At 64.6% G+C, this 57,671-nt stretch carries 52 protein-coding genes, 1 tRNA gene and 2 pseudogenes (1 of these 55 running past the window's edge); 37 read left to right on the forward strand and 18 right to left on the reverse strand.

The features are described from left to right. Window positions 1-401 (reverse strand): WXG100 family type VII secretion target (locus tag AC4HOU_RS28520; protein ID WP_490725592.1); only part of this gene is annotated, 401 nt, incomplete at its 3' end. A 132-nt stretch (window positions 402-533) separates the two neighbouring features. Between AC4HOU_RS28520 and AC4HOU_RS28525 the strand changes: the two genes are divergently transcribed. The 4 genes from AC4HOU_RS28525 (at window position 534) to AC4HOU_RS28540 (ending at window position 3,467) form a co-directional block, all read left to right on the forward strand. Then, window positions 534-1,136 carry a TetR/AcrR family transcriptional regulator gene (locus AC4HOU_RS28525; RefSeq protein WP_195021358.1) on the forward strand — a complete coding sequence of 201 codons (603 nt, stop codon included), beginning with the start codon at window positions 534-536 and terminating at the stop codon, window positions 1,134-1,136. Between the two features lie 91 nt (window positions 1,137-1,227). Further along, window positions 1,228-2,007 (forward strand): DNA repair protein RecO, encoded by a 780-nt coding sequence (gene recO / locus AC4HOU_RS28530; protein WP_490725593.1) that lies wholly within the window; start codon window positions 1,228-1,230, stop codon window positions 2,005-2,007. A 216-nt stretch (window positions 2,008-2,223) separates the two neighbouring features. After that, window positions 2,224-3,045, forward strand: a complete 822-nt coding sequence (locus AC4HOU_RS28535) for an isoprenyl transferase (protein WP_163817334.1) — start codon at window positions 2,224-2,226, stop codon at window positions 3,043-3,045. Continuing rightward, window positions 3,042-3,467 carry a YbjN domain-containing protein gene (locus AC4HOU_RS28540; RefSeq protein ID WP_036534807.1) on the forward strand — a complete coding sequence of 142 codons (426 nt, stop codon included), beginning with the start codon at window positions 3,042-3,044 and terminating at the stop codon, window positions 3,465-3,467. The genes AC4HOU_RS28535 and AC4HOU_RS28540 overlap by 4 nt, the downstream gene beginning before the upstream one ends. Before the next feature lie 45 nt (window positions 3,468-3,512). Here the strand turns inward: AC4HOU_RS28540 and AC4HOU_RS28545 are convergent, their stop codons facing one another. Continuing rightward, the gene (locus tag AC4HOU_RS28545) at window positions 3,513-4,118 is read right to left on the reverse strand and encodes a TetR/AcrR family transcriptional regulator (protein ID WP_163817316.1); all 606 of its coding nucleotides are present in this window, start codon (window positions 4,116-4,118) and stop codon (window positions 3,513-3,515) included. A gap of 101 nt (window positions 4,119-4,219) precedes the next feature. On the opposite strand from AC4HOU_RS28545, the gene AC4HOU_RS28550 reads away from it, so the two are divergent. Then, window positions 4,220-5,194: a YhgE/Pip domain-containing protein gene (locus AC4HOU_RS28550; protein ID WP_163817314.1), complete on the forward strand. Its 975-nt coding sequence runs from the start codon at window positions 4,220-4,222 to the stop codon at window positions 5,192-5,194. A 79-nt stretch (window positions 5,195-5,273) separates the two neighbouring features. Here AC4HOU_RS28550 and AC4HOU_RS28555 read toward each other — a convergent pair whose 3' ends face one another. Both AC4HOU_RS28555 and AC4HOU_RS28560 read right to left on the reverse strand, forming a co-directional pair. Then, the gene (locus tag AC4HOU_RS28555; protein ID WP_163817312.1) at window positions 5,274-5,702 is read right to left on the reverse strand and encodes a Fur family transcriptional regulator; all 429 of its coding nucleotides are present in this window, start codon (window positions 5,700-5,702) and stop codon (window positions 5,274-5,276) included. Window positions 5,703-5,704: 2 nt separating this feature from the next. Continuing rightward, window positions 5,705-6,055, reverse strand: coding sequence for an ArsR/SmtB family transcription factor (locus AC4HOU_RS28560; RefSeq protein WP_163817310.1), 351 nt, complete (start codon window positions 6,053-6,055; stop codon window positions 5,705-5,707). 186 nt (window positions 6,056-6,241) lie between these two features. Here AC4HOU_RS28560 and AC4HOU_RS28565 point away from each other — a divergent pair, with 186 nt between their 5' ends. Then, entirely contained in the window at window positions 6,242-7,642 is a 1,401-nt protein-coding gene (locus AC4HOU_RS28565) for a glycine--tRNA ligase (protein WP_175586013.1), read from the forward strand. A 55-nt stretch (window positions 7,643-7,697) separates the two neighbouring features. Here AC4HOU_RS28565 and AC4HOU_RS28570 read toward each other — a convergent pair whose 3' ends face one another. Then, a complete protein-coding gene (locus AC4HOU_RS28570) occupies window positions 7,698-7,838 on the reverse strand; it encodes a hypothetical protein (RefSeq protein WP_163817306.1) in 141 nt (46 codons plus the stop codon). A gap of 160 nt (window positions 7,839-7,998) precedes the next feature. Beyond that, entirely contained in the window at window positions 7,999-8,607 is a 609-nt protein-coding gene (locus AC4HOU_RS28575; protein WP_163817304.1) for a TenA family protein, read from the reverse strand. Between the two features lie 150 nt (window positions 8,608-8,757). Here AC4HOU_RS28575 and AC4HOU_RS28580 point away from each other — a divergent pair, with 150 nt between their 5' ends. Further along, a complete protein-coding gene (locus AC4HOU_RS28580; protein WP_324197443.1) occupies window positions 8,758-10,044 on the forward strand; it encodes a phthiocerol/phthiodiolone dimycocerosyl transferase family protein in 1,287 nt (428 codons plus the stop codon). On the opposite strand, the gene AC4HOU_RS28585 is transcribed toward AC4HOU_RS28580, so the two are convergent. Together AC4HOU_RS28585 and AC4HOU_RS28590 are read right to left on the reverse strand one after the other, a co-directional pair. Continuing rightward, window positions 9,966-10,520 carry a MerR family transcriptional regulator gene (locus AC4HOU_RS28585; RefSeq protein WP_195021354.1) on the reverse strand — a complete coding sequence of 185 codons (555 nt, stop codon included), beginning with the start codon at window positions 10,518-10,520 and terminating at the stop codon, window positions 9,966-9,968. The two genes, AC4HOU_RS28580 and AC4HOU_RS28585, sit on opposite strands and share 79 nt — an antisense overlap. A gap of 47 nt (window positions 10,521-10,567) precedes the next feature. Further along, window positions 10,568-12,547, reverse strand: coding sequence for a TPM domain-containing protein (locus AC4HOU_RS28590; protein ID WP_490725594.1), 1,980 nt, complete (start codon window positions 12,545-12,547; stop codon window positions 10,568-10,570). A gap of 112 nt (window positions 12,548-12,659) precedes the next feature. Here AC4HOU_RS28590 and AC4HOU_RS28595 point away from each other — a divergent pair, with 112 nt between their 5' ends. Continuing rightward, complete coding sequence (locus tag AC4HOU_RS28595) at window positions 12,660-13,337, forward strand: MBL fold metallo-hydrolase (RefSeq protein ID WP_490725595.1); 678 nt, start codon at window positions 12,660-12,662, stop codon at window positions 13,335-13,337. Between the two features lie 185 nt (window positions 13,338-13,522). After that, window positions 13,523-18,987 (forward strand): annotated as a pseudogene (locus AC4HOU_RS28600) (ATP-binding protein). A gap of 98 nt (window positions 18,988-19,085) precedes the next feature. Here AC4HOU_RS28600 and AC4HOU_RS28605 read toward each other — a convergent pair. Both AC4HOU_RS28605 and AC4HOU_RS28610 read right to left on the reverse strand, forming a co-directional pair. Next, window positions 19,086-19,487, reverse strand: coding sequence for an ArsR/SmtB family transcription factor (locus tag AC4HOU_RS28605; protein WP_194991218.1), 402 nt, complete (start codon window positions 19,485-19,487; stop codon window positions 19,086-19,088). Beyond that, a complete protein-coding gene (locus tag AC4HOU_RS28610) occupies window positions 19,487-20,143 on the reverse strand; it encodes an SRPBCC family protein (RefSeq protein WP_163817295.1) in 657 nt (218 codons plus the stop codon). Before AC4HOU_RS28610 ends, AC4HOU_RS28605 begins: the two co-directional genes overlap by 1 nt. Window positions 20,144-20,457: 314 nt before the next feature. Here AC4HOU_RS28610 and AC4HOU_RS28615 point away from each other — a divergent pair, with 314 nt between their 5' ends. Next, window positions 20,458-21,249, forward strand: coding sequence for a DUF2382 domain-containing protein (locus tag AC4HOU_RS28615; protein WP_194991219.1), 792 nt, complete (start codon window positions 20,458-20,460; stop codon window positions 21,247-21,249). Window positions 21,250-21,307: 58 nt separating this feature from the next. Here the strand turns inward: AC4HOU_RS28615 and AC4HOU_RS28620 are convergent, their stop codons facing one another. Beyond that, the gene (locus tag AC4HOU_RS28620) at window positions 21,308-22,636 is read right to left on the reverse strand and encodes a lipase family protein (RefSeq protein ID WP_195007246.1); all 1,329 of its coding nucleotides are present in this window, start codon (window positions 22,634-22,636) and stop codon (window positions 21,308-21,310) included. 235 nt (window positions 22,637-22,871) lie between these two features. Between AC4HOU_RS28620 and AC4HOU_RS28625 the strand changes: the two genes are divergently transcribed. From AC4HOU_RS28625 to AC4HOU_RS28645, 5 genes are all read left to right on the forward strand, one after another. Then, complete coding sequence (locus tag AC4HOU_RS28625) at window positions 22,872-23,480, forward strand: TetR/AcrR family transcriptional regulator (RefSeq protein WP_280212788.1); 609 nt, start codon at window positions 22,872-22,874, stop codon at window positions 23,478-23,480. Window positions 23,481-23,555: 75 nt separating this feature from the next. Then, on the forward strand, window positions 23,556-24,251 hold the full coding sequence (locus AC4HOU_RS28630) for a YdcF family protein (RefSeq protein ID WP_195021350.1): 696 nt from the start codon (window positions 23,556-23,558) through the stop codon (window positions 24,249-24,251). A gap of 1 nt (window position 24,252) precedes the next feature. After that, window positions 24,253-25,506: a deoxyguanosinetriphosphate triphosphohydrolase gene (locus AC4HOU_RS28635; protein WP_195021349.1), complete on the forward strand. Its 1,254-nt coding sequence runs from the start codon at window positions 24,253-24,255 to the stop codon at window positions 25,504-25,506. Window positions 25,507-25,643: 137 nt separating this feature from the next. Further along, complete coding sequence (gene dnaG / locus AC4HOU_RS28640) at window positions 25,644-27,572, forward strand: DNA primase (RefSeq protein WP_163817285.1); 1,929 nt, start codon at window positions 25,644-25,646, stop codon at window positions 27,570-27,572. An 87-nt stretch (window positions 27,573-27,659) separates the two neighbouring features. Continuing rightward, entirely contained in the window at window positions 27,660-28,253 is a 594-nt protein-coding gene (locus tag AC4HOU_RS28645) for a DUF6636 domain-containing protein (protein ID WP_228816051.1), read from the forward strand. A gap of 9 nt (window positions 28,254-28,262) precedes the next feature. Here AC4HOU_RS28645 and AC4HOU_RS28650 read toward each other — a convergent pair whose 3' ends face one another. After that, window positions 28,263-28,508: a hypothetical protein gene (locus tag AC4HOU_RS28650; protein WP_014349793.1), complete on the reverse strand. Its 246-nt coding sequence runs from the start codon at window positions 28,506-28,508 to the stop codon at window positions 28,263-28,265. 199 nt (window positions 28,509-28,707) lie between these two features. Between AC4HOU_RS28650 and AC4HOU_RS28655 the strand changes: the two genes are divergently transcribed. Continuing rightward, window positions 28,708-28,780 (forward strand) — tRNA-Asn (locus AC4HOU_RS28655). Window positions 28,781-28,805: 25 nt separating this feature from the next. Here the strand turns inward: AC4HOU_RS28655 and AC4HOU_RS28660 are convergent. Further along, a complete protein-coding gene (locus tag AC4HOU_RS28660) occupies window positions 28,806-29,786 on the reverse strand; it encodes a tyrosine-type recombinase/integrase (RefSeq protein WP_178128356.1) in 981 nt (326 codons plus the stop codon). On the opposite strand from AC4HOU_RS28660, the gene AC4HOU_RS28665 reads away from it, so the two are divergent. The 3 genes from AC4HOU_RS28665 (at window position 29,703) to AC4HOU_RS28675 (ending at window position 31,769) form a co-directional block, all read left to right on the forward strand. Continuing rightward, entirely contained in the window at window positions 29,703-30,527 is an 825-nt protein-coding gene (locus AC4HOU_RS28665) for an aldo/keto reductase (RefSeq protein ID WP_197538408.1), read from the forward strand. The genes AC4HOU_RS28660 and AC4HOU_RS28665 overlap by 84 nt on opposite strands. Continuing rightward, the gene (locus AC4HOU_RS28670; protein WP_014349795.1) at window positions 30,520-31,236 is read left to right on the forward strand and encodes an HIT family protein; all 717 of its coding nucleotides are present in this window, start codon (window positions 30,520-30,522) and stop codon (window positions 31,234-31,236) included. Before AC4HOU_RS28665 ends, AC4HOU_RS28670 begins: the two co-directional genes overlap by 8 nt. A gap of 98 nt (window positions 31,237-31,334) precedes the next feature. After that, the gene (locus AC4HOU_RS28675) at window positions 31,335-31,769 is read left to right on the forward strand and encodes a DUF6968 family protein (RefSeq protein ID WP_014349796.1); all 435 of its coding nucleotides are present in this window, start codon (window positions 31,335-31,337) and stop codon (window positions 31,767-31,769) included. Between the two features lie 1,473 nt (window positions 31,770-33,242). On the opposite strand, the gene AC4HOU_RS28680 is transcribed toward AC4HOU_RS28675, so the two are convergent. Further along, entirely contained in the window at window positions 33,243-34,250 is a 1,008-nt protein-coding gene (locus AC4HOU_RS28680) for a helix-turn-helix domain-containing protein (protein ID WP_048833994.1), read from the reverse strand. 131 nt (window positions 34,251-34,381) lie between these two features. Here AC4HOU_RS28680 and AC4HOU_RS28685 point away from each other — a divergent pair, with 131 nt between their 5' ends. From AC4HOU_RS28685 to AC4HOU_RS28695, 3 genes are read left to right on the forward strand one after another with little or no spacing between them, the layout of a single operon-like run. Continuing rightward, window positions 34,382-34,702: a 2Fe-2S iron-sulfur cluster-binding protein gene (locus AC4HOU_RS28685; protein ID WP_036542641.1), complete on the forward strand. Its 321-nt coding sequence runs from the start codon at window positions 34,382-34,384 to the stop codon at window positions 34,700-34,702. A gap of 23 nt (window positions 34,703-34,725) precedes the next feature. Continuing rightward, complete coding sequence (locus tag AC4HOU_RS28690) at window positions 34,726-36,114, forward strand: cytochrome P450 (RefSeq protein WP_036542643.1); 1,389 nt, start codon at window positions 34,726-34,728, stop codon at window positions 36,112-36,114. After that, entirely contained in the window at window positions 36,111-37,313 is a 1,203-nt protein-coding gene (locus tag AC4HOU_RS28695; RefSeq protein ID WP_014349801.1) for an NAD(P)/FAD-dependent oxidoreductase, read from the forward strand. The genes AC4HOU_RS28690 and AC4HOU_RS28695 overlap by 4 nt, the downstream gene beginning before the upstream one ends. A 589-nt stretch (window positions 37,314-37,902) precedes the next feature. Here the strand turns inward: AC4HOU_RS28695 and AC4HOU_RS28700 are convergent. Continuing rightward, window positions 37,903-38,034 carry a hypothetical protein gene (locus tag AC4HOU_RS28700; RefSeq protein ID WP_255220970.1) on the reverse strand — a complete coding sequence of 44 codons (132 nt, stop codon included), beginning with the start codon at window positions 38,032-38,034 and terminating at the stop codon, window positions 37,903-37,905. A gap of 838 nt (window positions 38,035-38,872) precedes the next feature. On the opposite strand from AC4HOU_RS28700, the gene AC4HOU_RS28705 reads away from it, so the two are divergent. The 10 genes from AC4HOU_RS28705 (at window position 38,873) to AC4HOU_RS28750 (ending at window position 48,424) form a co-directional block, all read left to right on the forward strand. Continuing rightward, complete coding sequence (locus AC4HOU_RS28705) at window positions 38,873-39,709, forward strand: MlaE family ABC transporter permease (RefSeq protein WP_036542646.1); 837 nt, start codon at window positions 38,873-38,875, stop codon at window positions 39,707-39,709. After that, window positions 39,710-40,576: an MlaE family ABC transporter permease gene (locus tag AC4HOU_RS28710; protein WP_036542649.1), complete on the forward strand. Its 867-nt coding sequence runs from the start codon at window positions 39,710-39,712 to the stop codon at window positions 40,574-40,576. A 6-nt stretch (window positions 40,577-40,582) separates the two neighbouring features. Next, window positions 40,583-41,632, forward strand: coding sequence for an MlaD family protein (locus AC4HOU_RS28715; protein WP_081505339.1), 1,050 nt, complete (start codon window positions 40,583-40,585; stop codon window positions 41,630-41,632). Then, on the forward strand, window positions 41,629-42,648 hold the full coding sequence (locus tag AC4HOU_RS28720; protein WP_014349805.1) for an MlaD family protein: 1,020 nt from the start codon (window positions 41,629-41,631) through the stop codon (window positions 42,646-42,648). Before AC4HOU_RS28715 ends, AC4HOU_RS28720 begins: the two co-directional genes overlap by 4 nt. Window positions 42,649-42,713: 65 nt before the next feature. Beyond that, window positions 42,714-43,676, forward strand: a complete 963-nt coding sequence (locus AC4HOU_RS28725) for an MlaD family protein (protein ID WP_048833144.1) — start codon at window positions 42,714-42,716, stop codon at window positions 43,674-43,676. 2 nt (window positions 43,677-43,678) lie between these two features. Beyond that, entirely contained in the window at window positions 43,679-44,782 is a 1,104-nt protein-coding gene (locus AC4HOU_RS28730) for an MlaD family protein (RefSeq protein WP_127516261.1), read from the forward strand. A 77-nt stretch (window positions 44,783-44,859) separates the two neighbouring features. Further along, the gene (locus tag AC4HOU_RS28735) at window positions 44,860-45,864 is read left to right on the forward strand and encodes an MlaD family protein (protein WP_148280838.1); all 1,005 of its coding nucleotides are present in this window, start codon (window positions 44,860-44,862) and stop codon (window positions 45,862-45,864) included. After that, on the forward strand, window positions 45,861-46,817 hold the full coding sequence (locus AC4HOU_RS28740; RefSeq protein ID WP_014349808.1) for an MlaD family protein: 957 nt from the start codon (window positions 45,861-45,863) through the stop codon (window positions 46,815-46,817). The genes AC4HOU_RS28735 and AC4HOU_RS28740 overlap by 4 nt, the downstream gene beginning before the upstream one ends. A 32-nt stretch (window positions 46,818-46,849) precedes the next feature. Then, complete coding sequence (locus AC4HOU_RS28745; protein ID WP_178128354.1) at window positions 46,850-47,485, forward strand: hypothetical protein; 636 nt, start codon at window positions 46,850-46,852, stop codon at window positions 47,483-47,485. A gap of 105 nt (window positions 47,486-47,590) precedes the next feature. Further along, window positions 47,591-48,424, forward strand: coding sequence for an alpha/beta fold hydrolase (locus AC4HOU_RS28750; RefSeq protein ID WP_158430140.1), 834 nt, complete (start codon window positions 47,591-47,593; stop codon window positions 48,422-48,424). 527 nt (window positions 48,425-48,951) lie between these two features. Here the strand turns inward: AC4HOU_RS28750 and AC4HOU_RS28755 are convergent. The 3 genes and pseudogenes from AC4HOU_RS28755 to AC4HOU_RS28765 all read right to left on the reverse strand — a co-directional run. Then, window positions 48,952-50,010: pseudogene (locus AC4HOU_RS28755) on the reverse strand (integrase core domain-containing protein); the annotation flags it as partial. 182 nt (window positions 50,011-50,192) lie between these two features. After that, a complete protein-coding gene (locus AC4HOU_RS28760) occupies window positions 50,193-51,830 on the reverse strand; it encodes an MFS transporter (protein ID WP_048833152.1) in 1,638 nt (545 codons plus the stop codon). Between the two features lie 54 nt (window positions 51,831-51,884). After that, window positions 51,885-52,220: a DUF4873 domain-containing protein gene (locus AC4HOU_RS28765; RefSeq protein WP_014349813.1), complete on the reverse strand. Its 336-nt coding sequence runs from the start codon at window positions 52,218-52,220 to the stop codon at window positions 51,885-51,887. A gap of 256 nt (window positions 52,221-52,476) precedes the next feature. Between AC4HOU_RS28765 and AC4HOU_RS28770 the strand changes: the two genes are divergently transcribed. From AC4HOU_RS28770 to AC4HOU_RS28790, 5 genes are all read left to right on the forward strand, one after another. Then, a complete protein-coding gene (locus AC4HOU_RS28770; RefSeq protein WP_014349814.1) occupies window positions 52,477-53,463 on the forward strand; it encodes an AurF N-oxygenase family protein in 987 nt (328 codons plus the stop codon). A 198-nt stretch (window positions 53,464-53,661) separates the two neighbouring features. Then, entirely contained in the window at window positions 53,662-55,260 is a 1,599-nt protein-coding gene (locus AC4HOU_RS28775; protein ID WP_048833154.1) for a flavin-containing monooxygenase, read from the forward strand. After that, window positions 55,257-56,114, forward strand: a complete 858-nt coding sequence (locus tag AC4HOU_RS28780; protein WP_014349816.1) for an SDR family NAD(P)-dependent oxidoreductase — start codon at window positions 55,257-55,259, stop codon at window positions 56,112-56,114. The genes AC4HOU_RS28775 and AC4HOU_RS28780 overlap by 4 nt, the downstream gene beginning before the upstream one ends. Window positions 56,115-56,159: 45 nt before the next feature. Further along, window positions 56,160-57,191, forward strand: coding sequence for a ferredoxin--NADP reductase (locus AC4HOU_RS28785; protein WP_014349817.1), 1,032 nt, complete (start codon window positions 56,160-56,162; stop codon window positions 57,189-57,191). Window positions 57,192-57,297: 106 nt separating this feature from the next. Further along, a protein-coding gene (locus AC4HOU_RS28790; protein WP_014349818.1) for a TetR/AcrR family transcriptional regulator crosses the window boundary here: on the forward strand, window positions 57,298-57,671 show its 5' portion. It continues 370 nt past the right edge of the window; the window shows 374 of its 744 coding nt (coding positions 1-374); the start codon lies at window positions 57,298-57,300; its stop codon lies off the right edge, out of view.

Here is a 57,671-nt window from a genome sequence, read left to right on the forward strand (position 1 = left end):
ACACCGGTGGCCATGGCGGCCAGCGCTGCGGCCATTTCGACGGCGAAGATCACCAGTTGGGCGATGATCATCAGTTTGGTGTGTTCGATGTCGTTGGCGCCGTCATCGACCAGGTCGGCCTGGTCTTCCAACAGCCCGGTCAGGGCGGCGAGGGCGCCATTGTCATTGCCGAGTTTTTTCCAGAACGCCTCGATCGCGTCCGCGGTCTGCCCGTCCAGCGCGGACAGGAGTTGGTTGACCTGGCGTTGAGCATCGTCACCGAGATCATCGAGGGTGGTGGCGGCGCTGTTGTAGGCGTCGGCCATGCGCCGCATCGCGGTCTCATCGCCCTCGGGCCAATCACCGGCCCCCACGACATACTTCGCGGCCCACTGCAACGCCTCGGGAATCTCGATTCCCACCCCGGCGCCCTCCCGTCTCGTTTTCGGCCAAGAACCTATCGACACAGACATAGACGTGGCGAATCAGGTTTCGGTTCCATCCGATCGCGGGCGAGTTGCCGATCGCGGTTGATCTGGAGTTCACTCGGCAGCATGCCGCGACGCAGTCAGGAGGATCGGTCCAGGGCCACCAGGATGGCTCTGGAGGAGGCCGGACTGCGGCTGTTCACCGAGCGGGGGTTCGCGGGCACGTCGGCGGAGGAACTGGTGAACGCCGCGGGAGTGACGCGCGGGGCGCTGCATCATCACTACGGTGACAAGCGCGGGCTGTTCCTCGCGGTGCTCGAGCAGCTGGAAACCGACGCGACGGCCGAGATCACGCGGGCGATCGCGGCGGTCGACCCGGACGATCTGCTGATGGCCATGGCCACCGGCCTGGGCACGTTCCTGGAGATCTGCCGCCGTCCGGCCATGGCGCGCATCGCCCTCTCCGACGCTCCCGCGGTGCTCGGCTGGCAGGCATGGCGGGAATTCGAGAGCAAACACGGTCTCGGAGTGATCATCGACCAGCTCGAGCGGGCGCGGGCCGCCGGCCTGATTCCCGAGGTCCCGGTGCGGGTGCTGGCGCAGCTGATCCTGAGCGCGGTGGCCGAGTCGGGTCTGATCGTCGCGCACGCCGAGGATCCGGACGCCGCGCGGACCGAGGCCCAGCAATCGCTGATGCTGCTGGTCGCAGGCATCCTTCGTACCGGATGACACAGTGGCCGCACCGTTGCCCCGATCGTCCGGCCCGGCGCGACCCGCATGCCTGACACCGCCTGTCACCCATTCGTGAAAGACTGAGCACGTGCGTTTGTACCGTGACCATGCCGTCGTGCTCCGCCAGCACAAGCTGGGCGAGGCCGATCGCATCGTCACATTGCTGACCAGGCAGAACGGTCTGGTCCGTGCGGTCGCCAAGGGGGTGCGGCGCACGAAATCGCGCTTCGGTGCCCGGCTGGAACCGTTCGCCTACATCGACGTGCAGCTGCATCCGGGCCGCAACCTCGACACCATCACCCAGGTGCACACGGTGGAGGCCAACGCGGCGGGCATCATCGATGATTACGGCCGCTACACCACCGCCTGCGCGGTCCTGGAAACCGCCGAACGGCTGGCCGGCGAGGAACGTGCCCCCGCGGCCCGCCTGCACATTCTCACCGCGGGTGCGCTACGTGCGATCGCCGCCGGGCAGCGCCCGCACGAACTGGTCCTCGACGCTTTCCTGTTGCGCGCCATGGGTTTCGCCGGATGGGCGCCCGCACTGGACGAATGCGCCCGATGCGCGACTCCCGGCCCGCACCGCGCCTTCCATGTGGCGGCGGGCGGCGCGGTGTGCGTGCACTGCCGTCCGCCCGGCGCCGCGACGCCCGGCCCCGGGGCGCTGGACCTGATGGTCGCCCTGCACCGCGGCGAATGGGACTTCGTCGACACCGTCCCCGATGCCACTCGCCGCCAGGCCAGCGGCCTGATCGCCGCGCACCTGCAATGGCATCTGGAACGACAGTTGCGGACGCTGCCGCTGATCGAGCGGTCCCGCCCGACGAGTGGTGCCGCATTCGCCGCCTCTGGAGACCGGGTCGGCTGAGGCCACCGCCGTCGTTCTCCCCGGCCCGAGCGGCGGCAGCTCGGCTCGGGAGGTCCCTGATCCGCGGCGGAAAGGCAGCGCCCGGACGGTTCACCCGGCTCGGCCCGACGGCTTCGAGCCCGGCGGTGGTTGCCGCGACCGCCGAGGTAGCGGCGCCCCTCAGGCAGACGCCGAACGCGATGACACCGCGATCCGGGCATCGGGCAGGATAGAGCCGTGATCCTCCGCCGAGACCCCTCCGCCGGTTCGGGCAACGCCGACCGGCCGGGGGCGACCCGCACCGTTCGCCCGCCGTCGCCGCATCCGTCCGGTGCGCGTCCGCCGCAGCTGCCGCCGGAGCTGGTGCCCAACCACGTCGCGCTGGTCATGGACGGTAACGGCCGCTGGGCGCAGGAACGTGGGCTGCCGCGCACGGCCGGCCACGAACGCGGCGAGGCGGTGCTCATGGACACCGTCGAGGGCTGTATCGAGATCGGTGTCAAGTGGCTGTCGGCCTACGCGTTCTCCACCGAGAACTGGCGGCGCAGCCCCGACGAGGTGCGGTTCCTGATGGGCTTCAACCGTGACGTCATCCGCCGCCGTCGCGACGAGATGCACGAGATGGGTGTCCGGGTGCGCTGGGCCGGGCGCAGGCCGCGGCTGTGGCGCAGCGTGATCAAGGAGCTGGAGACCGCGCAGGAGCTGACCAAGGACAACACCGTGATGACGCTCACCATGTGCGTCAACTACGGTGGTCGCGCCGAAATCGCCGATGCCGCACGGGAGATCGCGCGCCGGGTGGCGGCGGGGGAGATCGACCCGGAGCGGGTCGACGAGGCGACGGTCGCTCGTTACCTCGATGAACCGGATATGCCCGATGTGGATCTGTTCTTGCGTCCGTCGGGCGAGTTCCGCAGTTCGAACTTCCTGCTCTGGCAGTCCGCGTACGCCGAATTCGTCTACCAGGACACGCTGTTCCCCGATTTCGACCGGCGCAACCTGTGGGAAGCCTGCCTGGAGTACGCCAAGCGCGATCGCCGCTTCGGTGGTACCAAATGACCGGAGGGGATATGGATTCCGCACTCGAGCCCGACCTGGAGTTGCAGGCACGGGCCGGCGCCTGCCTGTCGATGTACGACATCGATGTGCGGGTCGACAACGACGGATCGTTGCGATTCGACTACGAGGGCGCGCTGTGCTCGCTGGGCGCGGTGAACCTCACCACCGGCCTGGATGTGCTGACGCTGACCTGCGTGCTGGCCTGGGACCGGCCGCTCAAACCGCAGCTGCACAAGCGCGTCGCCGAACGCAACAGCACCTTGCAGTTCGGTTCGATCGTGGTGATCGGGCACGGCAAGCTCGCCGATATCGTGCTGCGCTACACCTTTCCCGCCGCAGGCCTCGACGATCACGCGCTGGCCACCATGCTGCTGCTGGTGCTCTCGGGTGCGGGGCAGGCGCGGCAGGGGCTACTGCCCTGAGCCGAGCCGGCTGGCCCGAACCGGGCCTGCTGCCCTGCATCGAGTTCAGCGTGGCTGGGGGCCGAACGGCAGTAGCGTCGCCACGCCTCGCACGGCTGCCTTCGGGTCGAAATCGCCGATGATCAACTGTTGCAACAGGAATCCGGGCAGGATGCCGAACAGCGCGACGGCGGTCGCCTCGATGTCGGTGTCCTCGGGTAGCCAACCGGCCTCGACCATGCGGCCGATGTACTCCGCCCACATATCCCGGATTCCGCCCATCGCCCCGCGCACGTAGACGGCGGCCTCCGGATCGACCAGCGCCAGTGACCACGCCTGCGGGGCGAGCCGCAGCCTGCCTTCTGGGCCTGTCTGTGGCATGAGCCAGTCGAGTAGATGCTCGGCCACCTCGGCGGGGACCGGCAGCGGGTCGCGGTGCACCACCTCGGACATCAACGCCCGCACGTCGACGGTCGCATTCGAGGCCAGGGCCGCCACCAGCTCGTCCTTGCTCTTGAAGTAGCGGTAGACCGCGCCGGCGGAGAGCCCGGATTCGGCGAAGACATCCTGCATGGAGGTGTTGTAGAAGCCCTTGCGGGAGAAGCAGCGCTGCGCGGCGGCGATGATCTGCTGCCTGCGGCGTTCCAGGTGTTCTTCGCTGACTCGAGGCATGCCTCAAAAGTAAAACGAATATCCGTTCTTGACAACTTCGGGCGGTGCTGCGACCGTAGAACCATCTAAAAGAACGAACCTCCGATTTACAGGAGAACGTCATGAACGTCACCCAGCGGGCCGTGGCCATCGGTGCAGGCGCGGCCCTGATCCAAGCGCTGATGTTGATCGCCTTCGCGTGGCCCGCCGCGAATATGGCGCCGAGGGATCTACCGGTAGCGGTGACGGGCCCGCAGGCGGCGATGGTCGCCGACCGGCTGGCCGCGCACGATCCCGACGCCTTCGACATCACCACGACCGCCGATGAGAACGCCGCGCGCGCCGCAATCACCGACCGCGATGTCTACGGCGCGATCGTCACCGGCGGGGGAGCGCCGCGGGTGCTCATCGCCTCCGGTGCCAGCCCGGCCGTCGCCCAGCAGCTGACCCAGATCGCCCAGCAGATGTCGGGTGCTCCGGCGGCCGCGGTCGAAGATCTGGTCGTGGCCGATCCGGATGATCCGCGCGGCGTCGGCTTCGGCGCCATGGCGCTGCCGCTGGTGATGTCGGGCATCGCCGCGGGCGTACTGCTGACGCTGCTGGTGCCCTCGGCGATGGGCCGGCTGGCCGGGCTGCTGAGCTTCGCGGTGGCGGGCGGACTGCTGAGCATGGTGATCGTGCAGGGCTGGCTGTCGCTGATCCCTGGCAACTACCTCGTCTTGTCCGCGGTGGCCGGGCTGGTGTCGTTCGCGGTGGCCGGCACCGTCGCCGGACTCGCCACGGTGATCGGCCGCGCGGGCATCGGCATCGCCGCGCTGACCATGCTGCTGATCGGTAACCCGTTCTCCGCCGCGACCTCGGCGCCCGAGCTGCTGCCGCAGCCGTGGGGTGCGATCGGCCAGCTGTTGCCGCCGGGTGCGGCCGCCTCGCTGCTGCGGTCGGTGGCCTTCTTCGATGGCGCCGGCGCCACCGGCCCGCTGGTGGTGCTGCTGGTGTGGGCCGGTGCGGCCGTGGGGCTGCTGGGGATCGGTGCGGTCCGCGAACGGCGTGGCACCGATGCGCAGGCCTCCGCGCCGGTTCCGGCGATGGCGGGCTGAGCGGGACTCACGTCAGAGGCCGTCACCGGACCATCCGGTGACGGCCTCGTCTTGGATCACGAAGGGTCGGCCGGAATTCTCAGCCGCGCGATTCGTCCGCGCAGGATCGGCAGGTGCCGAAGATCTCCAGGGTGTGGCTGATCTCGGTGAAACCGTGCTTGTCGGCGATCGATTCGGCCCACGCCTCGACCGTGGGGCCCTCGACCTCGATGGTGCGGCCGCAGCGGCGGCACACCAGGTGATGGTGATGGCCGGTCGAGCACTGCCGGTAGATGGATTCGCCGGAGTCGGTGCGCAGCACATCCACCATGCCCGCGTCGGCCAGGGACTGCAGCGTGCGGTAGACCGTGGTCAGGCCGATGCCTTCGCCGCGACGGCGCAGTTCGTCGTGCAACTCCTGGGCCGAGCGGAATTCCTCGATATCGCCCAGAAGCGCGGCGATCGCGCTGCGCTGGCGGGTACTGCGGATACCCACCGGCTTCTGCGAAACGACCAACTTGTCCGACACGATCAACCTTCCTCCACGTGCGCGACGGCATCGACGACGATATGGGCCAGATGGTCGTCGACGAGTTCGTAGAGCACCTCGCGTCCCGAACGTTCGCCGTGCACCACACCTGCCGACTTGAGAATGCGCAGGTGCTGGCTGACCAGCGGCTGTGTGACGCCGAGCGCGTCGACCAACTCGTGCACGCAACGCGGCGACTCCCGCAGTTGTAGCACGATCGCGATGCGAACGGGGGCGGCGAGTGCGCGCAGCAGCTCTCCGGCATCCTCCAGGATGGTCCGGGTGGGGACCGGCGCGGGAGCGGGGGACCGATACGGGTTGTGCGGGTGAGCGGTGGCCGCGTCGGCAGTCATGGAACCATCTCCTTATTGGAAAGCGATCCCATTTTGATATGCATAGTTGCGCATGTCAAATAGGCATGCCGTGGTGGTGCAAACCCGGTTGTGGCGGGTCGATAGGCTGTAGCCAGTCGGCAGATCCAATGTAGGCGGATCCGCCGCGTGGGCCCGATCCGGCCGCCCGATTCCGACTCGTACTGGATGGAGAATTCTCGCGTGGCACCCAAGTCGAAGGTGGACACCGTTGCCAACCTCGCCAAGCGCCGGGGTCTGGTGTACCCGTGCGGTGAGATCTACGGAGGCACCAAGTCGGCCTGGGATTACGGTCCGCTCGGCGTCGAGCTGAAAGAGAACATCAAGAAGCAGTGGTGGCGTTCCATGGTCACCAGCCGCGAGGACGTCGTCGGCCTCGACTCCTCGGTGATCCTGCCGCGTCAGGTCTGGGAAGCCTCCGGCCACGTCGCCACCTTCACCGACCCGCTGGTCGAATCGCTGCACACGCACAAGCGCTACCGGGCCGACCATCTGCTCGAGGCGTACGAGGAAAAGCACGGCCACCCGCCGGCCAACGGCCTCGCCGACATCAACGACCCCGAGACCGGCCAGCCCGGCAAGTGGACCGAGCCGCGCAATTTCTCCGGCCTGCTCAAGACCTTCCTCGGCCCGGTCGACGACGAAGAGGGCCTGCACTACCTGCGCCCGGAGACCGCGCAGGGCATCTTCGTCAACTTCGCCAACGTGATGACCACCGCGCGTAAGAAGCCGCCGTTCGGTATCGCCCAGATCGGCAAGAGCTTCCGCAACGAGATCACCCCCGGCAACTTCATCTTCCGCACCCGCGAGTTCGAGCAGATGGAGATGGAGTTCTTCGTCAAGCCGGGTGAAGACGCCGAATGGCACAAGTACTGGATCGACACCCGCTTCTCCTGGTACACCGATCTCGGAATCGACCCGGACAACCTGCGGCTGTTCGAACACCCGAAGGAAAAGCTGTCGCACTACTCGGCGGGCACCACCGATATCGAGTACCGCTTCCGCTTCCAGGGCGGCGAGTGGGGCGAGCTCGAGGGCATCGCCAACCGCACCGATTACGACCTGAAGACGCACTCCGAGCACTCCGGCACGGATCTGGTCTACTTCGATCAGAACACCAAGGAGCGCTACATCCCCTACGTCATCGAGCCCGCGGCCGGTCTGACCCGTTCGCTGATGGCGTTCCTGGTCGACGCCTACGCCGAGGACGAGGCGCCCAACGCCAAGGGCGGGGTGGATACCCGCACGGTGCTGCGGCTGGACCGCAGGCTCTCGCCGGTGAAGGCCGCGGTGCTGCCGCTCTCGCGTAACGCCGACCTGACGCCCAAGGCGAAAGATCTTGCCGCGCAGCTGCGTAAGTACTGGAACGTCGAGTTCGACGATGCCGGTGCGATCGGGCGGCGCTACCGTCGTCAGGATGAGATCGGCACCCCGTTCTGCATCACCGTCGATTTCGACACCCTCGACGACCAGGCCGTGACGATCCGTGAGCGCGACTCGATGGCGCAGGAGCGGATCGCGCTCGACCAGGTCGAGGGCTATCTGGCCAAGCACCTGCTGGGCGCCTGATTCGACCCGAAGGGCCGGTTACCGCGGTGCGGTAACCGGCCCTTGTCGTTGTCTGTCAGCCGATTCCGCTGCTGGCGCCGCTGCCGGTGGACATGGACTGGATCAGCCCCATCAGCAAGGCCAGGACTCCGCCGTCGGCGTTGCCGCCGGCCGCGCTACCGGTGTTGACGTCGGTCCTGGTGGGGTGCTTGTGCATGTGTTCTCCTCATCGTGCAGTCGAGCGGGGCTCGACGCTCCCGGTTGTGGGCAGGCGCCCGCGGGAGTGTGAGGGAGATTAGCGGCCGGAGCAAAGCGAAACGCCGCATTTTCAAAAATTGCCCCGGCCGGATCTGCCAAGGCTCCTTACCGCTCCGCTCTCAGACCGGGACGTCCCAGAACGCCAGCTCGTGACGCATGCCCTCGCGGAAGAAGTGTTCGGCTGCGGATCGGTCGACGCCGGTCTCGTCGAGCATGCGGGCACAGCGGCGGGTGAGGGCCGCGAATTCGGGATCGGCGTAGGTCTCCACCCAACGGCGATAGCGTGGCTCGGCGGGCGGGTTCTGCGCGAGGATGGCGCCGAGCGTGGAATAGCCCCACATGCACGGGTAGAGCGCGGCCAGGCCTTCGCCGTAGGAGGCGGCGGCGTCCAGCAAGAACGTTGTATACGCGGCGCAGGGCTCGCCTTTGACCGCGCCGTCGAGGTCGGCGCCGAACTCCGCGGCCAGGGATCGGTGCAGCGCGAGTTCTTCGTGGTAGGTCGAATGGGCGAGATCGACCAGATCGCCCAGATGCGCCGCGGGCGCCTGCCAGGCGAGGCGGCTGAACACGCGAACGTAGTCGAGCAGGTAGAGGTAGTCCTGCTCCAGCCAGGATCGGAACACCGGATCCGGCAGATCGCCCCGCGCGATTCCCGCGACCGTCGGGTGCGCCAGTTGTTCCTCGACCATCGGCCGGCCGATGTGCTCCAGATGTGCGGCGAGACTCATGCCGACAGTCTCGCCCATGCGATGGTGCGGCGGCGCACGGCGGCCGCGCCGACGCCGTTCGGTGACCGGAACCCGTCGCGTTGCTGAACCGTAATGTTTTCCGGCCCCGTGGATTTGCGCGCGAACCACCTGTTGCCGCACGCTTGCGGCGTGCTGTGGGATGCGGGTGAAGTTGTGCGGTTGCTGGCGCCGTCGGAACAGCGTTTCGTCCGGCATGGCACCTATACCGGGCGATCGGTGTCGGTGGCCGGTCGGCTCGACATCCCGGCGCTCCGTGCCGCGTTCGCGACGCTGCTGAGCGCCTATCCCGTGCTGGTCTGCCGGATCGGCGTCGACGAGTACGGCCGCGGATATCTACTGCGGCCTGCCGGTTCCGGCGCGGTCCAGCCGTGGATACGCACCGGCGACCCTGCCGAGCTCACCATGCCCGCGCACCGGCTCGACCCCGCCGAGCAGTTGGCCTATCTCGACGTCGTCCGCGGATCGGGCGATCGGTCACGCGTGACGATGTATGTACACCATGGGGTTGCCGACGCCGGTCACTGCGTCGAATTGTTCGCCCGGTTCTGGGATTGCTACACCGACCGGATCATGGCCGTCCGCACCGTCGGCGGGCCGTTCGCCTATCCGATGCCGCTGGAGTGGTATGCCGAACAACACGGCATCGCGCGGTGCGCGCATTCGGGCTTCGAGGACGTGGCCCGGCCGCTGCCGCCGGCGAACCCGGTGGGCGATGACGACGGGCCGGGCGAGGCGGTTCTGGTCCGGCCGCGACGGCTGCGGCTGGATCCGGCCGCCACCGCCCGCATCGTCGAACTGAGCAAGCTGCACCGGGTGACCGTCAACGCGTTGCTGACCGCAGCCCTGCTGCGGGCCTACGCCGCCACGGTCGGCGCGGGTATCGCGATACCCCTCGGCTGCCTCTATCCGGTGGATCTGCGGGCCAGGCTCCACCCGCCGGTAGCCGCCGCGGCGGGAACCAACATGGCCGGGCTGGCCGCGTTCACCGCCGAGATCGACCGCGCCGACTGCATTGTCGAACTGGCGCAACAGATCTCGACGCGACTGCGCGCCGACCTGGAGACCGGAACCGTGCAGCAGTCGGTGCTGCATTTCCCGGATTACTTCGGCGACAACAGGATCCACTCGCTCGCCGGCCATATCGCGATCACCAACACCGGTGTCGTCCCGCATTTCCGCACCCCCGCGGACGTGCGGATCACCGACTACGAGATCGTCTACCTGTCGGCGCACCCGCGCCGCTCCCTCGGCCCGTCCGCGGCCGTCACCTTCCTCGCCTACACCTTCGCCGCCCGGCTCACGGTAGCCATCCTCGGCGGCCCCGACCCGGCCCATCTCTACGACCGGGTACAAGCCGAACTCACCGCCCCGATCCGTTCGGGCGGCACACCGGCGATGAGCGGCCCGAACGGATGAATCAGACGCGGGCTATGGGCTCCTGCAATTCGGTGACCCATTCGGCGGTGTTCTCGGCATAGACCAGGGTGACCTCCCGGGTGGGGCCGCACGTGCGGTATCCGTTGTCGGCGATCCACCGCCCGAGGCATGACGCTCTCCTTCTCGATGACGCGGAGCCTCGCTTCGATCTGGACGAGCCGCGCCCGGTCGGCCGCGATCCGCTGTTCCAGTTCGGCCCGGCGCAGGATGAGCATGCCGCGCAGTTGCGCGCCGTCCACCTGCCCGTCGAGGATTCTGCCCACCTGTTCCAGCGTGAACCCCAGATCCTTCAGCGCGACGATGCGATTCAATCGCGCCAGCTGACCGGCCTGGTAGTAGCGGTATCCGGTGGCCGGGTCGATGCGATCCGGACGCAGCAAGCCGAGCGCGTCGTAATGGCGCAGCATGCGCACCGACACCCGTCCGTGCCTGGCGAAGTCTCCGATACTCAACATGACGCGTCCCGGTGTAGTGGCTCACACGGTGTGAGGGGCAAGGCAACTCAGAAGCGCCCGCCCCGGCTGACCCGCCGCGAGCCCGACGACCCACCGAACGAGGGCGCACGGTACCCGCCGCCGTACCCGCCCCGATGCCGCGCACCGGTGACAGCACCCCGGAGCAGGCCCTCGACGAGGATGCCACCGAGAACCGCGCCGGCCTGGGAGCCCGCGGAGGGTGCGCGTCCGGCCTCCCAGGCCCGGACGCTGTTCTGGGCTTCGTGCAGGGCGCGGCCGGCGAGGTCGGCGGCCGTTCGCGCATGGGTGAGGGCGGTGGCCGGGTCGCTGTCGCGCAGGCCGGTGGCGCCGTCGAGGTGGCGTTGCGCTTCGGCGAGGCGGGTGCGGGCGGTGGCGTCGACGCCGCCGCGACGGGTGCTGATGTAGTCGGCGGCCGCGCGCACCCTGGCGTCGGCGTCGATCAGGGCTTGGTCGAGTCGGCGGCGCAGGTCCTCGGCGGCGAGTTTGCGGTCGGCGGCTCGGGCCAGGGCGCGATCGAGTTCGGCGTCGGCGGACAGCGTGCGGTGAAAGGCGCCCAGCGGATCGCTCGCGGCCGCGCTCTGCGCCTCATCGAGAATTGTCCGTGCGTTCGCGGCCGCCGAGGCGAGTTCGGGGCCGCCGTGGGCGGTGAGTTCGGCCGCGGCGGCGAGATCGTTGCGCAATTCCTCCAGCGCGGCGGGCAGCCCGGCGCGGGCCTGCTCGATATTCGTCGCGGCGTGCAGGACGGCGTCGAGCAGCGTGCGGGCCTGCCCGATCGCGCCTTCCGCGGCCCGGATCGCCGCGACCGCGCCGCCCTGCTGACCGACCGGCCGGCGCAGGGCTTCGCGACCGGCATCGATAGTGGTCTCGGCGAAGGCGATGCGCTCGCGTGCCATCGCGACGTTGTCCCGGATCGAGGTGAGCACCTGCGGTGGATGAGCGGCGACGAGCCGGCTGAGTTCCTCGTCGGCGGCCGGCGCCCGCCCGGTGAGTTCGACCAGATTACGGGTCAATCCGTCCAGCCGTTCGGCCGCGTTGATGAGCAGATCGCGCATCGCGTCGAAGGCGGCCACCTGCTCATCGAGTTCGCGATCGGCCCGGCCGAGGGTGCCGATCAACTCGAGCAGCAGGGCACGCTGCTCGTCGGGGGTTTCCGGGATGGCGTCGTCGAGTCGTTGCCGAATCGCGAACGCCTGGGCCAGCGCCGTTGTCGCCTGGTCGACGGCGGTACGGAACGGGAGGGCGGCGGTCTCGCCGAACTCTCCGGTCGCCAACTCGAGCTCCTCCGAACTCGTGCGCACCGCATTGTCGATATCCACCAGCAGCTCCCGCGACCGGGCGTGCAAGGCGGGTAACGGCAGCGGCGCCAGCGCGGCGGTATCGGTGGGATCGATGGTTCGGGCCTGTTCGAGTTCGACGCGTTCGCGCCGGCGCCGCCGCACCCGCGTGAACGCCACCAGCGCCGCGACGGCGCACACGATCAGTGCCCCGATGATCAGCACCGGCATCAGGCCGACGCCGCCACCGGACATCGCCGAACCGAGACCGTCGGCGGCGGCCACCCCCGCGTCGGCCCAGCGGCTGTCACGCAGTGCCGTTTCGACGTCGGAGGTGAGGATGCGGTCGAGTTCGGATTCGCTGACGCCGCCGGGCAGTTCACCATCGAAGGCGTAGGCGCGATCGTCGACGGCCACCGCGAGCAGCAGATCGCGGTCGCCGAACCCGGATCGCTCGGCGGTCTGCGCGGCCCAGCTCTGCGGACTCAGCCCGGCGAAATCGCCGACGTAATTCACCCACAGCCGCACCTGGTGGTCGGTGTAGAGCCGATCGACAGCGGCCCGCACCTCGGCGGAGCCCGCCGCGCCGAGCGCATCCGCCGAATCGACCACAAAGGTGTCCATCCGGGTCGGCGCCTCCGCTCGCGCGGACCCCGGCACCGCGGGCCCGGATATCACCAGCACCCCGAGCACGACCAGCAGCGACCAGCGACCAACCCGATGCAGCGCCATGGCGTCGAATCTATCGCGCACCAGCGCCGCTTCGGCCGCGGTCGGGCGCGGGTCGCTCGGTGCTCCTCGACTACCCGGGCCATCGGGATCGGCCGGGGATAGCATCGAGACCGTGGTCACCATCGACAGCACCTACACCGGTCACGTCTCCGCCGGCTCGGCCGCTCAGCAGCGCGAGGTCCCCGGCGCGCGGATCATCAAGATGTCGGTCGGCCCGATGGACAACAACAGCTACCTGGTGCAGTGCGCCACCACCGGCCACGCCCTGCTCATCGACGCGGCCAACGACGCCGACCGCCTCATCGAGCTGATCGACCAGGAGACGCCCGGTCTGGTCCGCCACATCGTCACCACCCACCGGCACCCGGACCATTGGCAGGCACTGGCGCAGGTCGCCGCCGCCACCACGGCCGAGACCGCCGCGCACGCCCTCGACGCGACCGAGCTGCCGGTCACGCCGACCGGCACCCTCGCCGACGGCGACACCCTGACGATCGGCAGGCTGAACTTCGAGATCATCCATCTCACCGGCCACACGCCCGGCTCGATCGCGCTCGCCCTCACCGACGGCGCCGGGCGGACCCACCTGTTCACCGGCGACTCGCTGTTCCCAGGTGGAGTCGGCAAGACCCGCAGCCCGCAGGATTTCGCCACCCTCTACGCCGACGTCACCGCCAAAATCTTCGACCGCTACCCCGACGACAGCGTCGTCTATCCGGGCCACGGCGACGACACCACCCTCGGCGCCGAACGGCCGCATCTGGGGGAGTGGAAGGAGCGGGGCTGGTAGTTCGCCCCCGAACGTTCGGGGACGCGCGCCGGTCCGGGCCGGAAAAGCCGGTCGGCGGGAAAGAAAACGGGCGGGTAACCTCCGCTCGCTGTGCACTTTCGTGGGGTGAGCGTGCACACTACGGGCCAACTGTGAAACCCCGTCCGTCGGCCGGGTCCGTGCTGAAGGGAAAGGAGTCGGCGAGAGTGTTCAGCCGCATCGCCATCGTGAACCGGGGTGAGGCCGCCATGCGCCTCATCCACGCCGTCCGAGATCTGGCCGCGGCTACCGCGCAGCCGATCGAAACCGTCGCGCTCTACACCGACGTCGACCGCAACGCCACGTTCGTGCGCGAAGCCGATATCACCTACGACCTCGGCCCCGCGTCCGCGCGCCCCTACCTCGATCTGAAGGCCCTCGAACGCGCCCTGCTGGCGACCAAGGCCGACGCCGCCTGGGTGGGCTGGGGCTTCGTCGCCGAAGACCCGGCGTTCGCCGAACTGTGCGAACAGATCGGCGTCACCTTCATCGGCCCGAGCCCGGACGCGATGCGCAAGCTCGGCGACAAGATCGGCGCGAAGCTCATCGCCGAGGAGGTCGGCGTGCCGGTCGCGCCGTGGAGCCGCGGCGCGGTCGAGTCGGTGGAGGCGGCCGTGGCGGCCGCGGCCGAGATCGGCTACCCGCTGATGCTGAAGGCCACCGCAGGCGGCGGCGGACGCGGCATCCGGAAGATCAACGACGAAGCCGAGCTCGTCGACGCCTACGAACGCACCAGCCAGGAGGCCGCGCGCGCCTTCGGCAGCGGCGTCGTCTTCCTCGAACGCCTGGTCACCGGCGCCCGCCACGTCGAGGTCCAGGTGATCGCCGACGGTCAGGGCACCGCGTGGGCGCTTGGCGTGCGCGACTGCTCGGTGCAGCGGCGCAACCAGAAGATCATCGAGGAATCGGCCTCGCCGGTGCTGAGCCCGGAGCAGGCCGCCGACCTGAAGGCCTCGGCCGAGCGGCTCGCGGTCGCCGTCGGCTACCGCGGCGCGGCCACCGTCGAGTTCCTCTACCACCCCGGCGACCAGCTGTTCGCCTTCCTCGAGGTCAACACCCGGCTCCAGGTCGAGCACCCGATCACCGAATACACCACCGGCTTCGACCTCGTGCACGCGCAGCTGCACGTGGCCTCCGGCGGCAAGCTCGAAGGCGAGCCGCCGGCCGAACGCGGCCACGCCATCGAAGCCCGCCTCAACGCCGAAGATCCGGACCGCGATTTCGCGCCGGCCCCCGGCCGCATCGCGCTGCTCGATCTGCCGGCCGGCCCGGGCATCCGCGTCGACACCGGCGTCAGCGAGGGCGACACCATCCCGGCCGACTTCGACTCGATGATCGCCAAGATCATCGCCTACGGCCGCGATCGCGAGCAGGCGCTCGGTCGTCTGCGTCGCGCGGTCTCGCAGACCCGCGTCATCATCGAGGGTGGCGCCACCAACAAGAGCTTCGTGCTCGACCTGCTCGATCAGCCCGAGGTGATCGACGCCAGCGCCGACACCGGCTGGATCGACCGGGTGCGCGGCGAGGGCAGGCTGGTCTCGCAGCGGCACTCCGCCGTCGCGCTGGCGGCCGCCGCGATCGAGGCCTATGAGGAAGAAGAGCGCGCCGAGCGGCACCGGCTGCTGTCCACCGCCTCCGGTGGACGTCCGCAGGTGCAGCACGAGAGCGGCAGGCCGCTCGATCTCAAGCTGCGCGGCGTCGGCTACCGGGTGCGGGTGGCGCGCATCGGTGCGCACCGGTTCCGCATCGGCATCGAGGCCGGCAGCGAGATCCGCACCGCCGACGTCGACCTCGAACGCTTCGACCAGCACACCGGGCAGATCGTCGTCAACGGCATCCGCTACCGCCTGGTCACCGGCACCCACGGCCCGGTCCACCTGGTCGACGTCGACGGGGTGACCCACCGGGTCAGCCGCGATGAGGGCGGCGTCGTCCGTTCACCCGCGCCGGCGCTCGTCGTCGCGACGCCACTGCAGGTCGGCGACGAGGTCGAGGCCGGTGCTCCGGTGCTGGTGCTGGAGAGCATGAAGATGGAAACGGTGCTGCGCGCGCCGTTCCGGGCTCGGCTCAAGGAATGCTCGGTCTCGGTGGGCACCCAGGTGGAGGCCGGTGCGCCCATGTTGCGGCTGGAACCGCTGGCCGACGACGCCGAGGCCGCCGACACCACCGCGAACGAGCCGGTGGAGCTGGACCTGCCGGCCAGCCGGGCCGGCACCCAGCCGCACGAGCGGCTGGTGCGTGGCCAGCAGGACATGCGCAGCCTGCTGCTCGGCTTCGACGTCGATCCGCACGACGACCGCCGCGTCGTCCAGGACTATCTGGCCGCGCGCCGGGAAGCCATCGCCGACAACCGCAGGCCGCTCGCCGAGGAGCTCGAGCTGATCGAGGTGTTCGCCGACCTCGCCGAGCTGAGCCACAACCGCACCTGGGGCGATGACGGCGGCCACGCGCACGTGCACAGCGCCCGCGAGTACTTCCACACCTATCTGCAGAGCCTGGACGTGGAGCGGGCCGGGCTGCCGGAGTCCTACCGCGCCAAGCTGGCCCGTGCGCTCGGGCACTACGGCGTCACCGAGCTGGACCGCACGCCCGAACTCGAGGCCGCGGTGTTCCGCATCTTCCTCGCCCAGCAGCGTCCGTCCGACACCGTCATGGTGATCACCACCCTGCTGCGCGAATGGCTCGGCGAGCGCCGGTGCCGGACGCGGCGCTGCGAGAGCCGGTGGGCCTGGCGCTGGAGCGGCTGGTGGCGGCGACGCAGGTGCGTTTCCCGGTGATCGCCGACCTCACTCGCGGCCTGGTCTACGCCTGGTACGGCCAGCCGCTGTTGCGCCGCAACCGCGCCCGCGTCTACGCCAACGTGCGTAAGCACCTGAGCTACCTGGACGCCCATCCCACCGCGCCCGACCGCGGCGAGCGGATGGCCGAGATGGTGCGCAGCACCGAACCGCTCGTGCGGCTGCTCGGACAGCGGCTCGAGCGGGGCAGCGCCGACAACACGGTGATGCTCGAGGTGCTGACCCGGCGCTACTACGGCAACAAGGACCTGCTCGACGTCCGCACCCACGAGTCGGGCGATTGCACCTTCGTCGTCGCCGAGCGTCGCGGGCTGACGCTGGTCTCGGCCGCGGTGAGCTTCGGCGCCCTCGACGGTGTGCTGCGTGGTCTCGCCGATCTCGCCACCGGCGCCGCGTCCATCGAGGCCGATATCTACCTGTCCTGGGAGCGGCAGCCCGAGGACTTCGACGAAATGGCCGCCGCGCTGCAGGAGGTGCTCAGCGCGCATCCGCTGCCCAACCAGGTGCACCGCATCACGGCCACCGTCGCGGGCAGTGGCGGCGCGGTGATGCACCACCACTTCACCTTCCGGCCGTCCGCGACCGGTCTGGCCGAGGAACGGCTGATCCGTGGCCTGCATCCGTACATCGCGGAGCGGATGCAGATGAAGCGGCTGCGCAAGTTCGACCTGACCCGCCTGCCGTCCTCCGACGAAGAGGTGTACCTGTTCCGCTGCGTGGCGAAGGAGAACCCCTCCGACGAGCGGCTCATCGCCTTCACCCAGGTCCGTGACCTGGCGGCGCTGCGCGAACACGACGGCAGGCTGCTCGCCCTGCCGACGGCCGAGAGCACGCTCGCCGCCTGCGTCGACGGCATCCGGCGGGCGCAATCGCTGCGGGGCTCCGGCAATCGCCTGCACACCAACCGCATCGTGATGTACATCTGGCCGCCGCTGGACCTCACCCAGGCCGAGCTGCAGACCATCGTCGAGCGCGTGGAACCGACGACCTTCGGCGCCGGGCTGGAGGAGATCCTGCTCATCGCCCGCAAGCCCGACCCGGAGACCGGCGAGCTGGTCAAGATCGTCGTGCGGATCGGTTTCGATGCACCCGGCTGGACCAAGGTGACCGTCGGCGAACGCACCGACGACCCGGTGGAGCCGATCGACGAGTACCGGCAGAAGGTGCTGCGCGCCGCCAGCCGCAACACCGTCTACCCGTACGAGCTCACCGGCCTGCTCGGTGACTTCGTCGAATACGACCTCGACGACAACCACGCCCTGGTTCCGGTCGACCGGCCCAAGGGCCGCAACAAGGCCGCGATCGTCGCCGGTGTGGTCACCGCGCCGACCGAGCGGCATCCGCAGGGCGTCACCCGGGTGGTGCTGCTCGGCGATCCGACCAAATCGCTGGGCGCGCTGTCGGAGCCGGAATGCCGCCGGGTGATCGCCGCCCTGGATCTGGCCGAACAGATGCAGGTGCCGCTGGAGTGGTACGCGCTGTCCTCCGGTGCCCGGATCTCCATGACCTCCGGTACCGAGAACATGGACTGGGTGGCGGCGGCGCTCAAGCGCATCGTCGAGTTCACCCAGGACGGCGGTGAGATCAATATCGTCGTCGCCGGCATCAATGTCGGTGCGCAGCCGTACTGGAACGCCGAGGCGACGATGCTCATGCACACCAAGGGCATCCTGGTGATGACGCCGGATTCGGCGATGGTGCTCACCGGCAAGCAGGCGCTGGACTTCTCCGGCGGTGTGTCGGCCGAGGACAACTTCGGTATCGGCGGTTACGACCGGGTGATGGGTCCCAACGGTCAGGCGCAGTACTGGGCGCCGAACCTGGCCGCGGCACAGGAGATCCTGATGTCGCACTACGACCACACCTACATCGCACCGGGTGAGCAGGCGCCGCGGCGGGCGCAGACCACCGATCCCTTCGATCGCGACGTCTCCGGCTTCCCGCACCGGATGGCCGACAGCGATTTCACCACCGTCGGTGAGATCTTCTCCGCCACCGCCAACCCGGATCGCAAGAAGCCCTTCGATATCCGCACGGTCATGCGGGCCCTGTCCGACCAGGACCACCCGGTGCTCGAGCGCTGGGCAGGCATGGCCGACGCGGAGACGGCGGTCGTGCAGGACGCGCATCTGGGCGGAATCCCGGTGTGCCTGCTCGGCATCGAGTCGCGCGGCATCCCGCGGCGCGGGTTCCCGTCCACCGACGGCCCCGACACCTACACCGCGGGCACGCTGTTCCCGCGGTCGTCGAAGAAGGCCGCCCGAGCGATCAACGCGGCCAGCGGCAATCGCCCGCTGGTGGTGCTGGCGAACCTGTCCGGCTTCGACGGTTCACCGGAGTCGATGCGCAAACTGCAGCTGGAGTACGGCGCCGAGATCGGTCGCGCGATCGTCAACTTCCGTGGGCCGATCGTGTTCTGCGTGATCTCGCGCTATCACGGCGGCGCATTCGTGGTGTTCTCCAAGGCGCTCAACCCGAATATGACGGTGCTGGCGCTGGAGGGCTCGTTCGCCTCGGTGCTCGGTGGCGCACCCGCCGCCGCGGCCGTGTTCTCCGGTGAGGTGAACGCGCGCACCGCGGCCGACCCGCGGATCCAGGATCTGGAGACGCGCGCAGCCAACGCCGCGGGCACCGACCGTGCCGAGCTGACCGCCGAACTCGATGAGCTCCGGTCCTCGGTGCGGGCGGAGAAACTCGGCGATGTGGCAGCGGAGTTCGACAAGGTGCACAACATCCACCGTGCCGTCGAGGTGGGTTCGGTGGACGCGGTGATCCGTGCCGCCGAACTGCGCCCGCGCATCATCGAGGCGATCGAGGCGCGCCTCGGGAGCTGATCCGGCCGGCCGCTGATCCGCGCCGGGCTGAACGGATGAACGGTGGTCGGGCTGGCATAGCCCGACCACCGTCGTCGTTTCGTGCGCGACGGCCGGACTCACGCAGGCCGGGTTGCGCGCCCGGCCGAATCGTCCGCGCGAGCGGTCCCGCTTCGCCGTGCCCGTTTCCCGCGCGCCACCTCGGTGGCCAACGCATCGAGCGGTTGGGCGAACTGCGCCAATGGGTCGGCCAGCCCGGCCAGCCACGCCTTGGCCACCTCAACACCCGCCGGATCCACCGCGTACAGCCTGCGGTTGCCCTCGGCCCGCACGGTGACCAGCCCGGCATCGCGCAGCACCTTCAGATGCTGGGAGACGCCGGGCTGGGAGATGGCGGTGTGCTCCTGGACGGCGGCGACGACCGTGCCTGCCGGCTGTTCACCGCCCGCCACGAGTTCGAGGATCCGGCGCCGCACCGGGTCGCCGAGCGCCTCGAAGATCTTTTCTGCGGCCGAGCTCATCAGGATTCGGGATTCTCCTCGGGCTCCACCGTGTAGAAGGTGATGGTCTGCTCGGCGGCCGCGCGCGCCTCGGCCGGATCGTCACCGCCGGCAACGGCGGCCTCGGCCCAGCCGGTGGCGGCGGTGCGGACGAATTCCGTGCCCTCCGGCGTGGTCGGAAACGCCAGGCCTTCGGCCGGATCGACCGCCGCTCCCGTGGACAGATGCAGGCCGAGCGCCATCAGCAGCAGATCCCAGCCCACCCCGACCGCGCCGGGCCCGTACTGCTTCCACATCTCCGGATCGACCGGTGCCTCGTGCGTCAATTGCAGCAGTGTGCCTGCGTCGGTGGCGGCGAGGCTGACCTGCACCCACGACACCTGCGGACCCATCTCCCAGGTCAGCGTGAAGGACTCCGGCTCGTCGCACCGTTCGACCACGCCACCGGCATGCCCCTCCAGCTGATACCGGCCGCCGACCTTCAACTCCCCGGTCACCGGCAGAAACCACCGTGGAATCCGCTCCGCGTTGGTCAGCGCGTCCCAGAGATCCTCCCGGTCGGTGGGGTAGCTCCGGCGCGCGATGGCGATCTTGGTCGGTTCGCCGTCCCGTTCGCCGTTTCGAACCTCGCGTACTACGAGCCCGGCGACGGCAACCGGATCAGTGAGCAATGGCATCGCAACAACCTCCTTGTATAAGTTTGAGCTTATGCTACCCCGGCTGTCCGCCCGCGTCACCCACCCGCGGAAAAATGATGCCGCTGGTGTTTGTGTCCGCAGATGCCGGGTAGTAGCCAGGGTGTAGCTGATCGATGGCTTCACGGCATCGGCTACGGATGGAGACCGCTGAACTCGGTGATGTCTCACGCATCGAGTCGGACCGACCGGCTCGATCGATGTATCGGCACCGACGTGCCGATAGGACGACTCGCGGCGTAAGGCCGCATACCCGGCCCGTCGTCGCTCCTTCGCTGCACAACGAGGAGGAAGACATGGCTCAACAAGTGGAAGATCTGATCGGTGATGTCGTCTACGACCCCGGCGGCGACAAGATCGGCAAAGTCAAGCGCGTCTACGTCGACAACAGCTCGGGTCAGCCGACCTGGGCAGCGGTGAGCACAGGCCTGTTCCGAGACGATTCACTCGTGCCCCTCGCCGGCGCTCGCGTCCGGGAGGATTCCGACGAGGTGCAGGTGAGCGTCGGAAAAGAGGCGGTGAAATCAGCGCCGCACCTCGAGCGTGACGGACTGATCACCCCGGAAGCGGAATCGGAGCTGTTCGTCCACTACGGCATCGACCCCGGCCATGCCGGATGGGAAGAGTACGGCAGGCACGCCGCTCCCGCCGGTGGCGCGGCCGGGATGACGGGGACCGAGCAGCAGATGGGCGGGCGCACCGGCCGTACCGACAGCGACGAGGCCATGGTGCGTTCGGAGGAACGCCTGGATGTCGACACCGAGCGGCAGGCGACCGGCAAGGCCCGGCTGCGCAAGTACGTGGTGACCGAGGAGCAGTCCATCACCGTGCCGACGACACATGAGGAGGTCAGGGTCGAACGTGAACCGATCACCGACCCGTCCGCCGTTACCGGCGATATCGCCGAAGACGAGCGCGAGGTGACGCTGCACGAAGACCGCGTGACGGCGCACAAGGAATCGGTACCGGTCGAGCAGGTCCGGCTGGCGGTGGACGAGGTTCCCGAGGAGCAGACGGTCTCCGACACCGTCCGCAAGGAACGCATCGACACCGAAGGGGTCGACCCGCAGGAGCGGCGTCGCCGCTGACTCCGGCGTCGACCGGCTCGGGTGAGGCCCGGGGGCATGCCGCCCCGGGCCTCTCGGCTCAGTCGAACGTGCAGCCGGACAACGGTTTTCCGGCGAGGCGGTCGAGCAGATAGGTGATCGCGTTATCGGTGCCGAAGCCGTCGATGATCTCGGGCCCGAAGTGGTTGCCGAATGTGGTGCCGGGGGCGATCGGCGGGAGTTCGTTGGTGCGGAAGGTCACCGTCGCGCCCTTGTCGCACCAGTCCTGCGCCAGTTGGCGGCCCTGCCCGTAGGGCACGGTGTCGTCGTTGCGGCCGTGCGTGATGAACACCGGGCTGGTGGGGGTGAGGCTGCCGATGCGCTGCTCGCGCAGGATCTGGGCCGCGGCGGGGAGTTCGCGCAGATGGTCGAACAGCGGCCTGCCGTCGACGGTCATATCGCTGGTCCGCGTGAACGGGTGCTTGGCGATGATGTCGGCGATGCATTCGGTGCGCACGCTGTCGAGCAGGGCGCGACCGCTCGGGGTGGTGAGTTCGTCGACGATCCTGCGCAGTTCGGGGTAGCGGTCGGTGAAACCGTTGATCGCGAATCCGATGGCGGCGCCGATCAGATTGCCGTCGATCTGGCCGACCACCTGCATCAGGTCGGCGGTCGGAGCACCGGCCCATGTGCCCTTCAGGTTCAGCTCGGGCGCATAGCTCGGCTGCATCTCCGCCGCGGCCGCTGCCGCTCCGCCGCCCTGCGAGTAGCCCCAGATGGCAAGGGGTGTACGGGATCCACTGCCGGCGAGGGTGTTGGCGGCACGGGCGGCATCGAGCACGGCGTGCGCCTGTTCGATCCGGTTGGCGTAGGTGTGCACGCCCGGCGTGCCGAGCCCGATGTAATCGGTGACGAACACCCGCGCGCCGAGTGCGTTCCACGCCGCGGCCGACTGCGATTCCTGATTCGCCGACAGCGACAGCGGTTCGGTGCTGACATGCATGCCGGTGCTGAAGGCCAGCGACAGCGCGCATTGATCGCCCTGGCCGACGGTGCCCGGTGCGATGACGATGGTCGGACGTTCGCCCGCGCCGCGCCACGGCTGCGTCGCGTCGATGAAGGTACCGGTGACGGCTACCGGGACGTCGTGCTGGGTGCGCGAGCTGAACATCACTCGCTGCGCCTGCACCGGCCAGCCCTCGGTGCCCGGAGCCATCATGAACAGCGGCATGGGCTCGGTCTTGACGATCGCGCCACGCTCGGCGGGCAGATCGGCCGGTGGCGTGTAGAACTCGGGGACGGCGCCGGCCGCTGCGGCGGTGTAGAGGCCCGCCGCAGCGCTCAGGCAGGCGATCGTACCGGCGGCGAGTGCCCGCCGGATGCGTCCGTGCCGTCTGCGTGGGTGCGGGCCGTGGTGCTGTGGCTGCATGGATCTTCTTTCTGAGGCCAGGCGCCCTCGGCTGCCTGTGCGATAGCCCGGTGGATCGCGGGCGGCGTCGCGGATTTCGGCGAGTTGTGGGCCGTCCCCCCGGCGACGCGTGGTCGGTCGCCGCCCGCATCCGCCCATGTGGCGGGGCTCGGATGTGAAGCGGCTCACGAGAGGGTAACACGGTTACCCACTGCTGGTAACCCCGTTACCGACGCTCCGGGTTACTGTCACCAAGGTGGGTAGCGGGCGAGAATCCGAGATATCGGCACAGATCATCGCGGTCGTGCTCGACGTGCTCGAGTCCGACGGCTACGACGCGGTCCAACTCAGGCTCATCGCCCGTCGCGCGCATGTTTCCCTCGCGACCGTCTACAAGCTCTTCCCGACCCGTGACGAGTTGATCGTCTCCGCGGTCGAGCAGTGGATGGCCGATAACACCTATTCGGACATGGCGCCGCTGCCCGCGGACGTCACCGTTCGCGACGGCCTGACGATGGTGCTGCGCACGGTCTTCGAGCCGTGGGAGCGCAATCCCAGAATGCTCGAGGCCTATCACCGCGCCCGCCTCGGCCCCGGCGGGCAGCGTCTCGATACCCAGGGCTTCAACGCGGTCCTCCCGGTCGCGCTCGGCCTGCTCAGCGATCTGGACCCGATCTACGCCGAGGACGTGGCGTTGATCATGACCAATATGACGCTGGCACTGATCGGCGCGTTCGCGATCGGCTCGATCGAGATCACCGACATCCTGCCCACCCTCGAACGCACCATCTACCGGCTGACCGCCGACAACGAAAGCGCGGCACTCGGCCGCACCTCCACGGCACGACCTGGCGAGCGCACCTGAGCCGAGATCAGTAACGATTCGATGGAGAACCCTCGCCCGGATGGAACAGCACAACCCAGCTGGCAAACTCGAGGAGTGAATTCGGCACCACTGCGCACACGGACGGGCACTGTCACCGAACCCGCGGTGGCGCGGGGAGTAGGAGCGGGCATGCTGCGATGGGGGTGGCGGCTGGTCGCGGGGGTGGTGCTGGTGGGAACGGTGCTGGTGTTCGGCACGGCGTTCCGGGTGTGGCAGGTGGCGCGGATCGACGATTACCGCAAGGCCGACGCGATCGTGGTGCTCGGCGCCGCGCAGTATTCCGGCACGCCGTCGTCGGTGTTCGAGGCCAGGCTCGATCAGGCCTACGACCTGTTCGAGGCCGGGGTCGCGCCGCGAGTGATCACCGTCGGCGGAAAACAAGAGGGGGATCTGTATACCGAGGCCGCCTCGGGGAAGAACTATCTGATGAACCGAGGCATACCCGCCGACCGGATCCTCGCCGTGGAGACCGGATCGGACACCCTGCGCAGCGTCGAAGCCGTCGCCACGGCCATGCGCGCCCGCGACATGTCCTCGGCGGTGCTCGTCAGCGATCCGTGGCATTCGCTGCGCACCCGCACCATGGCGCAGGACGCGGGCCTGGACGCCTGGACCGCACCCACCCGTACCGGTCCGGCCGTCTACACCAGGGAATCGCAGGCGCACGGCATCTTCCGGGAGACATTCGCGCTGCTGTGGTATCAGCTCACCCACTTCTCCGCCGACTTCAGCTACACCGCGGGGCAATGAGATGAGCGCCGACGGTTACAGCGCGCACGACCGCGAACGCCTGGTCCTGGAGGGCCCGAAAACCGCCGGGCTCACCAGCGACAGCAACGGCCATCGCAGCGATTTCTCCCGCGACCGCGCCCGCGTGCTGCATTCGGCCGCCTTGCGCAGACTGGCCGACAAAACCCAGGTCATGGGCCCGCGCGACGGCGACACCCCGCGTACTCGGCTCACCCATTCGATCGAGGTCGCCCAGATCGGCCGCGGCATCGCCGACGGACTCGGCTGCGATCCCGATCTGGTCGATCTGGCCGGACTCGCCCACGACATCGGCCATCCGCCCTACGGCCACAACGGCGAGCAGGCTCTCGACATCTGGGCCGACCGATACGGCGGTTTCGAAGGCAACGCCCAGAATCTGCGCATCCTCACCCGGCTCGAACCCAAGGTGCTGGAGGCCGACGGCACCAGCGCTGGCCTCAACCTGACCCGAGCCGCTCTCGACGCCGCCATCAAGTACCCGTGGCAGCGCGCCGGTTCCGGCACCAAGTTCGGCGCCTACGACATCGACGCCGACCGGCTGGCCTGGGTGCGCAAGGGTGCGCCGCCGCGCAGGCAGACCCTGGAATGCCAGATCATGGATTGGTCCGACGACGTCGCCTATTCGGTGCACGACGTCGAGGACGGCATCATCGCCGGGCGCATCGACCTGCGCGCCCTGGCCGATCGTGTCGAGCAACGCGCACTCGCGGAGATGGGGCATGTGCACCATCGGTCGCTGTCGGTCGACGATCTGGTCGCCGCCGCCCAGCGGTTGTCGGAGCTGCCGGTGGTGCGCCGGGTGTTCACCTATGACGGCTCGCTCACCGATTCGGTCGCCTTGAAGCGGTTGACCAGTGAACTCGTCGGGCGGTTCGCCACCGCGGCGGTGGTCGACACCCGCCGGGTCGCCGGGCCGGGACCGCTCACCCGATATGCCGCTGACCTGGAGATATCGCCGATCGTGGCCGCCGAGGTCGCCATCCTCAAAACGGTGGCGCTGCGCTACGTCATGTCCGATCCGGATCACAAACTGCGTCAGGCCGCCCAGCGCGACCGCATCACCGCCGTCGCCGAGAGCCTGCTGGCGGCCGCGCCCACCGGTCTCGACCCGCTGCTGCTGCCGTGGTGGGACGCCGCCGCCGACGACACCGCGCGGGTGCGGGTGATCGTCGACCAGATCGCGTCCTATACCGAGAGCCGGTTGGAACGGATCGCCGCTCGGCTCGCGCACTGATCGCGGTCGCACACTGCTCGGTGCGCGTCCGCGCACAGCTCGACCGGTGCGTAGCACCGATCGAGTCCGCCCGAGGCCGGCTCCTGGCAGCGACGGCTCCGCGGCCCGCGTCCGGCGCCGCCCGCTAGACTTCAACAGTGCCCGGACGAATCCCAGATCGCGATATCGCTGCGATACGCGAACGCGTCCGGATCGAGGACGTGGTGGGGGAGTACGTCGCGCTGAAGCGGGGCGGCGCCGACTCCATGAAGGGCCTGTGCCCGTTCCACGACGAGAAATCACCGTCGTTCCATGTGCGGCCGAATCACGGCCTGTTCCACTGCTTCGGTTGCGGTGAGGGCGGCGACGTCTACGCCTTCATCCAGAAGATCGAGCACGTCGGTTTCGTCGAGGCCGTCGAGCAGCTCGCCGACAAGGTCGGCTACCAGATCAATTACGAAGGTGGCGGCACCTCGGTCCAGCGCGACCGCGGCACCCGCGCCCGGCTGGTCGCCGCCAACGCCGCGGCCCACGAGTTCTACATGGCCAGGCTGCGCGAACCCGAAGCCGAAGCGGCCCGCGCCTACCTCACCGAACGCAACTTCGACGCGGCCGCGGCCGCCCAATTCGGTTGCGGTTACGCTCCCGCGGGCTGGGACACCCTCACCAAGTACCTGATGCGCAAAGGCTTCGAGTTCAAAGAACTCGAAGCGGCCGGCCTGTCCAGGGAAGGGCGGCGCGGTCCGATCGATCGGTTCCACCGTCGCTTGCTGTGGCCGATCCGCAACCTGGCGGGCGAGGTCATCGGCTTCGGCGCCCGCAAACTCTTCGACGACGACACCATGCCGGGCAAGTACGTCAACACGCCGGAAACGGTGCTGTACAAGAAATCTCAGGTGCTGTTCGGGCTCGATCACGCCAAGCGTGAGATCGCCAAGGGGCATCAGGCGGTGGTCGTCGAGGGCTACACCGACGTCATGGCCATGCACCTTGCGGGTGTGAAAACCGCTGTCGCGGCGTGCGGTACGGCCTTCGGCGACGACCATCTGGCCATCCTGCGTCGGCTGCTGATGGACGACAACTTCTGGCGCGGCGAGATCATCTTCACCTTCGACGGTGACGCGGCGGGCCAGGCGGCTGCGCTCAAGGCCTTCCTCAACGATCAGAAGGTGGCTGCCCAGATCTACGTCGCCACCACACCCGACGGCCAGGATCCGTGTGAGCTGCGTCAGCATTCCGGCGACGCCGCCCTGCGCGATGTGGTGGCCAAACGTCGCCTGCTGTTCGAATTCGCCCTCGACAGCGAGATCGAGAAGCGCAAAGATCCACGCATCAACGACCTCACCCGCGACGGCCAGGTCGAGGTGCTGCGCTGGGGCGTGCCGCTGGTGGCACAGATCAAAGACCACGGCAGGCGCAAGCGCTACGCCACCGACCTGGCCGACCGCACCGGCTGGCTGGACGTGCAGACCGTCTACCGCCGCGTCGAAGAAGAAGCCAAACGGCTGCGCACCGGGGGCACGGCCACCGGTGCGGCGCGTCGTCCGCGTGCGCAGAACGGCACCGATGCCCCGGTGGCACGGCCGAATCCGACCGATCCGACGCTGCTTCCGCAACGCCAGGCGCTCGCAGCCGGGCTGCAATACCCGTCCATCGCGGGCCCGTCGTTCGACGCATTGGAAACCGAGGCCTTCACCCACCCCGCCTACGTGCACATCCGCACCCTGATCGCCGAAGCCGGCGGCACAGCGGCCGGCCTCGTCGGTGCCGAGTGGGTCGGCGCGGTCTCCGACCGCACCGACGACCTCACCGTGCGCGCACTGATCTCGGAACTGGCGAGCGAACCGCTCCCGGTGAAGTCGGCCGACGACATCCCGCGCTTCGTCACCGGTGTTCTGGCCCGCGCCCAGGAAGGTCTGGTCGGCCGCCAGATCGCCGAACTGAAATCGAAACTGCACCGGGTGTCGTCCACCGAACAATCCGAGGCCTATCTGGCGTTGTTCGGTGATCTGGTGGCGCTGGAGCAGTACCGCAAGAGCCTGCTCGAGCAGGCCATGGGCAATTCCGACGACTTCGCCCCGCACTGAGCCGGGCTCGCTGCCGCCGTAACGAATCTGTGCGGCCCGATGATCCATCCGGTAGCCGGGTTCGGCATCGACGGTGGGAGGCGTGGGATGAGACGAGCGGTGTTCGCGGGCCTGGCGGTGTGTGTGGCCATCGGTCTGTCGGGTTGTGATGCGGACAGCCCCACGACGTCATCGGTGTCGAGTGCCTCGGCTACCGGTCGGCCGATCACTGCCGGCACACCGGAACCGGCCACGCCGCCCGGCAGCGAGACCACCCTGCCCTCCCGCGACGACGCCACCGTCGACGCGCGCGACTTCCAGCAGGGCAACTACTACTATTTCCAGTCGCCGACCGGAAACATCATGTGCGGCTTCATCAATGAAGGTGAACTCGGTACCGGTTGCCAGCTCGGCACGACCGCAGTGGTGCCCCCGGAGCTGGCCGATTGCGATACCAGCCGCGCCGACCGCGCTGTGGCAGCGCAGGTCCTCGGCGGCGCGGCCCGGTTCATGTGCGTGAATCAGGGCTTCTTCGTCGGTTCACCCACCGACGGCTCGCGCAAGGGCGGCGGGAACGTGCTCGAGTACGGGGAGACGATCATCGTCCGCGGCACCGCCTGCACGTCGATGCCGACGGGCGTCCGCTGCGATCAGGCCGGGCACGGCTTCATGATCGCCGCGGATCGGCAGTACCTGTTCTGACGGGTCGTCTCAGCGCCGCAGCTGATCGTGCGGCACCAGCACGGTGGTGCGCTCGTCGATCGGCTCCATCGGTTCCAGCGCCGGCCGAGTGCTGAGTTTGTCCGACAGTTTCTGCCTGCTCACCTGGACGAGCTTGCGGGTGACCGGGCTCCCCGTGACCGCGCGAGTAGCCGCGCTGATCTGCTCATAGCGCGCCCGCCCGGCCTTGCTGCCGAGCACATACCCGGCCGCGATGCCGATCATCAACCGCAGCATCTGTTCGAGCTCCTCCCGTTCGCCTGTCCGCGGCCTACATCCTGCCCGAAGCCCACCACCCCTGTCGATCCGCCCACCCCCCAGATGCCCCGCTCAGCGCCCCCTCAACCCCCTCTGACGACACGATTTGGGCCCCCGCCCACCGATACGCTAAAGTTTCACCTCGGCTCGCCCGGAACGAAACGAGCCAACAGGATAGTCCCCTATAGCTCAATTGGCAGAGCAGCCGACTGTTAATCGGCAGGTTTCTGGTTCGAGTCCAGATGGGGGAGCAGGAAAAGGCCTCTGACCAGCAGTTCACTCTGCACGGTCAGGGGCCATTTTCGTACCACGGCCGCCGAACTCGCAACTAAGTCTCAAGAAAGTCGCGTCACGTCCGATTGCGGCGTCATCCTGCGCCGGCTTGCCGAGCCCGGCCATCACCGCACTGTGGACGACCGCAGCCGCGGTGTGATGCACCCGCCCTCGGGCCATGTACTTTCGCTGAGTCATGGCCGGATCGGCGTGCTGCAGGACGTCGGCGGTGACCCTCGCCGACAACCCTTCGTCATCCAAGATCATTGCGACGAGTTTGCGGAACGAGTAGGGGACGACATCGTCCGGTAGCCCGAGGGCCTCGCGGACACGTTGCCATTGATGGTTGACGTTCACCGGGTCGCGCAGTGTCCATTTCGATGTCGGGAAGATCAGGTCAACGTCGTAGTTGCCAGGGGGTGGGCAGTCCCGCTTCCTCTTCCGTAGCAGCTCCCACCGTCGGTCGAGGACCTCAACGGCGAAATCGGGGAGCGCAATCGTGCCTTGGGGATTCTTCGGGTCGTCGTCGTTGACGACGCGGACCAGTCCCTTTCCAGGGATGCGCACGACCTTGCCGACAGTCCGGATTGTCCGGCGTTCCCGGTCGTAGAACGGCCATGCGAGGCCGAGCACCTGGCTGGGGCGTTGGCCGGTTGCGCCCATGATCGCGATAACGTCGGCGAGGTCTGCGCCCTCGCAGAATTGTGCGACCGTCGGAGGGGTATAGGAACGGATCCCTCGCTTCTCCTCGGCTTTGGTCAGTTTCCGTGGGCATGGCACCGTGGACCAATACACCGATGCCAAGATGAAGCAGAACTCATCGACACCAATGTGCGCTGCTACAGCCGCTTGACCCCCTGTCCACCATTCGGGGACCTCAATTTGCCCCGCGACGCCGTCGTGATCACCTCCAAGGTCGGATACTTCCGCGGAACGGCCGCACACGGCTATCAGCCCCTGCACATGCGCCACCAGCTCGAACAAACCCTGCACAACCTCGGCACCGACCACCTCGACATCTACTTCTTCCACCACCCCGACTTCGGCGGCAACGACACCTACCTCGACGCAGCAATCGACACCATGCGCAGATTCCGCGACCAAGGGCTCATCCGCGCGATCGGCATGCGCGGGCCACACCGGCACGCCCTTGACCGGCTCACCGGCGCCACCACCGGCAACAAATACCAGCGCTTCGTGCAACTGTTCAACAACATCGACCCAGACGTGCTGGCCGTCCGCGACAACCTGCTCACGCCCCAATCCCGGGCCGGAATCTTCCAACTCGCCGACCACCACAACTGCGGCGTCCTGATCACCAAACCCCTCGCCCAAGGCCTGCTCACCGGCAGCCACCACCCCACCCGGCCCCGCCAATTCGGACCCGGCGACCACCGATCCCGCAAACGCTGGTTCACACCGACGGCAGTCACGATCATCACCGACGGACTCGACCAACTCCGACGCCTCGCCGGCCCCGACCCCGCTGACCTGATCCGCATCGCTCTGTGGTCGTGCCTGCAACGCAGTGACAACGCCGCAGTCCTGGTCGGAGTCACCAGAGCCGAACAGATCACCACCAACATGACCTGCCTCGGCGACCCGCCGCCTGCCCACACCATCGACACCGCGCGCCGCATCACGGCCGACGTTCAACAGCGGCTAGACGCCACTGGGCAGGTCTTCACCGACGAACCACAACCGAAAGACGCTCACCATGGATGACCGCCGTGCAATCTGCATCTCCTGCGCCGAAATCGAACGCCGCCCCGACTCCCACCTGCTGTGGGACCTCCTCGGCCGCGACATCGGCGAATCGTATCTACTTTACGAAAGCGAGAACTTCATCGTCGTCCCCGGCGCGGGCGCCCTCGTCCCCGGCTACACCCTCATCATCCCGCGCGAGCACATCCTGTCGCTCGGCTACCTCCCAGACCACCTCGACACCGAATTCGACACCCTCCTCACCGGTGTCAAAACCTGGCTCACCGCCGAATTCGGGGCAGAAGCCCATGTTTTCGAGCACGGCGCGAAGAACTTCCGGGAAAAAGGCGGCGCCTGCGCCGACCACGCCCACACCCAAGTCGCCCCGATCGGCACCACCGACATCTACCTCACCGCACTACAACGCGACTTCACCACCACCGAAACCAGCACCTACCTCGACGCCGCCCGCGATACCGTCGCCAGAGGGGACGGGCACCCCTACCTGTTCACCCACTCCGACACCCACGGCGGTGCCATCGCTATCGCCACCGGCGCCAAAAGCCAATACTTCCGCCGCCTCCTCGCCGCACAAATCAGCAAACCCGACGAATGGGACGGCGTACTCTTCCCCTTCCTCGACAACATGCGCGCAACCATCGACGCCGCACTGACACTGCCCAAATACCTGGAACCTGGCACAGAGGGCGGGAGCAGGAAACGGCGGTGACAGTGACAGTCATCTCGGCCACACCGCAGAGCGCCGTCATTTCGATTCAGCTCGCCGAATTTCGTGTTCGCGGTAGCGACTGATCATAGGATCGGGCCGTGCAGCTGCGAGAGTTCATCGGCCCGCCGATCGCCGAACGCGAGCTGACCAGAAATGGCGAGCGGGTTCTGGTCAAGTTCGCACTACCCGCTCAATTCGACGGCGGCAGTGGCTACGGGTGCTCGATCCGAATCGACGGCATCCCAGAACACACGACGGTGTACACGATCGGCGGAGTCGATTCGGAGCATGCGCTGATCCAGGCCCTCCAGTTCGCTGATCGCATCGTCTCCGACGCCGGTTGTCTGTGGAACGCCAGCTCCGATCTCGGACTCGTCCCACCGCGATTCGGCCACGACCTTCTCGCCTGCCTCCGCACGGAAGACGCCGGTGCGCAACGTGAACAGTCGACCGCGTCGGAGCGGCAGCAGTCGGAGAATGCACGGGCGACGGTGAGAACGACGCAATGGGCAGGCAACGATGAGCAACGATGACCAGGATGCTGGGTTCGAGTATGCCCAGCAGGATCCAGCCTTTCGCGACTGGCTGGCAGCCATGGACGCTCAGCGGCGGAGCGTCCGCCACGGCTGTTCCGTCGAACGATTGCGTTCTGGCGGGCTTCTTCGACAAGTGCCTGAAGCTCGAGAGAGGTTGGTTCGTCTATGCCGCGGTGCGGCCTCCGCTGCGCAAGCTTTCGCCAGTAGCGGAGGTAGGTCCGCCGCGCCTTCCGACACCGCTGCCTCGACCCGCTGTGTGTACTCGGCAAAGGTTGGAGTTCGACCATTCTCGTGTGGCGTTCGCAGCAGTGCTTCGGGCTGGACACCGAGGCGAGCGAGAAGTGCCCGTGCGACCTCTAGATCATTGGTGGTCATGGCGCTGCCGACCGATCGCCAAGACCATCGGAGAGCGTGTCCTCGACAACTCCGGGTGGGATGACCGCGACAGTAGCGCACTCCGGCAATGGGATGAGTAGGACGCAATCTCCCGGGAGGATACCGAGGGCGCGGTGAATGGCGACGGGCAGGTGAATCTGCCCGAACGGCCCCACTGTGAAGCGGTGGTCGGACCGGTCGGTACTCCGAATGAGAATCACACCTCGGCTAACGGCGTATGTGATGGCATGACCAGTCCCCCAGCCCATCGCATTGAATGCGGAGCGGCCCGACACTCGCGCTCGGTCACTTACAACCGATGAGAAGAAGGAGAAGCTCGACGAAGCGGTTCGTGGGGCTGTCGCGTAGGCCCGTTGCGGGAGGGGCAGCCCAGACGGCGTGGAGCCAAGAACGGCAGTGAATTGATCGTGTCGAATCAGCATAGGACGCTCTGTTCAATCCTGTGTCTGCCAATTCTCCCGACTCCATGAAACCTGAGATTCAGAGATTACGCCACCCTGGCCTGAGGGACGCCATCGTTCCGCTGGCCCGGCCGCGCCGACCGTAGCGCCGACTGCGTCTCCGGGATACGTCTGCTCATGATACTGCGACCAGCACTACGACGGCCGCCGCGTACTTCCCTGTCAAGCACCCGGAATGGCAGGAGCCCGCGAGGGCGGACTCGGTAGTGCTCGGCACGGTGTCAACGTCATCAACGGCCTCGGTAAACCCAACTCCCACGCCCTGATGATCAAGGAGCCCCTCGTGCTGCCCCGGTACCTCTGGTCAGCGCAACAAGACGCGGATTCCGACCTGCTCGGACATTGTTTCCCTCTGAATCGCTGCTCACGGTGCTCCCGCAGTCAATCACCACGCGCCCCAACACAAGACCGATTCCGAGGTCTTCGACCCTGAACGGTTCGCGCCCGATCGACGACACAGGGGTGAGAGTCATCGGGCCTATTTGGTGAGATGTCGACACTCGGAACGAAGAATAAGCTCTCGCCCTACCAGCAGCGGACATCCGCCGAACAGTAGGCCTCGCCCGCACGTAGCCGCAGGCGAATCCTCCGAACTGCTCGGACAACTCGCGTGTCATGTACGCCGGAACTCGTTGGGAGAGCGGCCGGTCCATCGCTTGAAGGCGTGTGAGAAGTTGGCGAGGTCGCTGTATCCGAGATCCGTGGCGATCTCACTCACCGACATGGATCGGTCGAGTAGCCGCAGCATCGCACGTTCGCGCAGGACTGACTGGCACAACGCGCGAAAGGTGGTCCCCTCCTCGGCGAGGCGACGCTTGAGCGTGCTGGTGGACATCGACAGCTCGTGGGCGACCGACTGGCTACTTCTTCGTCCCGGGTCTTTCTCCAACAGCCGTCGTACCTTCTCCGACAACGGTATGGCTCCGCTGCGCTGGTCGAGAGTTCGTTGCAGATCGACGATGGCGAGTCGATACGCTACGGGATCGGAGAACCGGCAGACCTCGTTGAGCGTGGCGGCAGGGATATGGAGGAACGATGTCGGAGCGTCGAAGAACACGCGCCCGGCTAGCATATTTTCGTGACCGGTCGGGAAGGCTGGCGCCGACCAGCTCAGATGGAGTGATATGGTCCGTACTTCGTCGGCGAGCATGTCGAGCAGCCGCACTAGCGCCGACCCACTGTAGGTGACGACCAGGCAGTCCAGAGCCGGATCACGTGTGTGTCCGGTAAGCCCGACAGTGAGGCCGTGCTCACTTGGATGGAACTGTGGGCTGACCGCTGTCGAAATCAACGGCAGGTATGTGAGCAGCTCTACGATCTCGGCCACCGACCCGGCGCTCACCAGCGGGAAACTCAGCGGGCCGAAGGATGTCAGCTGGGCCTGTTCGGCGAACGCGAAGCCGAGCAGGGTTGCCTGGTCGGCATCGAGCTCGGGGTAGACCTCCCGAAACCAGCGCAGCGGGATCTGGACGTCATTCTTGATCAGGGCCGGCTCGTCGATTCCTTCGCGAACCATGATGTTGCGAAGTTGTGCGACGGTATCTGGGTCAAGCGCTTGGCTCTCGAGCAGCTGAACGAACACGAGCGGGGGGACACCGGCGTCGCCACGGTATGCCCCCATCATTTGATGTCACCGTCATCTCGCTGAGCCGAATTCACAAGTTTCTGCCCCTGTCGAACATAGCCGTCGATCACCTCTTCGGCAAGACTTTTACCAGGTATTCACATCGAGGCTACGTATCAGGAGTTGCCATGGCAGTTGTCACCTTTGTCTCCCACGACGGAGAGAAGCATGAGGTGCCTCTCGAAGAGGGGCGCTCACTGATGCAAGTCGCGACAAACAATGCGGTTCCCGGCATCGACGGTGACTGCGGAGGCGAAGCCGCGTGCGGTACCTGCCATGTGATCGTCGATCCGCACTGGATCGAGCGGGTCGGCTTCTCCGGCCCTGAAGAGGAGGAGATGCTTGCGATGAACCCTGAGCGCCAGCAGACCTCTCGGCTGTCCTGCCAGATGATTGCCTCCGCGGACTGGGACGGTTTGACCGTCCAATTGCCTGAGTTCCAGATGTGACAACGAGAGACGGTTGAATCGTGATGAATATTCCTTCAGCAATCACCGCCAAGGTGCAGTCGACCATCCCGATGGATCTGCAGATCCAAGGCGCACATCTGTACGACAAGACGCGTCGCTGGGTTACCGGGACGAATGGGGAGAAGCTCTTCGTCGAGAAGCCCATCCCGCCTGTCGATGAGGTCGAGCTCGCCGACATCGATCTCAGCAACCCCTTCCTCTATCGTCAGGGGCGCTGGCAGGACTACTTCGAGCGGTTGCGCAACGAGGCTCCGGTCCACTATCAGCCCAACAGTCCGTTCGGTCCATTCTGGTCCGTCACGCGTCACGCCGACATAGTGGCCGTCGACAAGAACCATGAGGTCTTCTCCGCCGAGCCGTTCATTATCATCGGGGCGCCGCCGCGCTTCCTGGATGTCGAGATGTTCATCGCGATGGACCCACCACGCCATGACACGCAGCGGGCCGCGGTCCAGGGTGTTGTCGCACCGAAGAACTTGCGTGAGATGGAGGGTCTGATTCGATCGCGTGTCCAGGAAGTGCTGGACGACCTGCCCGTGAATCAGCCGTTCGACTGGGTACAGAACGTCTCGATCGAGTTGACCGCTCGAATGCTCGCGACCCTGCTGGACTTCCCGTACGAGCAGCGTCGCAAGCTCGTCTACTGGTCAGATCTCGCGACCTCGATGGAGCAAGCCAATGGCGGTCCCTCGGACCTTGACAAGATATTCCCCGGCATGCGCGATATGGCGCGCGGTCTCAGCGCTCTCTGGCACGACAAGGCGGCCCGGACAGCCGGCGGGGAGGAACCCGGCTTCGATCTGATCACCATGTTGCAGGGTAACGAGAACACCAAAAATCTGATCGACCGCCCGATGGAGTTCTTGGGCAACCTCTTGTTGCTGATCGTCGGTGGCAACGACACGACCCGGAACTCGATGAGCGGCGGTGTGCTTGCACTCAACCGCTTCCCTGACCAGTTCGATAAGCTGAAGGCGAACCCGGGCTTGATCCCCAATATGGTCTCGGAGATCATCCGGTGGCAAACTCCGCTGGCCTACATGCGCCGGATCGCCAAGGCAGACACAATTCTGAACGGCCAGTACATCCGCAAGGGCGACAAAGTGGTGATGTGGTATGCCTCGGGCAATCGCGACGAGCGCGTGTTCGAACGACCGGACGAGTTCATAATCGACCGGTCCAACGCCCGCAACCATATCGCTTTCGGCTTCGGCGTCCACCGCTGCATGGGCAACCGGCTGGCCGAGCTGCAGCTTCGGATCCTCTGGGAGGAGCTGCTTCCTCGCTTCGAGAATATCGAGGTCGTGGGGGAGCCCGAGTACGTGCAGTCCAACTTCGTGCGGGGCATCAGCAAGATGATGGTCCGCCTCACTCCGAAGGCAGACGTATGAGTCTACAGCGAGCTCTCATCGTCGGGGCCGGCCATGGTGGAGTCCAACTCGCGGCCAGTCTGCGCCAGGATGGGTGGACGGGCGAGGTCGTCCTCATCGGCGAGGAGCCGACTCTACCCTATCAACGCCCTCCGCTGTCGAAAGCCTATCTGGCCGGGAAGAGCACAATTGACGAGCTCGCGATCCGCAGCGCGGAATTCTATCGCAAGCAGGGAATCAAACTCGTGGATGCGACAGTAGAGGCGATCGATCGATCGGCTGGTCGCCTCGCACTGAGCACTGGCGACGCATTGCCCTATGACAAGCTCGCGCTGTGCACTGGTGCCCGCCCTCGTCGGCTCGCCACCTCGGGCGCCGATCTGGCAGGGGTCTACTACCTACGCACCGCCGCCGATGTCGAGATGATCCGAGCCGCTGCCCGCCCCGGGCGGCGGGCCGTGATCGTCGGCGGCGGCTACATCGGACTGGAGACGGCCGCCTCCCTGCGAGCTTTGGGTCTTGAAGTCACCGTGCTCGAGGCGACCGAGCGCGTCCTCGAACGGGTCACTGCCCCGCAGGTCTCGGCGTTCTTCGACCGAATCCATCGGAACGAGGGCGTGAACATCCGCACGCACGCGCTGGTCGAGGCTGTGTCTGGCGACAGCCGGGTCCGAGAGGTAGTCCTGTCTTGTGGTGAAGCGATTCCCGCCGACCTCGTCATCGTCGGCATCGGCGTGGAGCCGAACACCGAGCTCGCGGCCGCCGCAGATCTGGTCGTCGACAACGGAGTCGTAATCGACGACCAGGCTCAGACCAGTGACCCCGATATCGTCGCGGCTGGGGACTGCGCCAGTCACCGGATGGCCCGTTACGGCCGCCGTATACGCCTGGAGTCGGTGCCGAGCGCCAGCGAGCAGGCCAAGGTCGCGGCCGCGACCATCAACGGGAAGTCCAGGAAGATAGCGGCGCTTCCGTGGTTCTGGTCGGATCAATACGATCTCAAGCTCCAGATCGCCGGCCTCAACACCGGATACGACGAAGTCGTCCTCAGCGGGGACCCAACCGGGGACCGCGACTTCACCTGCTTCTACCTCCGCGCCGGCGAGCTCGTTGCCGCCGACTGTATCAACCGCCCCCGCGACTTCGTATTCAGTAAGCGGGCAATCACGCAGCAACTCCACATCAACCGGGACGAACTGTTGCTCGCCGGCTCGGCCTGAGGCCACGGTCTGTTGGGTGATGGATACGCGGCAGTGCGTGGGGCGGTAGGCCAGCTCAGCGGTGGCTGACCCGCTCTCGCTTCGATGCACCGGTTTTACCCAACCCCCAGCCGATTGCGCGACGTTCAGTGCATAGCAGCCCGTCTCGTGTTCGGCCGATGGTTGCAGCCCCAGCAGTGCACGATTCGGGACTGAACCAGCCGACTCAGTCCTCGCTGAGGAGCTCGACGTCGTCGAGCCGGGTCAGCGGATCGCGCCGAAACAGGAATCGCTGGGGATCGCGTCGGTTGTGTGGAGCCGCATCGTGGTTGCTGCCAACGCGTTGGCGTAGGCGTCACCGACCGACCCGACCGACCGCCGGAGATCCGAGACCGCCAGTGCTTCCACGAGTTTCACTGCGGTGTATCGAGACCTCACATCGGAATGATGTATCGCTCCACCGACCGGAAGACCTTCGCGAGCCCGCAGAGCGACCGCGGGCCGGATCGCCTTCTCCGCAAACGTGGCGTCTTCGCTGGTCGAGCATTCCGAGCCGAGGACGCAGCTGGCGTAGGCATCGACGACGAACGCGGTAGACGAACATCGGTGATCAGGCGGATGTAGGTGAATCGGCCATGAGCCGCGTGTTCTGCGCCAGAACCCGAAACTGCCGGTCCGCCAGGTCGGTCGCTCTCGACGCGGCCTGGTTCGGTTTGGTCATGCCGACCTTCTTGCCGCGCACGATCAGCCACTGCTATCGCGGCCGCTAGTCGCACGAAGAAAGATGTTGCCGCTTCGCGGATTCCGATCGTTCCTCGGATTCCCTATTCGTGCGGTGCAGCTGGCAAATCTCCCTCGCTGCCTCCGTCGACACGCCTTCGGCGCCGCCGGTGTCGACCGCGGCGCGGCGCACCCAATTGCGCAGGGCTTACGGGTCGCTCCGAGCCTCGCAGAGACCGCTTTCATTCCGCCGAAATGCGTGGGCACCACACCCGGGCGGTTCATCTGCCGGAGCTGCCTGGTCGCGATCATTCCCGTCGATCAGGGCTTATGGGTGGACTGGCAATGCCGAAGCAGGCAGTGCGAAACGGCGCCACCCAGCGACGGAAGCGGAGCAAAGTGCAGCCGGAGTAGTGACCGAGGGAGTATCTTCGGTGGCCGATGCCTGCCAACCCGCCCCTGCACCACAACCGCACTTTCCTCGGCCGTAGATGGGCGAGACTGCTCATGTGGATGGTGTCGTCGCACGTCGCGGTTGCTATCGGCCGACTTTCGCCGGGGCGATATCGCTCGGTTGCCAGAGGGTCGCTCGCGCGTCCCGGGATCGATCGAAATCCTCTATTGACACTGCGTGAGCAGCACCACATACTCATACCCTGAGTATCTGGTACTTGCAGTAGTGCACAAGGAGGTGCCGTGAGCAGGGTGCGCTCGATAATGACCCGACGAGGTACGTCATACCGGCGAAGCCATTCCGATCATTCGGAGAACGAGCTATGCCGGATCGTCGACACTTTCCTAGCGGGCGCGCCAGTTGCGTTGCGGAGCGATACTCTTGGTTAGGACGGGAATCTGTGGTAATGCCTGAACGTAGCGCGCTATCGACGTCGACGAGGTTGCTCAGGGAAAACTTTTCCGAAACCGTAGTGTCGGCGCTCAGAACTTTTGGCCGGTCGACGCAGATGGCTTCTGAGTCGGCTGCGGGAGCAGTAAGCGATATCGTTCGTTTGAGATTCCAGTGGCGAGAGGCACTGAATCAAGCTTGGTATCTGATCACCGTTACTGCGATTCCGGCCATCCTGATGGCCGTGCCTTTCGGTGTCATCGTTTCCGTCCAGGTCGGAAACTTGATTCATCAAATCGGGGCGGACTCCCTGCTCGGTGCCGCTGGTGGATTGGGTGTGATCAAACAGGGCGCCCCCATGGCAACAGGGCTGCTGCTGGGTGCGGCCGGAGCGGCCGCAATCGCGGCGGATCTGGGTGCACGTAACATTCGCGAAGAAATCGATGCCATGCGAACGATGGGCATCAGCCCCTTGCACCGACTCGTTATTCCTCGGATGGTGGCGATGGTTTTCGTCGCGCCGATGCTCAATATCTTGATCATCTTCACGGGCGTGATAGCTGGATATGCGGTCGCAATCGGCCCCCAGGGAGTGACCCCCGGCAGCTACTGGGGAACGTTCGGCTCTTTCACCGTTGTCGCGGACATCGGTGTCTCGATAGCCAAGTCCGTGCTGTTCGGATTCATCGTGGTCGTGATCGCGTGCCAGCGGGGGCTCGAGGCAAAAGGCGGTCCGCGCGGAGTGGCGGATGGCGTGAACGCGGCTGTAGTTCTCTCCGTAGTTTCCATCGCCATCACGAACCTCATAATTACTCAGCTGGTGTCGATGTTCCTTCCGACGAGGCTGGCCTAGATGTCGGAGGTAAAGGTTACTCCACCTCGGCTGGCGAGGCTCAGGAGAAGAATAGCGCCGTTCGGAGCGCGCATCGCGCCCCTGGAGTCGATCGGTTTCGTACTCGCGTTCGTTTGGGAGGCGCTGTCCGCGATCCCGTTCACGATCAGGCGATATCGAGCCGAGACTATGCGCGTGATCACGGATATGACATGGGGCCAAGGGTCCATTATCGTCGGCGGTGGAACTGTGCCGATGCTGGTGGTACTCGGTCTGGTGATCGGAGGCTCGGTCGGTGTAGAGTCCTTCACCACTCTCAACCTGATCAGCATGGGGCCGGTGACCGGCATCGTTTCGGCCTTTGCCAATACACGGGAACTTGCACCGATTGCTGCGGGCGTCGGGTTCGCCGCACAAGCCGGATGCCGTATTACGGCCCAAATCGGCGCTATGCGGATCTCCGAGGAGATCGATGCACTCGAGTCGCTTGGACTGCGATCGATACCGTTCGTTGTGACCACCCGGGTCATCGCCGGGGCCGTGGCAATCATTCCGACATTCTTGATCGCCTTGATCCTGAGTTATGCCGCTTGTCGCGCGGTGATCGTGCAACTTCATGGCCAAGCCGCCGGTGTCTACGATCACTATTTTTATCAATTCATCAGCGGCTGGGATGTGACGGCCTCGGTGATAAAGGTTCTCGTATTCGGGACGGCTGTGATTCTTATCCATAGCTATCATGGGTTCTTCGCCGTTGGTGGGCCAGAAGGCGTCGGAATCGCATCTGGACGTGCTGTCCGAGCAAGCTTCGTGGCAATCATCGGTTTGGATATGGTGTTGACCCTCCTCCTGTGGGGCGTCAACTCCTCCATCGAATTTACGGGGTGAGAAACGATGTCTCGCTATGAAATGCCGGGTGTGTCGACATCGAAGCGGTCATCGGTCATGCTGGGTGTTCTCGCCGTGATCACAGTGATCGTAGTAGCCTTGACCTGGACTGTTGTGATGGCCCTACAGGATGATAATCGAATAGTGGTACTGCTGCGTACCGAGTCCATCGGCGACGGAATCACCGTCGGAACACCCGTTCGATTCGACGGTATCGAGATAGGTGATGTTTCGGCGATCGAATCGGACGATGGGGCGAAACAATTGATTCTCAGACTGGAAAGCGCCGAATCGGCAGGTCTCACGGACGGGCTGTTCGTCGACTACTCGCCATCGAACTTGTTCGGCATCAGTGAAATTGCGCTGAAACCAGGTGATGGTGGGGCTCCATTACGGGATGGCAGTATCGTCGATTTGACGGGGCCGCGAGCCGACCGGCAACGAGACGCAACGATGGGTGTTCTCATCCGCAGCGTAGCTCAAGCAACTGGAGACATTCTCGTCCCGGAATTGACCGAGATCCTGACACGGGGCGCGACAATAGCCCGGCAATTCACACCTCTCATGGAGGCAATCGTTGTATCCAGCCGGAACATTGCTGAAACCCAGACGATGCCGATATCGCAGCTGCTGGACCAATACGGTTCCATGCTAGTCGGGACTGCATCGATGATCGACGGTACGGTCGGCCTCATAAATCGGCTCACCACGATCGAGATCTTGAATACAGATCGTGAGCTGTTCGATTCGACAGTCAATACTGTAGGTCGGGAGTTCTTTCCTGGGCTGGCGGAAACTCTATTCGCGGCTCAGGGTCATCTGTCGGACTATGCGGCTATGCTCGCTCCGGTTCTGTCAACGGCCACTAAAATGGTACCTACCCCCGGCGCCTCGAGCATGCAGCTCACTGAACTCCTATCACGTCTAGACCGATCATTCACGTCGACTCCAGACGGTCCGATTCTGAACATCGAGTTGGTTCTCGATATGGTTCCAGCGTTCACCGCGTTCTTGCCGGGTCTTCCGCCGACATCCAACATCGGAGGTGGCCGATGACAAGACAGCGAAGTTTTCTGGCGACCAGCGCAAAACTTATCGTGTCTGCCGTCGTGATCACTGTGCTGCTCGCGATCATCGTTCAGACGGTGCAACGCCCCGTATCTGGAGACGTGGTAGAATTCTCGGCTGAATTCGTCGACGCGAACGGCCTCAAGGCCGGCGACGATGTCCGTATGGATGGTCTTCGAGTTGGCGAGGTACGATCGATTACCTTGGATGCCAGTGGTCGAGCGGTGGTTGGATTTGCGGTCCAGCGCAATCACCCGATCTACGAGAACACTGTGCTGGCGATTCGCTATCAGAACCTCGTAGGACAGCGATATCTCGATGTTCAACAATCATCGCCGACCACAGCGGAGTTGACGGCCGGACATAAGATCGATATTGCCAACACGATCCCGTCGTTCGACATTACGGATTTATTCAACGGCTTACAACCGGTACTCGCAGAGCTGTCGCCCGAAGCGGTGAACAAGTTCGCAGAGAACATGATCGCTGTCATCGAGGGAGACGGAGCGGGCGTCGGTTCCGTCCTCGACTCTATCGAAGCCTTGTCCAACTATGCGCTGGACAGGCAAGCGGTAGTCACCGTTCTGGTCGGAAATCTCAAAGAGATATCCGACCATATCGGTGGCCGATCCTCGCATCTCGTCCGACTTGTCTCGGAGCTGGCCTCGGTTGTGTCCACGTTGCGTAGCAAGGTGGATGGAATTGTCGAATTCGCCCTCATGGCACCAGACGTGATCGCGCCATTGAACGGCCTTCTCGAGGCCTTCGGCTTGACGGCCGGACCTAACGCCGATGCCGATGCCCTGTTGGGGGCAGTATTTCCGGACCCGGAACAGGCGGTCGAGGTGCTGCGGAAGCTGCCGGCCGTTCTCGAGACACTGAATGCGTGGGTTCCCGCCGATGGACCGGTCATCAATCGTAACTGCTCGAACGGCAACGCCGAAGTTCCGGCGCCGTTACATGTGTTGATCAGTGGGCAAAGGATCTCGATATGCGAGCGGTGATCAGTAAGCTATTCCGTGTTCGCGGGGGTACCGCGTTGCAGACGGTGAGTGCTCCCCTTCGAAGCATGGACCGAGAATTGCGCTGGGCTGCCGTCGGGGCCGCAGTGATGGGAGCGGTCTTGACGGCGAGCGTAGTAGTCTACGTAGTACCTTTCGACGAGTCCACATACTGGGCGGAAATGCCGGAAGTGGGCTCGGTCAAGGTTGGCGATGACGTCCGAATCGCGGGTGTGCCGGTTGGTGCGGTGAAGTCCATCGAGCTGAGCCGAAGGAACGTTCGAATGAGCTTCACCGTCGACAGCGACATCTTCATCGGTGACCAGACGAGTCTCGATATCCGTATGCTGACACTGATCGGCGGCCGCTACCTCGCGGTGACGCCGGCGGGGAATTCTGCGTTACACTCGTCCATTCCCGCCGAGAGGGTCCATCTTCCGTACAGCTTGGGTCGGACTTTTGAGGACGCGATTCGGCCGATCGATGATATCGATGGCGATACGTTGCGGCAGAATTTGACGAACATGAACGCTGCGATTGCCAGTGGACCGTCCGGCATTCGCCGAGCAACAGAGGCATTCGGATCTCTGGTCGACATCCTCGACCGCCAGAACCGTGACATTTCGGACACGCTCGCGATGGCGGACGAGTATCTCGGCGCGATCAACGAGTCGAAGGCGACACTCGGCGGAATGATCGACAGCGTCAATCTGATGGAGACAGTGGGCCTCGACAAAAAGGCCGAGATCTACGAAGCCGTCCGGCTGATGGACGAGCTTCTCGCGCGTATCGCGGGCCTCGAGCCGGCGTATCGATCCAGGTTGCAATCCGTTGCGCGAGCCCTGGCCGACGTCATCCCTGAGCTGGAACGTCTGGGTGAAGAAATGGGACAGGTTGTCACGAATACGCGCGACCTACTGGCGCGGCTCCAGCCGATCGCGTCGTCGAAGGATGGGCTCGTGGTCGACCAATCCGCGACAGTTGTCCAGGTACCGTCGGTGTGTATTCCGGTCCCCGGAAAGGAGTGCTGACGATGAATAAGCTCTTGGCGTCCCGGGGTCTCATGTCCGTTCTCGGTGTCGCGGTCGTATGTGCAATTCTGATCGTCGGATACTTCGTGATCATCGAGCCTCCCAAGAGGATGCGTAGCTATTGCGCGAATATGCCGGATGCAATCGGCTTGTACGCCGGGAACCATGTCACCATGCGAGGGGTCAGAGTCGGCTCGGTGACGCGTATCGAACCTCATGGTGACATGGTCCGTGTCGAATTCGAGGTAGAGGTAAGCCATTCGCCCCGCGGTCAGGTGTCAGCTACCACCGTATCCGACACAATCGTCGCGGACCGATCGCTTGCATTACTCGATGACAGCGAAGCCGAGCATGAATGGGATTCTGGACAGTGCATTACCCGTACACTGACGCCAAAGAGCATGTCGCAGACTATGAATGCGCTGGGCAACCTCGCTGCAGAGATCACCGATGGAAATGATTCGACACAGCGTGAAAGGCTTGCGGATGAGCTCGCGGCCTTAGATGCCGCATTATCCGGAACAGGACCTGAAATGAATGATACGATCCTCAAGTTGGGTCGTGCTCTCAATTCCCCCAATGCTGCTATCGGGCATATCGGTGCGCTCATCGACTCACTGCGATCATTATCGGACAGCATGGCCGGCGGATGGGGCGATATCAAGGCCATGATCACTCGTCTGGCTCCAGGTCTCGAAGTGATCGATCATGGCATCTTTGAGCGCACCGTGTCGATTATCGATTCGTTGCGGATCATTGTGCCATGGTTGAACGAGATTACTTCAATGTTTGGTGACCAAATTCTCGAAGCGCTGAACGCGACAGTCCCATTAGCGCGTCTCGCCCGTGCGAATATCGGCTCGGTACAAGAAATAATCGACCTGACGCCACCGCTGGTGCAGGCTTTTCAGAGGGCGACGGCGCAGGAGGGTGGTTCACCGATCCTGACTTACGCGGCGCCGGTGGCTCAGCTGCCGCCGGCGGACGCAGAGCGGGTATGCGCGGCCATCGAGCGTGTCGTGCCAGGTAGCTGCAAGTCCGCTGAGAACGAGTTGGAGAAGGTTTCGGTTCTTCCGTTGATATTCGGGACGGCAGGTGCGCGGTGATGGTTCTGCGACGAGTCGTATGGGCGCGATCTGCTCGTGAGCGTGGTGGTCGGTTCATCGCTGCGGCCGCGGTGGCAATGGTGTGCATAGTTCCCGGATGTGGATTCGATCCCGCGGAGGTTCCCGTTCCGGGGACCGGAATTTCTGGAGACCGGTACGGTATCCGGATTCTGTTCGCTGACGCCTTGAATCTGCCAGCGCGAGCGAAGGTTACAGTCGATGGTCTGCGAGCAGGGGTCGTGCGCGATGTGTCACTGGTCGACGCGGGCGAGGACCACGACGGGTATGTTGCCGTCGATGTCGACCTGATGGCGTCGGTTCGATTGCCGATCGGCACCACCGCTGAACTCCGCCAGCCGACGATACTTGGCGATGTCTCCATCGCGCTGATGACTCCGCCGACCGGCACGCAGGATGCCCTTCCCCCGGGCGCCACCATCGGATTGGACAAGACGAAGCCGCTGCTGCAGGTTGAGGACACCATGAACGTACTCGCGACCTTCGTCCAAGGAGGAGGGATTCAACAGGCTCAGGAGATAATGAACCGCGTGAACGGGGTGCTGCCGATGGACACTCGGCAGACTGCTTCGATATCCGAGGTAGTCGGTGCGGATATCATTGACCTGGCCAACCACCTGGATGCCGTCGACGCAATGCTGAACGGTCTGCGCGCGAACACGGACGTGGTGCAGCGTCGAACCCCTGAATTGGAGTATTTGCTGACGGAGTCGGGGGTGAGTCAGGCCGCTGCTTCGATGACTTCCATGATCGGGTTGATCACGTTGTACGACGGATTCAAATTGCTCACAGAATCTCTCCGGTGGGTCGGCCCCCTGGCGCAATCGGGCAATGAGGCCGCACGTGCCTTCGTGCCGCTATTGTTCACTCGCCGCCCGCTTGATCTGAACGCCCCCTCGAATTTGAACAAAGCCGTGGCCATTTTGCGCGAAAAGGTTATTCCGTTTGTTGAGCGCGGTCCGAAGGTTAATATTGTAGGCATTGAAGGCGTCGGCCCCATATCGGACGACGATCGGATAGACAGTATTCTTGCGTCGCTGCGGATGATCGGAGTGGTTCGATGAAGTCGAGTTCCGTGCTATCCCTGGTGTCGATCGGAATCGTGCTGGTTTTGGGCACCGCATACCTAGCATTCGGTGTGCTTCGAGTTGATTGGTTTTCTGGCAGGACTGTTGTGACCATGGCGCTGCCGAGGACCGGGAGTTTGCTACCCGGTTCCCCGGTCCTGTTGAGAGGAGTGAAGGTAGGAGAGATCGACTCTATCGACAAGGCCGAGCGTGGTGTCGAATTGGTGCTGGGTCTCGATCCCAAGTACAGGGTTCCTGCGACCGGCAGCGCTACTGTTGAGGACCTTTCGGGGTTGGGGGAGCCCTATATCGAGTTCGTACCGGATACTGATGCCGGGCCCTACCTGGCCGACGGTCAGCGTATCGACGCGGTTGAAGTGGTTCTACCCCGCTCGATACCTGATGTGGCGCATACTGTCACCCATCTGGTCGAGCAACTGAACCCACAGGCGATCAGCAATATCGTCAAGACCTTGGATCAGACGTTGTCGGGAACGGAAGCCGTGATGCCGCGTCTGGCGGCATCGACAACGCTGCTTTCGGAAACGATTCTGAGTAGGTCACCCGAAATCCGTAATATCTTGACGAATTTGCAAACAATGGGTGCTGATATGGAGTGGGCCGAGGAGTCGATGACCGCCGCCGGCCCTCTGTGGGAGGAAGCCGGAGCGTGGGGCGCACTCATCGCGGACTCTCTGGCGCGACTGTCTCGAATCGGCAATATGCCCGGGGACTATATCGAAGGAAACGGACTTATTCCCTTCCTTGATAAAGTGACGTCTTACATCAATGAGATCGGCCCCGATCTTCGTGATCTGGTCCCGGCGGTACAGCCACTGGCGGAAAGCGCGTCGAACTCCATGGCGCAAATCAACATAAGCGACCTGATAGATCGTGCACTCAGTGTCACGGGGGATGGTGCTTTGCGAATGCGGATCGCCGTCAAATAGATGTGAAAGAACGAGAGACACCGGAGCTGATTATGCCCACAGAAGATTCTCATGATACTGACCGCGAAGCTGCGGAAGAAAAGCCGGTTGACGCGGGTGTGCCTCGGACGTCGGTCAAGGGTGGCTCGAGCGCACGCGGGTCGGAGAGGTCGTTCTCGATAAGCCTGCGTTCTCTGGCCTTGGGAACCGCAGTAGCCCTCCTTGTTGTCGCGGTGGCCGTTTCGATTCCGTTGTGGCTCTCGGCTAGGAGCGAGTTGAAAGATCGGGACGCTGTCGTAGCCGCGGAGAAGCGCGCCGAAGAAGTAGCGTCTGAGTATGCAGTCGGAGCCTCGAATATCGACTATCAGAATTTCGACCAGTGGGTTCGTGGTTTGAAGTCCAACGTCTCGCCCGTTCTTGCAAACAAGTTCGATGCCACTGCTCCGCAGCTGAAAGAAATTGTGCTGCCACTGAAGTGGAGTTCTAGTGGAGTTCCCATCGCGGCGACAGTGCGCTCCGAACGATCGGGTGTCTATGTCGTCAATGTGTTCCTGAATGTGACATCGAAGAGTGCGCAGATACCGGAGGGTGCGCAAACGACTGTTACCTATACCGTAACAGTTGACAAGAATCTGGATTGGAAGGTAACAGATGTCGGTGGTGTCGACTCGGCACTCCCGGCCAAATAGTCACCGGGGTTTTTCGACGTTGAGGAGCTTGGAATAATGACTTCGATTTCCAGCGCGGGTGTTCCCTGCCGCCGACTCGCTCTCACACGGGACGACGGTCCGACATTGCAGATCACCGAATGGGGCTCGCAGACCCCGCGAGTGACTATGGTCTTGACCCATGGACTCGCGTTGTCGCACGAGAGTTGGGAGGACGTTGCTCAGCTTGTGATCGCTGCGGACCCGACTATTCGCGTCGTCACCTACGACCATCGGGGACACGGGGATTCGGAGTCGGCTCCGGCCAGCCTCGAGATTCTTGCGGACGATCTTGCGACTATTCTTTCGGAAACTGTGCCTACGGGTCCGGTCGTATTGGGTGGTCATTCGATGGGAGGGATGACTCTCATGGCCTTGGCTGAACGTCACAGTGAGGTGCTCGGACCGAGAATCCTCGGCGTCGCGTTGGTGTCGACAGGGGCGGGCGATATTCTGGGAAATATGCTGCGCAGCAAATTCTGGCGAAGGCTGATAATGCTGGGTCTGGAGGCGCTACCCTATATCAGGATTCCTTCCCGGCCGCTTTTCCTGATGCGGCAGTCGACACGAGGCATCCTATTCGGAGCGCGTCCTCGTCGGCACGATATGAACCGTGCTGTGCTGCAGCTCGCGAAGAGCAATTCTCGCAATGTCGCGGAGCTGACCCGTTCGATACTCTCTCACAAACGTTACGGCGTGCTGGGCAGATTCAGCTGTCGCGTCGTCGTGCTGGTCGGGTCTCGTGACCGCCTGACCCCCGTTCATCACTCGCGTGCGCTTCGGCATCGTATTCCCGGGAGTCATTTGGTCATCTTCGAAAAGGCTGGGCACTACCTGCCCTACGAACGCAGCGGTGAGGTGGCCGTCCATCTCCTCGGATTGACTCGGGAAGCGCGCATTCGCGAAGCAACCGTCGCATAGCGGCATTAACATTCGTCATGCGCTGAGGGTAACGATAGGCGAATAGTTCGCTATCAGAGCTTGATATCGGTCCGGGAACCGCGGAACGCCCTTTCTCAACAGCCGGATGATGACTGTTAGGGTAGTGGGTGCAGCCGCAGCGCGCTGGGGCCGATGTCGTATAGTCCAGCGCCGGCTGCCGGTGCCGCTAGTTATGGTCGGCTTTGAAGCCACCGATTTCAATGCGGGTTCCAGCTGGCTGTTTCAGCGGTTGCGGCCCGGCGCGCGGGTTCGCAACCTTGTTGTCGAACGTCTCGGCGAAGCTGTTGTTCAAGGTTGTGCCCGGCGGCAGGTACCGAGCTACAGAACATGCTGGTCACCATCATCGGTCCGCCGCCCCGGTTCTAGGTTGGACAACGGTCGGGAGATGATTTCGGTTGCCCTGCAACCAGTTCTGCGCCGACCGGGTCGGAGTATCCTAAGCGGTGACGGGACCCGGTAGTCGGTCCGCCGCGTGTGAGAACCAGTTGTAGGGGATGCAGGGTTGTAGCGTATCCGGCTGGGGCGTTGCAGCCCAGGCCGGAATCTCTTCGGCGGTGATTGTATTCTTCCTTCCAGTCGCTGATCACGACGCGGGCTTGGGCCAACGACCAGAAGCTGTTGATGTTGGGGCATTCGTCGCGTCGGCGGCGGCTGAACCATACAATGTAGCCGTTGCGGCAGGGTCGGCTAGTGTGACGAACGCTGAGCAGACCCGTTCCGCCGCCCAGTCGCCTGGCACGCGAAATTGGTCTGTTGCCGCAGCGCAGGGCGGCGGGGTAGCTGCGATCGACAGCGATTCGTTGATGAGTCCGTCGGCGGTGATCGATCGTTCCACCAGCCGGCCCAAGCATTCGCGGGTGTGTTTCATCGACGATGGAGACGATCTTGACTGGGCGTGCGTCGTCGCTGGCATCGAATCGGAAGTCCACTGCCCATACACGGTTGGGTGCCTTTGCCTCCGTCGTGGTGGTGGTGGTTTCCAGGCGTTTCGGCGCCGCAGCGGCCCTCGTAATCCCTCGTCGCGCCAGAGGCGTTGGATTTTCTTGTGATTGACTGTCCAGCACTCGCTGCGGGCGCCGTGGTAGGCGCGGCGGAATCCTTGCCGTGGATGGGTTTCGTCCAGGCACGCAGCCATTCACGCAAAGCCGCATCGGGATGTGCGTTGGTGTCGGTGGTTCGAACGCGCCGTTGTGTACTTCGATGTTCGCCGGTAACCGGCAGGCGAACCTTTCGCGGACCCCGAGCACCCGCACCAGGTGCGCCACGGCCGCCCGCCGGCGTTCCGGGTCTAGAAGGTTCCCTTGGCGATCTCGTTCAATGCAGCTTTCTCTAGCTTCGCCTCGCCGAGAAGACTTTTCAGAGTGGAGTGTTCGCGTTCGGGGCCCTTCAACCGTTTGCCGTCGCCGGCCTTCAGCCCGCCGAACTGGTTGCGCCACCGTTAGTAGGTGGCCATGGTGATCTGCAGTGACGGCGACTTCCTTATTCTCGCCCAGCAGGTGGACGGCCTTGCTCAGCTTGCGCACGGCCTGTGGAGGTGTGTGCCCTTTTCGTGTCGCCATAGTCATCGAGCGTTCCTGCCCACTACGTGGGCGGCAATGCTCTCACAGCCGCCGGACCAAATGTCATCGGGTCAGGTCAGACGAATTCGCAAAGCGCGCACCACTTGAACCTACCTATCCTCGATGATCAGACACTGCCCATTCGACCTACGGGCCGCTATGCGATGCATGGGGGACAACGCAACTGACTATGGATCGAGTGTTCGCCGCACTGATGCCATCGATCGGTCATTGGCGTGGGCATCCGATCGACTGGTTCGAGCGGCGTGTGTAGGCCAGGGGAGGTGACGTCGGCGGCGCCGTCGGATACCGCTTTCGGCGGCTTTTCGTGGAGGGGAAAGTGGGACGAGGATCAGAACCCCGGCTGTGGTGATCGCTGCCAGCGCGAGCGCCGAATGTTCCACCCCACTCCAAAAGGCATCCTTCGCATAGTCGGCGAGAGGCCTTCCTACATTACCGGCACGCTCAGCGACTTCGAGGGCACCGGCCAGGGAACTGCGGACCGGAGCGCGCGCAGGCTCGGGAAGGCGGTCCAGCACTTCGTTGATCCTCGAGGTATAGCTCGCGGACAAAATGCTACCGGAGACGGCAATGCCGATGGCCGCGCCGACTTCGCGAGTCGCGTCGTTGACCGCAGCGGATACCCCGTGCTTCTCCAACGGTGTGTCGAGCATGATCGCGTTGGTCGCGGGGGCGGCCGACAAGCCCAGCCCGGCGCTCATGATCAACAGGGGCCAGAGAACGTCGAAGTACGACGAACCGGTGTCGAGGCGAAGGATGGCGAGTAAGCCGACGGCGATGGTCAGAAGACCGGTCGCTGTCGTCACCCGCAATCCCGCCCATGCAGCGATTGCCGGCGACACGAGTGACATCACGATAAGCGGAACGACCATCGGCGCCAGCGCCAGCGCCGAGCCGAGGGCATCGAACCCGAGGATGAGCTGGAAGTGCTGTACCAGTAGGTACATCACACCGAAAGTCACGAGGAACTGGATGGTTATCGATAGCGCGCCGCTCGAGAAGCCCCGGCGGCGGAACAGGCTCACGTCCAGTAGCGGGTGCTCGGCACGCACCTCGGTGAGGATAAATGCCACGGTGCCGATTACTCCCGCCGCACCTGCGACAAGAACCCGGACATCCGTCCAGCCGCGCGACGGACCCTCGATGACCGCGAACACCGACGTGCCGATGGCGAGCACGACCCAGAACATGCCGAAAAGATCGAACGGCGGGAGTTCGGCGTCCTGTGAATCAGGCACGGTGAAGGCCAGAACCAGCAGTAGTAGTGCGACGACGGTCAGACCGACGAAGATCGAATGCCACGACCACTGGGTAAGAAGCAGACCGGATCCCACCATGCCGATCACGCCACCCGAGCCGGCGATCCCGGCCCAGACTCCGACCGCGTACGACCGCTTCTCCACTGGGAGGTTGCTTGTCAGAAGCGAGAGGGTCGCCGGCATGACGAAAGCTGCTCCTGCGCCCGCCAAGGCCCGGGAGGCAATGAGTGCCGCAGGAGTATCGAGAAATACAGGCACAACTGAAGCGGCCGCGAAGACCGCCAGGCCGACGATTAGAACGCGTCGGCGCCCATACCGATCGCCGATCGCGCCAGCGGGCAAAACCAAGCAGGCGAGGACCAGCGTGTATCCGTCGACGATCCATGTGAGAGCATTTTGATCTGCGCCGATGTCGAGCGCAAGGGCAGGCAGAGCGGTGTACAGCGCTGCCATGGCCGCAACAACCAATGCTACTGCGGCACAGGTTATGGCCAGCGTCCAAGCCGCGGAGTTGCGGTCGCGAAGCCGGTCTCCAAAGCTGATCATGTCGGTATCCTGGTCCCTTCGGGGCGTCGTCGGCATTCGCGTAGGTCCTACGGCTCAGCTTTGCGTAGCTTCTACTTCCTCCAGCGTCGTCGGCACGTGATAGGGCGGTCGTCCTCTGCCCTGAACTCGATAGCGGCCCCAGAAGTCACGATCGCCGATGGTCGCCGGCGCCTCGCCCGTACTGGTCCGGATCAGCACGGAACGTCGGCGTCCCCCTAACAGATTGTCGAGTTCGTCGTTCTGGCGGATGCGCCCGTACCAGCTGAAGCGGCCGTCGATGGGTTGGAAATAGCCGCGCAGTTCGACTTGCACCTCGACGTCGTCGGTTGCGATCACCACTGTGGCCGGCCCGATGTAGTCAGAGGCATCGTGCGGACTCTGAGACTTCACTGTGAACTCCTCCGTTTGGTCGATAGTCGACGCCAGCGATCGGATCGCCCGGCACTGGGGCCAAGTAGCCCGGCGTCGGGATCGGGGCCGGCCCTTGACAAGCCGCGCCGCCGGGGTCAAAGTTACCTCATACCCCAAGTATCCGCTACTGCCCGTATTGCACTCTTGAGCGGATACCGGGTTACTGCCACCGGACGTTGATCCGGACTGGATGTATCGATGCAGAGTCATCGATCGAGTCTCAAAGGAGCGACAGATGACGACCAGTGACGTCAGGGCCGAGACCAACGGGCAGATTGCCGTAACCACCGACGGTATGGCGCGCGTGAGCGGTCGGCGACCCATTGACCTGCAACGATCGGCCGGACGACTGCTCAAGACTTCCGTAGAGAAGTTCTACGACGCCGAAGTCGACATCGACTGGGATAGTCCGTGGTTGCCGGATAAGGCGTGGTTCCCCGAGCATCGCCTGTCCCTCTACGGCACCGGTCTGTGGAACCGGCTTTCCGAGGAACAGAAGATCGACCTGGGCAAACATGAGTTGGTGAGCATCCTCAGCTTCGGGATCTACGCCGAGAATTTGCTGAGTATGGCGTTGCTACGGCTGAACACGACGGGTGATCTCGTCGATAACAAGGCCCTATACGCACTTGCCGAGGTTGGCGACGAGAGCCGCCATTCCACAATGTTCGCGCGTCTGATCGCCAAAACGGGGATCCCGCCCTACAAGCTTCCGCCAGGGTTTCTGTCGCTGGCGAAGATCCTGCATTTCGTCCCGCTCGGGCCCTCGATCCAGGGCGCGACCTTGCTGATCGAGGAGATTCTCGATCGGGCACAGCGTGAAGCGATGAACGACGAACGCCTACAACCGCAGGTCCGGCAGTTGATGAAAATTCACGTGCTCGAGGAGGCCCGCCACATCACGTTCGCGCGCTCCGAGCTTGTCGAGGGTATGCGGTCGCGAGGCCGGATCTCGCGGGCATGGCACCGCGGCGTCCTCGCAGTTGTCGCGAACCTGTCCTACCCGATCTTGATCAATCCCAAGCTGTACCGTGCTGTCGGCGTGCATCCTCTGCGGGGGTTCCTCGCTTGCCAATTCGGCCCGCACTACCGGGAGAACCTGCAGTTCATGTCCGAGCCGATGATCCGATTCTTCGATGAGGCAGGAATGATGGAAGGTCGCTTCACCATGTTCCTTTGGCGCCTGACGAGGAGCCTCCCCGACGATATCGCCCGGCGGTGAACAGACTCGGACCGGCGTGAACAGCACCACGCATATTGCTGAGCGCAAGTCGCGCCGTGATATGTTGCGGCGGGCACTCGTCGAATCCCGCGAACTCCTCGGTCCTGCCGCCGGTCCGACATATCCGCAGTAGCTGAGTAGCTATCGAAAATTTGTGGCCACCTGTACCGCACGTGAGCCAACGTTCAGAGGAAATCGATGAGTAATAACCGTTCTGCCAAATACACGGGAAAGACCAATGGTTCGGGAGGTCGTGCAGCGAGCGAGAGGGTGCACACAACAGAGGTCCTCATCGTCGGGAGCGGATTCTCCGGCATGGGAATGGCGATTCAACTGCTGAAATCGGGAATGAATGACTTCTTGATAATCGAGAAGGATTCCGAAATCGGCGGAACCTGGCGCGACAATACATATCCGGGCTGTGCCTGCGATGTCCCTTCTCACATGTACTCGTACTCTTTCGAGCCCAAGCCGGATTGGAGTCACTTGTGGGCAGGACAGGATGAAATTCAGCAGTATCTCCTGAGTCTCGCACGCAAGTACGATCTCTATAGCCGCACGCATTTCGGGCGGGCCTTGCAATCCGGATACTGGGATCCTAGTGATTCCGCGTGGCATGTTGCGACCTCCGACGGCAACGAGTACGTCGCCCGATTCCTGGTTTCAGGCGTAGGCGCACTCCATATACCGAATATCCCCCAGATCAAGGGGCAGAAGAAGTTCGCTGGTGCAGCATTTCACTCGGCGCAGTGGGATCATGACTGCACATTGGATGGCAAGAAGGTCGCTGTTATCGGGACGGGTGCGAGCGCAATCCAATTCGTTCCGGAAATTGCCAAGGTAGCCGATGAACTGCATCTATACCAGCGGACGCCGGCGTGGGTACTGCCCCGTAGGAACGTCAAGGTCCCGAAGGTGATCCAAGCCCTGCTCACGAGGGCGCCGATCCTCGCCAAAGCCCTCCGGACTGCCATCTACTGGTCAGCGGAGTCACTGTCGATAGGACTGAACGGACATATCAATTTCATGCGTCCGCTCGAGAGTGTCGCCAAGTGGAACATAGCGCGGGGAATAGATGATCCCGCGCTGCGCAAGAAGCTCACCCCCACGTATCGCATCGGGTGCAAAAGAATCCTCGGTTCCAGTGACTACTACCCAGCGCTGAATCGGCCCACTACATCCGTCATCACCGACGGGATCGCCGAGATCACCGAGGACGCCATCATATCCCAGTCCGGTGACAAGCGTCCGGTCGACGTGATCATCTATGCCACCGGTTTCCACGTAACCGACGGGTTCGACCACCTCCGGCTCAAGGGTGCGTCCGGTCGTGAACTCTCCTCCGTATGGTCGGACGAAGGGATTCAAACCCATCTCGGCATCACCACCGCAGGTTTCCCGAACTTGTTCTTCCTGCTCGGCCCCAACACCGGGCTCGGTCACAACTCGGTGGTATTCATGATCGAATGCCAGATCAGGTACATCATCGGCGCGATTCGGCTCGCGAAGCAACGTGGCGCAGCTGCGCTCGAGGTGCGTGAACCCGTTCAGCGGGAATTCAACTCGGACATCCAGCGGAAATTGGTGAACGGGGTCTGGAGCAGCGGGGGGTGCACCAGTTGGTACCTCGATGCACAGGGTGTCAATCGGACGGTCTGGCCAGGTTTCACCTGGCAGTATTGGCGGCGTACCCGCAATGTCGCGGACTCTGATTTCGCGTTGGTCGGCGAGTCGACAGGTGATCAAAGCGGCGACCTCCTTCCGAATTCGATCAAGAAGGGTAGCTTGCCGAGATGAGAGAGTTCAGCGACCGAGTCGTCTCGGTAACCGGGGCAGGTTCAGGAATCGGCCGTGCAGTTGCAATTCGACTCGCCGGCGAGGGCGCGCGGCTGGCCATTGCCGACATCGACGGCGAACGGGCCCGCGAAACCGCCTCCATGTGTACCGCGCTGGGTGTCGAATGCCAGCACTATCAGCTCGATGTGGCCGATCGTAGCGCATTCACGGAATATCGTCGTCAGGTCCTCAGCGACTTCGGTTCGGTCAGTATGGTAATCAACAATGCCGGGGTCGCACTCGGCGCCGACATACTGGATATGCAATGGATCGACTTCGAATGGTTGATGTCGATCAATTTCTGGGGAGTCGTGAACGGCACGAAACTATTTCTTCCGGATCTGATCGACTCGGGCGACGGCCATGTTGTCAACGTGTCGAGTGTCTTCGGACTGATGGCCATTCCCAGTCAGAGCGCATATAATGCTTCCAAATTCGCCGTCCGAGGCTTTACCGAGGCGTTGCGCCAGGAGATGCGAATTAACCGGCTACCGGTGGGCGTAACATGCGTGCATCCGGGTGGTGTTCGCACAAATATTGTGCGCGGAGCTCGAGGTGTCGGCGCGATGGGTGATCAGGAGAAGATTGTCGCCGGTTTCGATCGTATAGCGCTCACCACTCCGGAAAGCGCCGCCGAAACGATCCTGAAGGGCGTGCGACGGAACAAACCTCGAGTCCTTATCGGACCCGATGCCCTGGGTTTCGATTTCGTCGCCCGCGCGGTGGGGCCGAGGTATCAGGACCTGAACGCTCCGCTGGCCCGTGTCGGCTATGCGATCGGCCGTCGTTACGGCCTTGTCAAGCGCGACAGTTGAATCTGGGCCACGGGCCGGAATAATAGAGAAGGAATATCCTGGAAGATGAGCATGCCATGTGAACTCACGGTCTCCCGTGTAGTGCAGGAAACAGCGGATGCGGTGTCCATTTGGTTCGAGGTGCCCGAGCAGCAATTGGGCGTATTTGCCTACGACCCCGGGCAGTTTCTTACGTTGCGTATTCCCGGAGCCGGCGACGGGGAATATGTGGCCAGATGCTATTCGCTCTCGAGTTCCCCGCATGCAGACGACTCGCTAGCTGTCACAGTGAAACGCACGGAGGGCGGGTACGGATCTAACTGGCTGTGCGACAACATCAAGGTTGGCGCTGAGGTAACCGTTCTGCCGCCCACCGGGCACTTCACACCGAAAGACCTGGATGCGGACATGGTTCTGTTCGCAGCTGGTAGCGGAATCACCCCGGTGTTATCCATCGTCAAGTCGGCTCTGCTCGAAGGTGGCGGCCATCTCGTTCTCTTCTATGCCAACCAGCATGCCGAGAGCGTCATCTTCGGTGAAGACCTCCGTTACCTCGCCAAGCAGTTTCCCGAGCGACTGACTCTCATCGAGTGGCTGGAGAGCGAGCGTGGGCTACCGGACCGAAGCGCAATCCTTGAAATCTGCCGTGAGTACCGAAATCGGATGTATTTCTTGTGTGGGCCGGCGGCGTTCATGGATTTGGTGGTAGACGCGGCGCGCGAAGCCGGCGTGCAGCACCGGAACCTACACCGAGAAGTATTCCAATCTCTGCACTCCGATCCCTTCGACGTGGAGAACTACGTCAAGGAATCAATGACGAACGAACAAGCCCGTCTAGTAGTATATCTCGATGGTGATCGCGCCGAGCTGGAATGGCCGAAAGATTTGACCCTCGTCGAGGTCTTGTTGAACGAGGGGTACTCGCCTCCGTATTCCTGCCGGGAAGGCGGATGCGGTGCATGTGTGTGCAAGGTTATCGACGGCGATATAGAGATGAGAGTAAACGAGGTACTCGATGATGATGATATCGAGGAAGGTGATCGGCTGGCATGCCAGTCGGTACCCGCCACCAATTCGGTGACTGTGACATTCGACTGACCATGCGTTCGCGCAGGCCCCGTAACGGCGTTCATGCTCGCCCGATCCAGCGCGCAATCGCCGCCCGCGATATCGGTCACTTGTCCGATAGCGTATACTCGGCCAGATGGCGGGCGCACAAAAGCGGATTCGGGAGGTCGGTAGCTCGGTGGTTCGGCGAATTGACGCACGCTCGAGCCGATGGGAAGAGCACCGGGTCCTGGTTCGAGCAGAACTGGTCGACGCAGCGTACCGTGCCTTCGGCAAGTACGGTCCGGACGCGAGCATGGACGACATCGCTCGGGAGGCGGGTGCGACAAAACCCAAGCTGTATCGCCACTTCAAGGACAAACTGGGCCTTCGTGCAGCTGTTATCGAACGTGCGAAGGAACTCATGTGGTCGAATGTGCTTGCTACCGTTGATTTCGGATCCGATCCGATTCGAAGTGTGATGAATCAGCTCGTCGAGCAATACGCGCAGCTGGTCGACGAGCACAAGAA

The sequence above is a fragment of the Nocardia sp. JCM 38205 genome, assembly GCF_058222935.1.

Coding starts and splice junctions, on each gene's coding strand:
- AC4HOU_RS28525 (WP_195021358.1), top strand. CDS start 534: ATGCCGCGACGCAGTCAGGAGGATCGGTCCAGGGCCACCAGGATGGCT.
- AC4HOU_RS28540 (WP_036534807.1), top strand. CDS start 3,042: ATGACCGGAGGGGATATGGATTCCGCACTCGAGCCCGACCTGGAGTTG.
- AC4HOU_RS28545 (WP_163817316.1), bottom strand. CDS start 4,118: ATGCCTCGAGTCAGCGAAGAACACCTGGAACGCCGCAGGCAGCAGATC.
- AC4HOU_RS28550 (WP_163817314.1), top strand. CDS start 4,220: ATGAACGTCACCCAGCGGGCCGTGGCCATCGGTGCAGGCGCGGCCCTG.
- AC4HOU_RS28560 (WP_163817310.1), bottom strand. CDS start 6,055: ATGACTGCCGACGCGGCCACCGCTCACCCGCACAACCCGTATCGGTCC.
- AC4HOU_RS28565 (WP_175586013.1), top strand. CDS start 6,242: ATGGAGAATTCTCGCGTGGCACCCAAGTCGAAGGTGGACACCGTTGCC.
- AC4HOU_RS28570 (WP_163817306.1), bottom strand. CDS start 7,838: ATGCACAAGCACCCCACCAGGACCGACGTCAACACCGGTAGCGCGGCC.
- AC4HOU_RS28575 (WP_163817304.1), bottom strand. CDS start 8,607: ATGAGTCTCGCCGCACATCTGGAGCACATCGGCCGGCCGATGGTCGAG.
- AC4HOU_RS28585 (WP_195021354.1), bottom strand. CDS start 10,520: ATGTTGAGTATCGGAGACTTCGCCAGGCACGGACGGGTGTCGGTGCGC.
- AC4HOU_RS28590 (WP_490725594.1), bottom strand. CDS start 12,547: ATGGCGCTGCATCGGGTTGGTCGCTGGTCGCTGCTGGTCGTGCTCGGG.
- AC4HOU_RS28605 (WP_194991218.1), bottom strand. CDS start 19,487: ATGAGCTCGGCCGCAGAAAAGATCTTCGAGGCGCTCGGCGACCCGGTG.
- AC4HOU_RS28610 (WP_163817295.1), bottom strand. CDS start 20,143: ATGCCATTGCTCACTGATCCGGTTGCCGTCGCCGGGCTCGTAGTACGC.
- AC4HOU_RS28615 (WP_194991219.1), top strand. CDS start 20,458: ATGGCTCAACAAGTGGAAGATCTGATCGGTGATGTCGTCTACGACCCC.
- AC4HOU_RS28620 (WP_195007246.1), bottom strand. CDS start 22,636: ATGCAGCCACAGCACCACGGCCCGCACCCACGCAGACGGCACGGACGC.
- AC4HOU_RS28635 (WP_195021349.1), top strand. CDS start 24,253: ATGAGCGCCGACGGTTACAGCGCGCACGACCGCGAACGCCTGGTCCTG.
- AC4HOU_RS28645 (WP_228816051.1), top strand. CDS start 27,660: ATGAGACGAGCGGTGTTCGCGGGCCTGGCGGTGTGTGTGGCCATCGGT.
- AC4HOU_RS28650 (WP_014349793.1), bottom strand. CDS start 28,508: ATGCTGCGGTTGATGATCGGCATCGCGGCCGGGTATGTGCTCGGCAGC.
- AC4HOU_RS28670 (WP_014349795.1), top strand. CDS start 30,520: ATGGATGACCGCCGTGCAATCTGCATCTCCTGCGCCGAAATCGAACGC.
- AC4HOU_RS28680 (WP_048833994.1), bottom strand. CDS start 34,250: ATGGGGGCATACCGTGGCGACGCCGGTGTCCCCCCGCTCGTGTTCGTT.
- AC4HOU_RS28685 (WP_036542641.1), top strand. CDS start 34,382: ATGGCAGTTGTCACCTTTGTCTCCCACGACGGAGAGAAGCATGAGGTG.
- AC4HOU_RS28690 (WP_036542643.1), top strand. CDS start 34,726: ATGAATATTCCTTCAGCAATCACCGCCAAGGTGCAGTCGACCATCCCG.
- AC4HOU_RS28695 (WP_014349801.1), top strand. CDS start 36,111: ATGAGTCTACAGCGAGCTCTCATCGTCGGGGCCGGCCATGGTGGAGTC.
- AC4HOU_RS28705 (WP_036542646.1), top strand. CDS start 38,873: ATGCCTGAACGTAGCGCGCTATCGACGTCGACGAGGTTGCTCAGGGAA.
- AC4HOU_RS28710 (WP_036542649.1), top strand. CDS start 39,710: ATGTCGGAGGTAAAGGTTACTCCACCTCGGCTGGCGAGGCTCAGGAGA.
- AC4HOU_RS28715 (WP_081505339.1), top strand. CDS start 40,583: ATGTCTCGCTATGAAATGCCGGGTGTGTCGACATCGAAGCGGTCATCG.
- AC4HOU_RS28720 (WP_014349805.1), top strand. CDS start 41,629: ATGACAAGACAGCGAAGTTTTCTGGCGACCAGCGCAAAACTTATCGTG.
- AC4HOU_RS28725 (WP_048833144.1), top strand. CDS start 42,714: ATGGACCGAGAATTGCGCTGGGCTGCCGTCGGGGCCGCAGTGATGGGA.
- AC4HOU_RS28730 (WP_127516261.1), top strand. CDS start 43,679: ATGAATAAGCTCTTGGCGTCCCGGGGTCTCATGTCCGTTCTCGGTGTC.
- AC4HOU_RS28735 (WP_148280838.1), top strand. CDS start 44,860: ATGGTGTGCATAGTTCCCGGATGTGGATTCGATCCCGCGGAGGTTCCC.
- AC4HOU_RS28740 (WP_014349808.1), top strand. CDS start 45,861: ATGAAGTCGAGTTCCGTGCTATCCCTGGTGTCGATCGGAATCGTGCTG.
- AC4HOU_RS28745 (WP_178128354.1), top strand. CDS start 46,850: ATGCCCACAGAAGATTCTCATGATACTGACCGCGAAGCTGCGGAAGAA.
- AC4HOU_RS28760 (WP_048833152.1), bottom strand. CDS start 51,830: ATGATCAGCTTTGGAGACCGGCTTCGCGACCGCAACTCCGCGGCTTGG.
- AC4HOU_RS28770 (WP_014349814.1), top strand. CDS start 52,477: ATGACGACCAGTGACGTCAGGGCCGAGACCAACGGGCAGATTGCCGTA.
- AC4HOU_RS28775 (WP_048833154.1), top strand. CDS start 53,662: ATGAGTAATAACCGTTCTGCCAAATACACGGGAAAGACCAATGGTTCG.
- AC4HOU_RS28780 (WP_014349816.1), top strand. CDS start 55,257: ATGAGAGAGTTCAGCGACCGAGTCGTCTCGGTAACCGGGGCAGGTTCA.
- AC4HOU_RS28785 (WP_014349817.1), top strand. CDS start 56,160: ATGAGCATGCCATGTGAACTCACGGTCTCCCGTGTAGTGCAGGAAACA.